The 57,671-nt window shown below is 48.2% G+C and carries 50 protein-coding genes and 2 pseudogenes (2 of these 52 only partly in view); 23 read left to right on the top strand and 29 right to left on the bottom strand.

The window, feature by feature from the left end:
- From ACJJIQ_RS17760 to ACJJIQ_RS17735, 6 genes and pseudogenes are all read right to left on the bottom strand, one after another.
- On the bottom strand, positions 1 to 299 hold the 5' portion of the coding sequence (locus ACJJIQ_RS17760; protein ID WP_445362600.1) for an ankyrin repeat domain-containing protein. The gene continues 193 nt to the left of window position 1, outside the view; 299 of the gene's 492 nt are visible here — the first part of the coding sequence; the start codon lies at positions 297 to 299; its stop codon lies beyond the left edge, outside the window.
- Between the two features lie 142 nt (positions 300 to 441).
- Positions 442 to 1,029: a hypothetical protein gene (locus ACJJIQ_RS17755; RefSeq protein WP_445362599.1), complete on the bottom strand. Its 588-nt coding sequence runs from the start codon at positions 1,027 to 1,029 to the stop codon at positions 442 to 444.
- Between the two features lie 551 nt (positions 1,030 to 1,580).
- Positions 1,581 to 2,198, bottom strand: a pseudogene (locus tag ACJJIQ_RS17750) (IS630 family transposase); the annotation flags it as partial.
- Positions 2,199 to 2,210: 12 nt separating this feature from the next.
- A complete protein-coding gene (locus ACJJIQ_RS17745) occupies positions 2,211 to 2,606 on the bottom strand; it encodes a winged helix-turn-helix domain-containing protein (RefSeq protein WP_445362598.1) in 396 nt (131 codons plus the stop codon).
- A 247-nt stretch (positions 2,607 to 2,853) separates the two neighbouring features.
- Complete coding sequence (locus tag ACJJIQ_RS17740; RefSeq protein ID WP_445362597.1) at positions 2,854 to 3,582, bottom strand: hypothetical protein; 729 nt, start codon at positions 3,580 to 3,582, stop codon at positions 2,854 to 2,856.
- Positions 3,583 to 4,250: 668 nt separating this feature from the next.
- Positions 4,251 to 4,751: a hypothetical protein gene (locus tag ACJJIQ_RS17735; RefSeq protein ID WP_444892127.1), complete on the bottom strand. Its 501-nt coding sequence runs from the start codon at positions 4,749 to 4,751 to the stop codon at positions 4,251 to 4,253.
- A gap of 672 nt (positions 4,752 to 5,423) precedes the next feature.
- Here ACJJIQ_RS17735 and ltrA (ACJJIQ_RS17730) point away from each other — a divergent pair.
- Entirely contained in the window at positions 5,424 to 6,695 is a 1,272-nt protein-coding gene (gene ltrA / locus ACJJIQ_RS17730) for a group II intron reverse transcriptase/maturase (protein ID WP_445362596.1), read from the top strand.
- A 72-nt stretch (positions 6,696 to 6,767) separates the two neighbouring features.
- Here the strand turns inward: ltrA (ACJJIQ_RS17730) and ACJJIQ_RS17725 are convergent, their stop codons facing one another.
- Together ACJJIQ_RS17725 and ACJJIQ_RS17720 are read right to left on the bottom strand one after the other, a co-directional pair.
- A complete protein-coding gene (locus ACJJIQ_RS17725) occupies positions 6,768 to 7,028 on the bottom strand; it encodes a hypothetical protein (protein WP_445362595.1) in 261 nt (86 codons plus the stop codon).
- An 80-nt stretch (positions 7,029 to 7,108) separates the two neighbouring features.
- Positions 7,109 to 8,473 carry an IS4 family transposase gene (locus ACJJIQ_RS17720; RefSeq protein ID WP_445362217.1) on the bottom strand — a complete coding sequence of 455 codons (1,365 nt, stop codon included), beginning with the start codon at positions 8,471 to 8,473 and terminating at the stop codon, positions 7,109 to 7,111.
- 764 nt (positions 8,474 to 9,237) lie between these two features.
- Here ACJJIQ_RS17720 and ltrA (ACJJIQ_RS17715) point away from each other — a divergent pair.
- Positions 9,238 to 10,509 (top strand): group II intron reverse transcriptase/maturase, encoded by a 1,272-nt coding sequence (gene ltrA / locus ACJJIQ_RS17715; RefSeq protein WP_445362209.1) that lies wholly within the window; start codon positions 9,238 to 9,240, stop codon positions 10,507 to 10,509.
- A 72-nt stretch (positions 10,510 to 10,581) separates the two neighbouring features.
- On the opposite strand, the gene ACJJIQ_RS17710 is transcribed toward ltrA (ACJJIQ_RS17715), so the two are convergent.
- A complete protein-coding gene (locus ACJJIQ_RS17710) occupies positions 10,582 to 10,971 on the bottom strand; it encodes a DUF6678 family protein (protein ID WP_445362594.1) in 390 nt (129 codons plus the stop codon).
- 81 nt (positions 10,972 to 11,052) lie between these two features.
- Positions 11,053 to 11,379: an Imm51 family immunity protein gene (locus ACJJIQ_RS17705; protein ID WP_445362593.1), complete on the bottom strand. Its 327-nt coding sequence runs from the start codon at positions 11,377 to 11,379 to the stop codon at positions 11,053 to 11,055.
- A gap of 330 nt (positions 11,380 to 11,709) precedes the next feature.
- On the opposite strand from ACJJIQ_RS17705, the gene ACJJIQ_RS17700 reads away from it, so the two are divergent.
- Positions 11,710 to 12,651 carry an IS110 family RNA-guided transposase gene (locus ACJJIQ_RS17700; RefSeq protein ID WP_413662913.1) on the top strand — a complete coding sequence of 314 codons (942 nt, stop codon included), beginning with the start codon at positions 11,710 to 11,712 and terminating at the stop codon, positions 12,649 to 12,651.
- Positions 12,652 to 12,735: 84 nt separating this feature from the next.
- Here the strand turns inward: ACJJIQ_RS17700 and ACJJIQ_RS17695 are convergent.
- Positions 12,736 to 13,667, bottom strand: a pseudogene (locus ACJJIQ_RS17695) (IS1595 family transposase).
- A 977-nt stretch (positions 13,668 to 14,644) separates the two neighbouring features.
- Here ACJJIQ_RS17695 and ltrA (ACJJIQ_RS17690) point away from each other — a divergent pair.
- Positions 14,645 to 15,916, top strand: a complete 1,272-nt coding sequence (ltrA, locus tag ACJJIQ_RS17690) for a group II intron reverse transcriptase/maturase (protein ID WP_445362592.1) — start codon at positions 14,645 to 14,647, stop codon at positions 15,914 to 15,916.
- 402 nt (positions 15,917 to 16,318) lie between these two features.
- A complete protein-coding gene (gene ltrA, locus ACJJIQ_RS17685) occupies positions 16,319 to 17,590 on the top strand; it encodes a group II intron reverse transcriptase/maturase (RefSeq protein ID WP_445362591.1) in 1,272 nt (423 codons plus the stop codon).
- Between the two features lie 79 nt (positions 17,591 to 17,669).
- Here the strand turns inward: ltrA (ACJJIQ_RS17685) and ACJJIQ_RS17680 are convergent, their stop codons facing one another.
- From ACJJIQ_RS17680 to malT, 9 genes are all read right to left on the bottom strand, one after another.
- Entirely contained in the window at positions 17,670 to 18,080 is a 411-nt protein-coding gene (locus ACJJIQ_RS17680; protein WP_445362590.1) for a hypothetical protein, read from the bottom strand.
- Positions 18,081 to 18,125: 45 nt separating this feature from the next.
- A complete protein-coding gene (locus ACJJIQ_RS17675; protein ID WP_445364828.1) occupies positions 18,126 to 18,968 on the bottom strand; it encodes an IS3 family transposase in 843 nt (280 codons plus the stop codon).
- A gap of 11 nt (positions 18,969 to 18,979) precedes the next feature.
- Entirely contained in the window at positions 18,980 to 19,288 is a 309-nt protein-coding gene (locus ACJJIQ_RS17670) for a transposase (RefSeq protein WP_445362589.1), read from the bottom strand.
- 158 nt (positions 19,289 to 19,446) lie between these two features.
- Entirely contained in the window at positions 19,447 to 19,770 is a 324-nt protein-coding gene (locus tag ACJJIQ_RS17665; RefSeq protein ID WP_445362588.1) for a hypothetical protein, read from the bottom strand.
- Between the two features lie 84 nt (positions 19,771 to 19,854).
- A complete protein-coding gene (locus tag ACJJIQ_RS17660; RefSeq protein ID WP_413662299.1) occupies positions 19,855 to 20,622 on the bottom strand; it encodes a DUF5677 domain-containing protein in 768 nt (255 codons plus the stop codon).
- 85 nt (positions 20,623 to 20,707) lie between these two features.
- Positions 20,708 to 21,070, bottom strand: a complete 363-nt coding sequence (locus tag ACJJIQ_RS17655) for a DUF2750 domain-containing protein (protein ID WP_413662918.1) — start codon at positions 21,068 to 21,070, stop codon at positions 20,708 to 20,710.
- A 518-nt stretch (positions 21,071 to 21,588) separates the two neighbouring features.
- On the bottom strand, positions 21,589 to 22,002 hold the full coding sequence (locus tag ACJJIQ_RS17650) for an immunity protein RhsI2 family protein (protein WP_413662944.1): 414 nt from the start codon (positions 22,000 to 22,002) through the stop codon (positions 21,589 to 21,591).
- Between the two features lie 1,341 nt (positions 22,003 to 23,343).
- The gene (locus tag ACJJIQ_RS17645; protein WP_445362587.1) at positions 23,344 to 24,987 is read right to left on the bottom strand and encodes an alpha-amylase family glycosyl hydrolase; all 1,644 of its coding nucleotides are present in this window, start codon (positions 24,985 to 24,987) and stop codon (positions 23,344 to 23,346) included.
- A 209-nt stretch (positions 24,988 to 25,196) separates the two neighbouring features.
- Positions 25,197 to 27,911, bottom strand: coding sequence for an HTH-type transcriptional regulator MalT (gene malT, locus ACJJIQ_RS17640; protein WP_445355578.1), 2,715 nt, complete (start codon positions 27,909 to 27,911; stop codon positions 25,197 to 25,199).
- A gap of 434 nt (positions 27,912 to 28,345) precedes the next feature.
- On the opposite strand from malT, the gene ACJJIQ_RS17635 reads away from it, so the two are divergent.
- The 9 genes from ACJJIQ_RS17635 to ACJJIQ_RS17595 all read left to right on the top strand — a co-directional run bounded on the left by ACJJIQ_RS17635 (position 28,346) and on the right by ACJJIQ_RS17595 (position 35,080).
- On the top strand, positions 28,346 to 29,239 hold the full coding sequence (locus ACJJIQ_RS17635) for a hypothetical protein (RefSeq protein WP_445362586.1): 894 nt from the start codon (positions 28,346 to 28,348) through the stop codon (positions 29,237 to 29,239).
- A 50-nt stretch (positions 29,240 to 29,289) separates the two neighbouring features.
- Complete coding sequence (locus tag ACJJIQ_RS17630; RefSeq protein ID WP_444926023.1) at positions 29,290 to 29,940, top strand: MBL fold metallo-hydrolase; 651 nt, start codon at positions 29,290 to 29,292, stop codon at positions 29,938 to 29,940.
- A gap of 55 nt (positions 29,941 to 29,995) precedes the next feature.
- The gene (locus ACJJIQ_RS17625) at positions 29,996 to 30,610 is read left to right on the top strand and encodes a DUF2799 domain-containing protein (protein ID WP_108734663.1); all 615 of its coding nucleotides are present in this window, start codon (positions 29,996 to 29,998) and stop codon (positions 30,608 to 30,610) included.
- A gap of 82 nt (positions 30,611 to 30,692) precedes the next feature.
- Positions 30,693 to 31,121: a hotdog fold thioesterase gene (locus ACJJIQ_RS17620; RefSeq protein ID WP_444892114.1), complete on the top strand. Its 429-nt coding sequence runs from the start codon at positions 30,693 to 30,695 to the stop codon at positions 31,119 to 31,121.
- A gap of 33 nt (positions 31,122 to 31,154) precedes the next feature.
- The gene (locus ACJJIQ_RS17615; RefSeq protein ID WP_445355579.1) at positions 31,155 to 31,862 is read left to right on the top strand and encodes a M48 family metallopeptidase; all 708 of its coding nucleotides are present in this window, start codon (positions 31,155 to 31,157) and stop codon (positions 31,860 to 31,862) included.
- Between the two features lie 43 nt (positions 31,863 to 31,905).
- Positions 31,906 to 33,267 (top strand): 23S rRNA (uracil(1939)-C(5))-methyltransferase RlmD, encoded by a 1,362-nt coding sequence (gene rlmD, locus ACJJIQ_RS17610; RefSeq protein WP_445362585.1) that lies wholly within the window; start codon positions 31,906 to 31,908, stop codon positions 33,265 to 33,267.
- A gap of 61 nt (positions 33,268 to 33,328) precedes the next feature.
- Positions 33,329 to 33,697: a DUF2750 domain-containing protein gene (locus tag ACJJIQ_RS17605; RefSeq protein WP_444895989.1), complete on the top strand. Its 369-nt coding sequence runs from the start codon at positions 33,329 to 33,331 to the stop codon at positions 33,695 to 33,697.
- Between the two features lie 55 nt (positions 33,698 to 33,752).
- A complete protein-coding gene (locus ACJJIQ_RS17600) occupies positions 33,753 to 34,127 on the top strand; it encodes a VOC family protein (protein ID WP_445362584.1) in 375 nt (124 codons plus the stop codon).
- A gap of 23 nt (positions 34,128 to 34,150) precedes the next feature.
- Complete coding sequence (locus ACJJIQ_RS17595; RefSeq protein WP_413663457.1) at positions 34,151 to 35,080, top strand: SDR family oxidoreductase; 930 nt, start codon at positions 34,151 to 34,153, stop codon at positions 35,078 to 35,080.
- 6 nt (positions 35,081 to 35,086) lie between these two features.
- On the opposite strand, the gene mnmH is transcribed toward ACJJIQ_RS17595, so the two are convergent.
- Positions 35,087 to 36,190: a tRNA 2-selenouridine(34) synthase MnmH gene (gene mnmH / locus ACJJIQ_RS17590; RefSeq protein ID WP_444926020.1), complete on the bottom strand. Its 1,104-nt coding sequence runs from the start codon at positions 36,188 to 36,190 to the stop codon at positions 35,087 to 35,089.
- Positions 36,191 to 36,541: 351 nt separating this feature from the next.
- Between mnmH and ACJJIQ_RS17585 the strand changes: the two genes are divergently transcribed.
- Both ACJJIQ_RS17585 and ACJJIQ_RS17580 read left to right on the top strand, forming a co-directional pair.
- Positions 36,542 to 37,132: a hypothetical protein gene (locus ACJJIQ_RS17585; protein WP_413663455.1), complete on the top strand. Its 591-nt coding sequence runs from the start codon at positions 36,542 to 36,544 to the stop codon at positions 37,130 to 37,132.
- Between the two features lie 128 nt (positions 37,133 to 37,260).
- Positions 37,261 to 39,102, top strand: coding sequence for an SLC13 family permease (locus tag ACJJIQ_RS17580; protein WP_445362583.1), 1,842 nt, complete (start codon positions 37,261 to 37,263; stop codon positions 39,100 to 39,102).
- A gap of 11 nt (positions 39,103 to 39,113) precedes the next feature.
- Here the strand turns inward: ACJJIQ_RS17580 and ACJJIQ_RS17575 are convergent, their stop codons facing one another.
- Positions 39,114 to 39,560 (bottom strand): CBS domain-containing protein, encoded by a 447-nt coding sequence (locus ACJJIQ_RS17575; RefSeq protein WP_444911605.1) that lies wholly within the window; start codon positions 39,558 to 39,560, stop codon positions 39,114 to 39,116.
- Between the two features lie 550 nt (positions 39,561 to 40,110).
- Here ACJJIQ_RS17575 and ACJJIQ_RS17570 point away from each other — a divergent pair.
- Together ACJJIQ_RS17570 and ACJJIQ_RS17565 are read left to right on the top strand one after the other, a co-directional pair.
- Positions 40,111 to 40,587, top strand: coding sequence for a DNA binding protein (locus ACJJIQ_RS17570; protein ID WP_282931121.1), 477 nt, complete (start codon positions 40,111 to 40,113; stop codon positions 40,585 to 40,587).
- Between the two features lie 262 nt (positions 40,588 to 40,849).
- Complete coding sequence (locus tag ACJJIQ_RS17565) at positions 40,850 to 41,320, top strand: SixA phosphatase family protein (RefSeq protein WP_445362582.1); 471 nt, start codon at positions 40,850 to 40,852, stop codon at positions 41,318 to 41,320.
- On the opposite strand, the gene cobB is transcribed toward ACJJIQ_RS17565, so the two are convergent.
- From cobB to ACJJIQ_RS17550, 3 genes are all read right to left on the bottom strand, one after another.
- Positions 41,317 to 42,027, bottom strand: coding sequence for a Sir2 family NAD+-dependent deacetylase (gene cobB, locus ACJJIQ_RS17560; protein WP_444926017.1), 711 nt, complete (start codon positions 42,025 to 42,027; stop codon positions 41,317 to 41,319). The genes ACJJIQ_RS17565 and cobB overlap by 4 nt on opposite strands.
- 195 nt (positions 42,028 to 42,222) lie before the next feature.
- Positions 42,223 to 43,530, bottom strand: coding sequence for an NAD(P)/FAD-dependent oxidoreductase (locus ACJJIQ_RS17555; protein WP_445362581.1), 1,308 nt, complete (start codon positions 43,528 to 43,530; stop codon positions 42,223 to 42,225).
- A 207-nt stretch (positions 43,531 to 43,737) separates the two neighbouring features.
- Positions 43,738 to 46,020, bottom strand: a complete 2,283-nt coding sequence (locus ACJJIQ_RS17550) for a slr1591 family oxidoreductase (protein ID WP_445362580.1) — start codon at positions 46,018 to 46,020, stop codon at positions 43,738 to 43,740.
- 258 nt (positions 46,021 to 46,278) lie between these two features.
- Here ACJJIQ_RS17550 and ACJJIQ_RS17545 point away from each other — a divergent pair, with 258 nt between their 5' ends.
- The 3 genes from ACJJIQ_RS17545 to ACJJIQ_RS17535 all read left to right on the top strand — a co-directional run bounded on the left by ACJJIQ_RS17545 (position 46,279) and on the right by ACJJIQ_RS17535 (position 52,873).
- On the top strand, positions 46,279 to 51,477 hold the full coding sequence (locus tag ACJJIQ_RS17545) for a DUF748 domain-containing protein (protein ID WP_445362579.1): 5,199 nt from the start codon (positions 46,279 to 46,281) through the stop codon (positions 51,475 to 51,477).
- A gap of 390 nt (positions 51,478 to 51,867) precedes the next feature.
- Positions 51,868 to 52,275: a GFA family protein gene (locus ACJJIQ_RS17540; RefSeq protein WP_445362578.1), complete on the top strand. Its 408-nt coding sequence runs from the start codon at positions 51,868 to 51,870 to the stop codon at positions 52,273 to 52,275.
- A gap of 292 nt (positions 52,276 to 52,567) precedes the next feature.
- Positions 52,568 to 52,873, top strand: coding sequence for a hypothetical protein (locus tag ACJJIQ_RS17535; RefSeq protein ID WP_282931129.1), 306 nt, complete (start codon positions 52,568 to 52,570; stop codon positions 52,871 to 52,873).
- A 70-nt stretch (positions 52,874 to 52,943) separates the two neighbouring features.
- Here ACJJIQ_RS17535 and ACJJIQ_RS17530 read toward each other — a convergent pair whose 3' ends face one another.
- The 4 genes from ACJJIQ_RS17530 to ACJJIQ_RS17515 all read right to left on the bottom strand — a co-directional run bounded on the left by ACJJIQ_RS17530 (position 52,944) and on the right by ACJJIQ_RS17515 (position 55,720).
- Positions 52,944 to 53,744 carry an ABC transporter permease gene (locus ACJJIQ_RS17530; protein WP_445362577.1) on the bottom strand — a complete coding sequence of 267 codons (801 nt, stop codon included), beginning with the start codon at positions 53,742 to 53,744 and terminating at the stop codon, positions 52,944 to 52,946.
- Positions 53,741 to 54,286: an ABC transporter ATP-binding protein gene (locus ACJJIQ_RS17525; RefSeq protein ID WP_445364827.1), complete on the bottom strand. Its 546-nt coding sequence runs from the start codon at positions 54,284 to 54,286 to the stop codon at positions 53,741 to 53,743. Before ACJJIQ_RS17525 ends, ACJJIQ_RS17530 begins: the two co-directional genes overlap by 4 nt.
- Positions 54,287 to 55,054: 768 nt before the next feature.
- Positions 55,055 to 55,231 (bottom strand): ABC transporter permease, encoded by a 177-nt coding sequence (locus ACJJIQ_RS17520; protein WP_445364826.1) that lies wholly within the window; start codon positions 55,229 to 55,231, stop codon positions 55,055 to 55,057.
- Between the two features lie 168 nt (positions 55,232 to 55,399).
- Positions 55,400 to 55,720, bottom strand: coding sequence for a hypothetical protein (locus ACJJIQ_RS17515; protein ID WP_445362576.1), 321 nt, complete (start codon positions 55,718 to 55,720; stop codon positions 55,400 to 55,402).
- A gap of 359 nt (positions 55,721 to 56,079) precedes the next feature.
- Here ACJJIQ_RS17515 and ACJJIQ_RS17510 point away from each other — a divergent pair, with 359 nt between their 5' ends.
- Positions 56,080 to 56,541, top strand: coding sequence for a DUF2846 domain-containing protein (locus ACJJIQ_RS17510; RefSeq protein WP_444926010.1), 462 nt, complete (start codon positions 56,080 to 56,082; stop codon positions 56,539 to 56,541).
- A gap of 236 nt (positions 56,542 to 56,777) precedes the next feature.
- On the top strand, positions 56,778 to 57,671 hold the beginning of the coding sequence (parC, locus tag ACJJIQ_RS17505; protein WP_444911595.1) for a DNA topoisomerase IV subunit A. 1,356 nt of this gene lie beyond the right edge of the window; 894 of the gene's 2,250 nt are visible here — the first part of the coding sequence; its start codon is at positions 56,778 to 56,780; its stop codon lies off the right edge, out of view.

Below are 57,671 nucleotides of genomic sequence, written 5' to 3'. Positions count from 1 at the left end.
GCACCCGCCGATAATAGGATCTCTATGGCCTGCTCATGTCTGTTTCTCGCAGCGTAGTGAAGTGCTGTATTGCCATATACATCTTGATTGTTGATACCAACCTTTTTTGATAGAAGAAACTTCAATGATTCTGTATTGATTGGGAGAGTTACAGATTGCGTAGCCATGTGTAGAAATGACCATTTTTCTTTTTCTGTTTCACGCGTAATGTCAAAACCAGAAGCGATGAAGCTTTCAAGAGACTCAATATCTCCTTTGAAAATAGCTCTCGTTACATCTCTGGAAGTTACTTGGCTCATGAGTAGCTCTCTATTGGCGCATAACGTCGCAATCAGGCGCGGCTTACTTTGTGTGCTTTTTGCACGAAAATGAGAGTATAGCGACTGTGCAAAAATTACATAAAGTAAGACGTCGGCTGCATTGCCTAGTTAGGCCGACAGTCTATATGCGAAGTGTATGCGCCTCGATTACTTTGCGAATAGCCTCTCCGTCATTTAGCACAGTTTTATAAATCCATTTGTAAAAATACTCGGAGTTCTTAGAGATGATCTCTGTTGCTCTTTCATCTCCTATATTTTGACGCAACCCATCATACTCTAAGTAGCATACTATCAAGTGCAAATAGGTAGAGTACTCATCTCTTGCTCCGTCTGGATGCTTTTTAGGAACATTTGGATATATTTTCTTCAAGTCTTCAATGGCCGCATTTACTTGTGTTTTGTTTTTTTCTTCAAACCAATGAATTTGCTCATGCAAAAAGCTAGCAAGAAAGGATTCATCACTTCTGATGCGCTTAACATTGAAAGTTAAATCGGGGTGACTTGAAGGGCGAATTGCGTTTTCATCAACTACAACTCGGCTGGTAAAAATCCATTTCTCAAGATCATACGTGTCTAAAATTCTCTCTATCTGCGCCTTCCTTAGCCCCTCTCTTTCTGTTGCATTTTTGAGTAAAATATCAATGTCTTCGCTACTTGCTTCAGCATTTCCATAAAACAAAGAAAGCAAGATATAAATGACCTTCTTCACCTCAATATCTCCTTATGTGGCCTAACGCCGCAATCAGCCGCATTTAAAGCGGAGCGGCTTTTGTGTATAAAATATGAGCACGGCGAGCAAACACAAAAGGTGCATAGCTTTGAATGTCGCGCTGTATTGCTTTGGTACGCCCAGCATGGGCGTGAACTAATGGGGTGAAAGTCCCCTGTAGGAGGATCACCATTTAATGGATTCCATTAAATGCTAACTACTAGCGAATGGCAACTGCAACACCGTGAGGTTTTGTGGGGAGGAAGCCGCTAGCAAAACTATGAGCTGACGAACAGAAACATCATATAAGGCTTAGCTTGGAGGCGAGGTGGCCAAGGTCACCGAAGCCATGTGATCTAACGGGTAGAGTAAATGATGCAGTTGTGTAGTGAAAGTTCACGTTCTTATCTGGGGAGATCTGTTTAGCTTGGCCTCGGTCAGCGATGATCAAGGTGATTAAACAGAAGTCAGCCGAGGGCATAGTAGCCAAACGCCAAGATTAGTACCTTGGACAAGGTGAAGGCCTGAACCCAAAATCCACGAGTTACTACCTAGGCAGCAGCAAAGAATACAGTCGACTCTTGAAAAAATGATTTCACAAGTTTTCTATTTTTCTTGATGCTCTGCAAATCTGCATTTGCACGACTCAGTAGTGTCTCACCTTTTTTCAGCGGCCTCTTTGAAGTCCCTATATTTCTCATATGATTCCAGACCAACTCATCTGGATTTAGGTTTGGTGCATATGGCGGTAAGAACACCATTTCAAGCTTTCCATCCTGTGAATCGACATACTCCAATACCTTTTTCGATTTGTGTACTGGGTGCCCATCAACAATGAGAATCACTGGTCTTTTCTGACTTCTCTGGAAATTTTTGAAGCATTCTACGCACTTTTCTGCCGTGAACTTTCCACTATAAATATGATACCAGAAGCCACCTCTATTCGATAAAGCTGAGATCGCATTGATTGACTGTCTTTGACCACTCGTTTTTACCACTGGAGTTTTTCCTTTTTCTCCCCATGTCCTTTGGAGTGGATCGTCTGATCTGATACTAGCCTCGTCCAGCCAAAATATTTCTGCACCAGTTTTTTTCGCATAAGATTTAATCTTTGGATAGACTTCCTTTACCCATTTATTCACCGCCTTCTCATCTCTCTCGTAAGCTCTTCGTAGAGGCTTTTATGGCGTCAGGCCCAGTCGATGTAGAAGTGTGCCGACACTAGAAACGCTAAGTTCAATTTTGAATCTCTCAAAAATCAAATCCGATACGATCTGACGTGTCCACAATCCGAAATCAAAGCCATATTGCCTTGGATCGCCACCAATAATCCATCGTTTGACTTCCTCTTCTTCAATAGCTGACAGTTTTCTACCGCGTCCAGGTCTAATTTTTGGAGATAGCGCTTCAATACCTTTCTCCCGAGCAGTCCTTAACCATGGGAAAATAGTTCTGCTCCCCAGCCCTAAGCTACGACTAACCTCCGCCGCAGATTCTCCATCAAATACTCGCTGAACAGCAATTTTACGTATGAGGTGCTGCTCCTCAGTACTAAGTTTTCTGGCATCGTATTTCATGCAGTTTATATTACCAGGGTGTACTGATTATTTCTGCCCCGCTAGTAAAAGACAGGGCTAGCCTATCGATATATTGCCAGCCGGATATAAAATTGACGTAGCGCACTGCCATGATACTCAACTCAAATGAAGATCTGCTCGACACTATCATTGGATAGAGATTCATTACGGATAGGGAACCGCCCATTGCGGACCCGCACGATGGGTGGTGTGGGGGCCGGTAGTTAGAAACTACTGGCTACCCGATTTAGGCAGTGGTTTCTAACTCAGACTTTATAGCTTCAGAGAATAAAATTTGGCTAATAGATCTACGATCACAATCCTGGATCGATCCCAATGCGTTATTTCTCATAGTTAACATTAGATTTGTGAAAGCTCTTCTGTCCTCAAGCTTCGTAAAATTGCCATATTCTTCAAAAAACTCACCTACTGCTTTAGCAACATCAGAATCTCCGTAAATACCGATTCTTACTTTTGAATCAAGTAATAGTGCCATTGATTGATGCTCGGATTCTTTGTCTCGAAATCGTTGTGCCATTGCTGCACCAGATGAAGCTCTAACAAAATCCACATAAGCACCAAGCTTTAATTCCTCCATCTTTCTAATTTCTTCTGCATTTAGTGCCAATTTATGCTTGATGCTTTCAACCTCTTTGTTAAAATTAAATTTTATTGATTCAGTCATCTTTGTTTGAGCATTTAGCTGCAACAATATCTCGTCGTATTTTTCCGCAATTCTCTTTTGTTCACCCGCCTTTTTAAGATATGCGCTGAGATAGCTGCCAATTGCAGCTCCAATTAATCCTGCTATACAAGTCACAAAAATTCCGACAGACAACCCATTACTGAGAGCCGCCTCAACTATTTGCTTTAGCTCTGAATCCATAGTTATTCTCACTCTATTTGGATGCCTAACGCCAACAGCAAGCGCGCCGCTTTTTGGTGTCGCCTTGGCTGTTTTTGGTACGCCCAGCATGGGCGTGAACTAATGGGGTGAAAGTCCCCTGTAGGAGGATCACCATTTAATGGATTCCATTAAATGCTAACTACTAGCGAATGGCAACTGCAACACCGTGAGGTCTTGTGGGGAGGAAGCCGCTAGCAAAGCTACGAGCTGACGGACAGAAACATCCTATAAGGCTTAGCCTGGAGGCGAGGTGGCCAAGAACACCTAAGCCATGTGGTCTAACGGGTAAAGTAAATGATGCAGTTATGTAGTGAAAGTTCACGTTCTTATCTGGGGAGATCTGTTTAGCTTGCCGCTGTGAACCTGTCAGCGTAGCCGCTGACTCATAAGTAAGCCCAACCCGCTAGCCACCATCGCGGGTGTAGACAAAAATGGTGGGACACAGAAGCGCCTCGGTCAGTAATGATCAAGGTGATTAAACAGAAGTCAGCCGAGGGCATAGTAGCCAAATGCCAAGTTTAATGCCTTGGACAGGGTGAAGGCCTGAACCCAAAATCCACGAGTTAAAAGACAGGGCTAGCCTACCGATATGTTTCCAGTCGGATAAGTTGAGGTAGCGCACTGCCATGATACTCAACTCAAATGAAGAGCTGCTCGACGCTATCGTTGGGTTACGGATAGGGAACCGCCCATTGCGGACCCGCACGATGGGTGGTGTGGGGGCCGGTAGCTAGAAACTACCGGCTACCCGATTTAGGAGAGATTGCCTCGATTTTATTCTCTACTCCCTCTATTTTTGAGTCTAGATTTTCAATAGCCTTCGAGTAATTATTAAGGTTGCTGAACTTTTTTATATTTTTAAAAGCTATTGCTAAAGCGGCAAACCAGATAGGCACTGAAAGTGGAGTTAGAATTTTAACTATAGGTACAAAAAGAGGATTCATGGACGAAGCTACCGGACCTAAAATCGGTAGTCCTAACCCCAAACTAAGGAGGAAAAGCAACCAAAAAATATCAGAGTAAACAGCCCTGCTAAGAGCTACGCTAGATTTCTTGACTTTCTCAAGATGCTCTTTTTCCCATTTAAGCATATTTAATCTTTGGTTATGTTTTTTTAACCGTCTCTTGTTCCAGTAGTCTGATATTCGGTTTCTTATTGGTGAAAGTAACGCAACTACAATGACTACAGCCAATGAAGCAGCAAACCCCTGCCAAAAGGATTGATTAAAAAATTCCATGGTATTCCTTTATTAACTCCTACCTCCTACCTCCTGGCGTAACGGCGAAGCACATAGTGCTAAGTCCGGCAGCCGATGGCTGCGTATTGCCGCCGCTTGGTACGCCCAGCATGGGCGTGAACTAATGGGGTGCAAGTCTCCTGTAGGAAGATCACCGTTTAATGGATTCCATTAAATGCTAACTACTAGCGAATGGCAACTGCAACACCGTGAGGTCTTGTGGGGAGGAAGCCACTAGCAAAGCTACGAGCTGACGGACAGAAACATCATATAAGGCTTAGCCTGGAGGCGAGGTGGCCAAGAACACCGAAGCCATGTGATCTAACGGGTAAAGTAAATGATGCAGTTGTGTAGTGAAAGTTTACGTTCTTATCTGGGGAGATCTGTTCAACCTGCTGCTGTAAAGCTGTCAGCGTGGCCGCTGACTCATAAGTAGGCCCAGCCCGCTAGCCACCATCGCGGGGGTAAACAAAATTGGTGGAACACAGCAGCGCCTCGGCCAGTAATGGCCAAGGTGATTGAACAGAAGTCAGCCGACGGCATAGTAGCCTAATGCCAAGATTAATACCTTGGATACGGTGAAGGCCTGAACCCAAACTCCACGAGTTAAAAGACAGGGCTAGCCTACCGATGTGTTGCCAGCCGGATTAAAAATTGACGTAGCGCACTTCCATGACACTCAACTCAAATGAAAATCTACTCGACGCTATCCTCAGCAAAGAAAACCTCAATGCTGCATGGAAGCACGTTCGAGCGAATAAAGGTGCAGCAGGCATTGATGGGGTTACCGTTGATGATTTTGTGCAGCACTTCAAGGTAGTTGGGAATGAAATTATCAAAGCCATTCGGCAAGGTCATTACCAGCCGCTGCCTGTTAGACGCGTCTACATTCGTAAGTCAGACGGTGGTCAGCGAGGCCTTGGGATACCTACGATCTTTGATCGTGTTATTCAGCAAGCTATCGCGCAAATCACCAACCCCATCTTCGATGTGACTTTTTCAGAGTTTAGCTATGGCTTCCGGCCAAAGCGATCACAGCATCATGCGGTGAAAAAGCTACAGAAGTATATCGAAGGCGGCAAGCGAATAGCCGTAGATGTCGATTTATCTAAGTTCTTCGACCGGGTCAACCATGACTTCCTCATGAGTTTACTCAGCCAAAGAATCAGCGATAAGCGTTTACTCAAACTGATTGCAAGCTACTTGCGTGCAGGCTGGGTGGAAGATGAATGTTGGCAAGCGTGTTATGAGGGGGTGCCACAAGGTGGCCCTTTATCGCCGCTGCTGTCCAATATTGTACTCGACCTGCTCGACAAAGAGCTGGAAAAACGCCAACACAATTTCGTCCGCTATGCGGACGATTTTGTGATTGTCATTTCCTCTAAACGCGCGGGTGAGCGGGTTATGACGAGCATTAAACGCTTTGTTGAGCGCAAGCTTAAACTCAAAGTTAATGATGCAAAAAGCCAAGTAGTCCCCGTTAGTCGTTGTAAGTTTCTGGGTTTTTCTTTCCGTGGAGCAAAGCTTGTCTGGCATGATAAGTCACTGCGCCAATTTAAATACCACGTCCGCCAGATTACAGGACGATCCCGTGGTATTTCGATGGAAAAGAAACTGAAAGAACTTACCGTATACCTCCGTGGTTGGATCAACTATTTTGGAATAGCGCAAGGCTATCAAAAATGTATAGATCTAGACTGCTGGATACGGCGGCGATTAAGAATGAGCTATTGGAAGAATTGGCGCAGAGTGAGAACGAAAGTTCGAAATTTACTGCGTATGGGTGTGAGTGAATCGCTGGCAGTTACCTGCGGCTCGTCCGGTAAAAGTTACTGGCGAAGCGCAAAAACTGAGGGTATTCATATTGCGCTCAATAATGAGTTCTTCGAAGAGATGGGTTTGATTTCATTGCGAGATCGTTGGGTAGAGATTCATTACGGATAGGGAACCGCCCATTGCGGACCCGCACGATGGGTGGTGTGGGGGCCGGTAGTTAGAAACTACCGGCTACCCGATTTATGCGCCTTGCTGAGTCGTGTCGTTCTCAATCACACCTAGTAACGTTTCGACCATGTGATTTAAGGCTTCACCTTGCTTTCTAAAACCATCTGCATTCTCGAACTGAGCGGCTGTAGCAATAGCTACATCTCCAATATTGTCCGGTGCTATACCTTTTGTAACTAGTGTTGCGACTAGAGTAGACAACATAAAATTTAATGCATGAACCTGCTTTTCTAGGTCTTCTACTTTTTCTGACAATTTCAACTCTTCACTCATTTCATTGCCTTATTTTGAAGTCCAGCGCCCAAAGCTTGATCATCGTTTTCGCATAACGCCGCCGCTGTGTTTTATACACATTATTTAAGTCCATTTAAAACCTCTGCTGCTTCAACATAATGGAGCAACTTTGCATATCCTTGCCAAACAGTTTTAACCCCTGGCTCGCCATCGCCTTTACGCCCTAGAAATCCTCCTAGACCTGCCAGCATACGCGTTATATCTCTTATGCTCGGAGGTATATTCGGCGGGGAACTTTTATCTTGCATCATCCATACCATGCGCCATTCTTTTTCAGAGTAAGCACTCGTACATGGTTCATCAGGAAGACTTTTTGCTTGTGTAGTTATCGAATGTAGTCGCCATCCAATAATCATATAGATCGCAATACAGTTCAACATTCGCTGCTCTGTTCTAAAACGATTACTTTCTATCTGGCATCCGCCTTTTACCACCCGAAAATAGGTTTCAATTTCCCACCGGCTTCGATACCACTCAATGACGACTCTCGCCTGCTTATAGTCTTCAACTGGAAGATCAGTTAACAGCATCCACTCAATGCCTTTTTCACCCTCTGGTGGGTTTAATTCTTTAGCCAATACAGCATAGAGAGAAAGTGGTCGTTTAGATTTTCCTTTTCCAAGTAGCCGTATCTCGGTAGTGGATACGCTGACTTTGGCTTTTCTTCCAGGTTCCCCATTCCGTTTGGGAATATCTACCGTGTATAGACCAATAGATTTCTGCTCGTTCATATGATCCCAAAGTAAAACCGTTTCTTCTCCATCGAGCTCTAAAGTGCGATTGGCCTTAGCTCGAACGATATAGCTCGCCCGCCGCTGTTCACTTTGCTCTTCAGCCAGCTGAAACCACTCATGAATATCACCCTCTCTATCAGCAATACTCACAATTGTGCTTTCAGGGCAGTGCTCTTGTATCTGACAAGCCGTTTCGTAATGGTCTAGCCAGCGTCGACTCTCCTTATCCTTTATCGACTTGGTATAGCGGGAATTAGAACTTGATTCCTTATCTCTCTGCCACATACTACCTTCAACAACACCCAAATTAACTCTGGATGGTGTTATCGCGATGGAGGTGTGCAAGAGTTGTTGGTTGGTCTCTTTACGCCTAAGTGTTCCCATCTCTTTACTTTCTAGGTCAGTGGCAAAATTTAGAAAGGTAGTATCTTGTGGGATAAGAACAACAGGCTGCGCTTTGATTCTCTCAAGAGTTGCCGATTTATGACCGCTCATAATAGAGTCAAAGTTGACTTTATCATTTTCTATAAAGCGATAAGCTGCAAACGTTTCTGCCCAAGTTTTGTTTGCACAAGGAATGCTATTGTTTGGGTCTGAACTTAAATTACTGAGAATATTAGACAAGCGCTTATTCAAGCGTGTATCACCCATAACCTGATTTCTTACTTCGTCCATGACCCAGTCCTGCATAATAATCCAGCCAAATCTGTAGTTCTTACCAGGCTAAACTGTAACTTATTGATTTACATAATAAAACTTAAAAAACTTGTGTATAAAACTTAGCGCCGCCGTCACGCGGCAATTGTGAAGTTGATTTTTTGTGGCAGCGTAGCGACCGCCACAAAAAAGCGACGGAAAAATTGCTCGCCGTGCACGGCTTTGGTACGCCCAGCATGGGCGTGAACTAATGGGGTGAAAGTCCCCTGTAGAAAGATCACCGTTTAATGGACTTCATTAAATGCCAACTACTAGCGAATGGCAACTGCAATACCGTGAGGTCTTGTGGGGAGGAAGCCGCTAGCAAAACTACGAGCTGACGAACAGAAACATCATATAAGGCTTAGCCTGGAGGCGAGGTAGCCAAGGATACCAAAGCCATGTGGTCTAACGGGTAGAGTAAATGATGCAGTTGTGTAGTGAAAGTTCACGTTCTTATCTGGGGAGATCTGTTTAGCTTGCTGCTGTGAAGCTGTCAGCGTGGCCGCTGACTCATAAGTAGGCCCAGCCCGCTAGCCACCATCGTGGGGTAGACAAAAATGGTGGAACACAGCGGCGCCTTGGTCAGTAATGATCAAGGTGATTAAACAGAAGTCAGCCGACGGCATAGTAGCCTAATACCAAGATTAATACCTTGGATACGGTGAAGGCCTGAACCCAAAATCCATGAGTTAAAAGACAGGGCTAGCCTACTGATATGTTGCCAGCCGGATATAAAATTGACGTAGCGCACTGCCATGACACTCAACTCAAATGAAAATCTGCTTGAAGTCATCCTCAGCAAAGAAAATCTTAATGCTGCATGGAAACATGTGCGAAGCAACAAAGGTGCCGCAGGCATTGACGGGATTACTGTCGATAATTTTGTGCAGCACTTTAAGGCAGTTGGCGACGACCTCATCGAGACCATTCGACAGGGTCATTACCGGCCGCTTCCCGTCAGGCGCGTCTACATTCACAAGCCAGATGGTGGCCAGCGTGGTCTCGGGATACCTACGATCTTTGATCGTGTTATTCAGCAGGCTATCGCCCAAATCATCGGTCCCAGTTTCGATAAAACCTTTTCGGAGTTCAGCTATGGGTTCCGCCCAAAGCGATCGCAGCATCATGCGGTAAAAAAGCTGCGAAAGTATATCGAGGGAGGGAAACGAATAGCAGTGGATGTCGATTTATCTAAATTCTTCGATCGGGTAAATCATGATTTCCTCATGAGTTTACTTGGCCAAAGAATCAGCGATAAGCGCTTACTCAAACTGATCGCAAGCTACTTGCGTGCAGGAAGAGTAGAAGATGGATGCTGGAAAGCGTGTTATGAGGGGGTACCACAAGGTGGCCCTTTATCGCCGCTGCTGTCCAACATTGTACTCGATTTGCTCGACAAAGAGCTGGAAAAACGCCGACACAATTTCGTCCGTTATGCGGACGATTTTGTGATTGTGGTTTCCTCTAAACGCGCGGGTGAGCGGGTTATGGTGAGTATTAAACGCTTTGTTGAGCGCAAGCTTAAGCTCAAAGTTAACGATACTAAAAGCCAAGTGGTTCCTGTCAGCCGTTGTAAGTTCCTAGGTTTCTCTTTTCGGGGGGCAAAGCTTGTCTGGCATGATAAGTCCCTGCTCCAATTTAAATACTGCGTCCGCCAGATTACAGGGCGATCTCGTGGTATCTCTATGGAAAAGAAACTGAAAGAACTTACCGTATACCTCCGTGGTTGGATCAACTATTTTGGAATAGCGCAAGGCTATCAAAAATGTATAGATCTAGACTGCTGGATACGGCGGCGATTAAGAATGAGCTATTGGAAGAATTGGCGCAGAGTGAGAACGAAAGTTCGAAATTTACTGCGTATGGGTGTGAGTGAATCGCTGGCAGTTACCTGCGGCTCGTCCGGTAAAAGTTACTGGCGAAGCGCAAAAACTGAGGGTATTCATATTGCGCTCAATAATGAGTTCTTCGAAGAGATGGGTTTGATTTCAATGCGAGATCGTTGGGTAGAGATTCATTACGGATAGGGAACCGCCCATTGCGGACCCGCATGATGGGTGGTGTGGGGGCCGGTAGCTAAAAACTACCGGCTACCCGATTTATACGAATTCAGGGCAAGCCCCCGGTGTTAAGTACCCCCATACCCGGAAGTATGACTCCTGATTGGAATATCTAATTCCGCGACTCTTTAGGACACTTAGAATCTCAGCTGACCTATTTGTCTCTTTATCTGATACGAGACGACCCCGATATTCACTCACAATGGGGTTGAAATCTAGCCACTCTATTGCCGAAGTATCTTCGAACAATTGATCCCACCAAACTGGGCTAAAACCAAAAATCTCATCTGACGTAATTAGCTTATATCTGATACAGATATTCAGAGAATGAAGTTCTTCAAAATCCCCGCATAACTCACGCCACTTTGTTTTGTTCATCGCAGAGACCAACTGACGCTCATTGATGATCTTAAGGAGATTCTCGTTCATACTTCAGTCGTATAATAACGCCTCAAACACCGGCGAAGCTATGCTGCGTCTGAGTGCTTTGACTCGTTGTATTTTTTGATTTCAACCGTATTGTGCATATTTGGATATATGATTCAAAAGAGAATCTTTATCATCATAAAACTCAGAAACAAACTCTGATATTTTTTCCAAAACTTCCTTGTTATGGCTTCTAACACAGAACATATCGGCCTCTGAATCAAACTCCAAAGCTTGAATCAGATCTATTTGTTTATCTTTACATAGGTTTTCGATCAGTCGATTCCAATCATGACCATTTCCAAGAAAACCTGCTTCTTCAAATGCATCCCATTTCAGATCAGTTAGCAATAAGCTATATGCGCCACCATATTCAGAAAGTTTAAATGGGTAGAAAGTATTATTAGTCATTTTTCGATCTCTCAGTAAATATAACGATTACAACAGGGGCGGCTGGAGCGAAGCGTAGGCCGTCTCGCGAAGGGCCAAAGGCCCATAGCAACCTGCTTGTACTTGTATGGTTGTTCTTGCCCGATTCTGATGTTGAAAATCCTTTTCGTTAACGGGTAAATTGAGACCCACCTTCGGCGGCCACCGAAGGCCTTGTTTATCACAGTTCGCTGCTTGGCTGGTTCGTAAAAGACCGATAACAAGTATGAACGTGATAAGCACTCACTAGGCATAACTCGGATAGTCATGTGGGCCTCGAGCCCGAATAGCAAGGCGGAGATAGCTTATCTTATGGAACCTCAAGAGATCAATGTCGGTATCGATACCAGCAGTAAACAACTCGATATTTATGTGAGACCTACTGGCCAGTTCTTTAGTGTTGCCAATGATAAAAATGGCATTAAAGATGCCATTAAACAACTACAACCTCTTAAACCTCAAAGAGTATTAATAGAGTCTACGGGAAGGCTCGAGTTAGAGTTTGTTTGCGCCGCCGACAAAGCCGGATTACCTATTGTTGTTTGCAATCCTTCGCAGATAAGGAGCTTCGCTAAATCCGCAGGGCGCCTCGCCAAAACTGACAAGCTAGATGCAATGGATATTGCACATTTTGGTGAGGCCATGAAGCCAGGGCTGTCGGTGCTAAAACCAGAAAAGCTTAGGGAGATCAGTGACTTACTGGCGGTAAGAAGTCAGTGTTTAGAGATGAGTACAATGCAAAAGAATCGGCTTCAGAGAATGCCGAAATCAGTACACAAACCTATACAGACCATTCTAAACACCATCAAGAAAGAGCTACAAGGTATCGACAAGCAACTGGATAAACTGGTTAACAGTGTGTCTGAGTGGCGGCAAAGGCGTGACCTATTGTTGAGTGCCAAAGGGGTCGGAAATGTATTGGCCTATACGTTAATGAGTGAACTTCCTGAGCTAGGACAATTGAACCGTAAAGAAATCGCTGCACTTGTCGGTATCGCCCCGATGAACCGTGATAGCGGCAACTTCCAGGGCAAACGATATATTCGAGGTGGAAGGCATCGCGTACGCACGGTTCTTTTTGTTTCCATCATGTCGGCCATACAACATCATCCCAAACTAAAGCCCATGTATAAGCGATTAGTCGACGCTGGCAAACCTAAAAAGGTTGCTCTGGTTGCCTGCATGAGAAAGCAGATTACGATCCTGAATACAATGGTGAAAAACAACACCTACTGGGATGAAAGTATGGCTTAAAAACTTGACGAGTAACCATAGTCACTTGTTAGAGCTTTTTGCCCCCATGCTAATTTTTAAACGATAATATTTCCTAATTACCACTTATGCTAAGCCAATTTTTAGCAACCTTTCTGGCATCGGTGGTGTCCGAAGAGAGACGTAAATCAATCTTGGAATGAGTGCCGACAAATCAAACCTCCGATTAAAGCGATATTGAAATTCTGCCAAATAGCGCTGTGCATATTTCGGCCTAATAGCATGGTAAGTGCTACGTAGCGCACTCTTTAAATTACCAAGTACTGTATTTACCCAATAGAACTCAGGCTCTTCAACAGAAGCTCGGCCACCACCACAAACAATTTTGTCATGTACACAACCGGCCTCCTTAATGGCATTGAAGCATGGAAGACCATCTGAGATGACTGTGCTGCCACTGCAAAGGTACTTTTTACTCCAGGTTGAAATTTCACTGCTTTTGAAGCCCTTGATAATTGAGAGCTTAATACGGGTTGGGCGTCCCTCCTTGGTTGTTTCAACGGCCGCCACAAAGGGAGTTTTACCCTTGGCTCCGCGCCCGGGCTTGCATCCAGTACGCTCACCACCGAGATAGGCATCATCTAGTTCAATAAAACCGGACAGTTTGTATCGTCCATCATCACTTGCATGAGTTTCTGCTTCATACGCCATGCTGCGTTGTAAGAGATACCTAGATGTCGAGATAGCTCCATAGAGGAAATGCCCTTCTTATCCTGAGTAATCAGGAAAATACCGAGAAACCAGGTGGTGAGGGGGAGCTTCGTGGAGTCAAAAATTGTACGAGAGGTAATCGATGTCTGACGCCGACAATGGTTACATTGCTTAAGCTTGCGATAAGCGAGGTCGCAATGCTTGTCATGCCCGCAGTGAGGACAACTAAAGCCATTGGGCCAACGCCACTGCGACAGTGCATCGAAGCACTGTTCCTCGCTGCCGTACATTTTGAGGAATTGGGTCAAACTAATACCCTTCTGAAACTGTACCTTGTTGCGAGCCATGGCGTATTCCCTTGCAGATCAACGAGATAGCTGTATTTATATACAGTTACGCATAACTTAGCAAGAGTGGTAATTAGGTAATATTTTGAGACCAAAGCACACCAGTGCACCAATAAGAACACCCTGCCCAGCAGCAATGACCGGAACTAGAGGCACAGCCAGAAGCAGATTTTCTGGGGCATCAGGCTGAATTAGGGCAGCAATTAAGATTAGTGGTGTAAATATTACTGAGACACTAGCAGTCCAGCCTTTCCATACTTGTTTGAACATTAAATATCTCGATCCGATTGGAAGCTATAACGCCTGCGTCAAAGGCGGCGAACGGAGTGGTGCAAATTGCGTTAAAATTGGCGCAGCCAATTGCAATTTGTGCCGCGGAGTTTGCCGTCCTTTGCACGCTTTTGGTACGCCCAGCATGGGCGTGAACTAATGGGGTGAAAGTCCCCTGTAGGAAGATCACCGTTTAATGGACTTCATTAAATGCTAACTACTAGCGAATGGCAACTGCAATACCGTGAGGTCTTGTGGGGAGGAAGCCGCTAGCAAAACTACGAGCTGACGGACAGAAACATCATATAAGGCTTAGCCTGGAGGCGAGGTGGCCAAGGACACCGAAGCCATGTGATCTAACGGGTAGAGTAAATGATGCAGCTGTGTAGTGAAAGTTCACGTTCTTATCTGGGGAGATCTGTTTAACTTGCCGCTGTGAAGCTGTCAGCGTGGCCACTGACTCATAAGTAGGCCCAGCCCGCTAGCCACCATCGAGGGGGTAAAATAAAGTGGTGGAACACAGCGGCGCCTCGGCCAGTAATGGCCAAGGTGATTGAACAGAAGTCAGCAGACGGCATAGTAGCCAAATGCCAAGATTAATACCTTGGATACGGTGAAGGCCTGAACCCAAACTCCATGAGTTAAAAGACAGGGCTAGCCTACTGATATGTTGCCAGCCGGATATAAAATTGACGTAGCGCACTGCCATGACACTCAACTCAAATGAAAATCTGCTTGAAGCCATCCTCAGCAAAGAAAATCTTAATGCTGCATGGAAACATGTGCGAAGCAACAAAGGTGCCGCAGGCATTGACGGGATTACTGTCGATAATTTTGTGCAGCACTTTAAGGCAGTTGGCGACGACCTCATCGAGACCATTCGACAGGGTCATTACCAGCCGCTTCCCGTCAGGCGGGTCTACATTCGCAAGCGAGATGGTGGCCAGCGTGGTCTCGGGATACCTACGATCTTTGATCGTATTATTCAGCAGGCTATCGCCCAAATCATCGGTCCCAGTTTCGATAAAACCTTTTCGGAGTTCAGCTATGGGTTCCGCCCAAAGCGATCGCAGCATCATGCGGTAAAAAAGCTGCGAAAGTATATCGAGGGAGGGAAACGAATAGCAGTGGATGTCGATTTATCTAAATTCTTCGATCGGGTAAATCATGATTTCCTCATGAGTTTACTTGGCCAAAGAATCAGCGATAAGCGCTTACTCAAACTGATCGCAAGCTACTTGCGTGCAGGAAGAGTAGAAGATGGATGCTGGAAAGCCTGTCATGAGGGGCTGCCACAAGGTGGCCCTTTATCGCCGCTGCTGTCTAATATTGTACTCGACTTGCTCGACAAAGAGCTGGAAAAACGCCGACACAATTTCGTCCGTTATGCGGACGATTTTGTGATTGTGGTTTCCTCTAAGCGCGCGGGTGAGCGGGTTATGGCGAGTATTAAACGCTTTGTTGAGCGCAAGCTTAAGCTCAAAGTTAACGATACTAAAAGCCAAGTGGTTCCTGTCAGCCGTTGTAAGTTCCTAGGTTTCTCTTTTCGGGGGGCAAAGCTTGTCTGGCATGATAAGTCCCTGCTCCAATTTAAATACTGCGTCCGCCAGATTACAGGGCGATCTCGTGGTATCTCTATGGAAAAGAAACTGAAAGAACTTACCGTATACCTCCGTGGTTGGATCAACTATTTTGGAATAGCGCAAGGCTATCAAAAATGTATAGATCTAGACTGCTGGATACGGCGGCGATTAAGAATGAGCTATTGGAAGAATTGGCGCAGAGTGAGAACGAAAGTTCGAAATTTACTGCGTATGGGTGTGAGTGAATCGCTGGCAGTTACCTGCGGCTCGTCCGGTAAAAGTTACTGGCGAAGCGCAAAAACTGAGGGTATTCATATTGCGCTCAATAATGAGTTCTTCGAAGAGATGGGTTTGATTTCAATGCGAGATCGTTGGGTAGAGATTCATTACGGATAGGGAACCGCCCATTGCGGACCCGCATGATGGGTGGTGTGGGGGCCGGTAGCTAAAAACTACCGGCTACCCGATGTACGCCCAGCATGGGCGTGAACTAATGGGGTGAAAGTCCCCTGTAGGAGGATCACCTGTAAAGCTGTCAGCGTGGCCGCTGACTCATAAGTAGGCCCAGCCCGCTAGCCACCATCGAGGGGGTAAACAAAATTGGTGGAACACAGCGGCGCCTCGGCCAGTAATGGCCAAGGTGATTGAACAGAAGTCAGCCGACGGCATAGTAGCCTAATGCCAAGATTAATACCTTGGATACGGTGAAGGCTTGAACCCAAAATCCACGAGTTAAAAGACAGGGCTAGCCTACCGATGTGTTGCCAGCCGGATATAAAATTGACGTAGCGCACTGCCATGACACTCAACTCAAATGAAAATCTGCTTGAAGTCATCCTCAGCAAAGAAAATCTTAATGCTGCATGGAAACACGTGCGAAGCAACAAAGGTGCAGCAGGCATTGATGGGGTCACCGTTGATGATTTTGTGCAGCACTTCAAGGTAGTTGGGAATGAAATTATCGAAGCCATTCGGCAAGGTCATTACCAGCCGTTGCCTGTTAGACGCGTCTACATTCGCAAGTCAGATGGTGGTCAGCGAGGGCTAGGGATACCTACGATTTTTGATCGTGTTATTCAGCAAGCTATCGCGCAAATCATCAGCCCTATTTTCGATGTGACTTTTTCAGAGTTTAGCTATGGCTTCCGGCCAAAGCGATCACAGCATCACGCGGTGAAAAAACTACAAAAGTATATCGAGGGTGGCAAGCGAATAGCGGTGGATGTCGATCTATCCAAGTTCTTCGATCGAGTGAATCATGACTTTCTCATGAGCTTACTCGGCCAAAGAATTAACGATAAGCGTTTACTCAAACTGATCGCAAGCTACTTGCGCGTAGGCTGGGTAGAAGATGGATGTTGGCAAGCGTGTTATGAGGGGGTGCCGCAAGGTGGCCCTTTATCGCCGCTGCTATCCAATATTGTACTCGATCTGCTCGACAAAGAGCTGGAAAAACGCCGACACAATTTCGTCCGCTATGCGGACGATTTCGTGATTGTCGTTTCCTCTAAACGCTCAGGTGAACGGGTTATGGCCAGCATCAAACGCTTTGTTGAGCGCAAGCTTAAACTCAAAGTTAACGATGCTAAAAGCCAAGTAGTCCCCGTTAGCCGGTGTAAGTTTCTGGGGTTTTCTTTCCGTGGAGCAAAGCTTGTCTGGCATGATAAGGCGCTGCGCCAATTTAAATATCACGTCCGTCAGATTACAGGGCGATCCCGTGGTATTTCGATGGAGAAGAGAATGAAAGAGCTTACCGTATTCCTCCGTGGCTGGATTAATTATTTTGGTATAGCACAAGGCTACCAAAAATGTATTGATCTAGACTGCTGGATACGGCGGCGATTAAGAATGAGCTATTGGAAGAATTGGCGCAGAGTGAGAACGAAAGTTCGAAATTTACGGCGTATGGGTGTGAGTGAGTCGCTGGCAGTTACCTGCGGCTCGTCCGGTAAAAGTTACTGGCGAAGCGCAAAAATTGAGGGTATTCATATTGCGCTCAATAATGAGTTCTTCGAAGAGATGGGTTTGATCTCATTGCGAGATCGTTGGGTAGAGATTCATTACGGATAGGGAACCGCCCATTGCGGACCCGCACGATGGGTGGTGTGGGGGCCGGTAGTTAGAAACTACCGGCTACCCGATTTATGTTTCACTCTTTAGTAAAAAACTCGTTTATTTTATCCCTTATTACAAATCTATCTCTAGATTCAAACTGTTCTACTGGTTTATCCCAGTTTTCACTAACAGGAAGAGCGAGCTCGTATTTTAATTTAATGCCATTCAAATTCTTTGATATAGTTTGTTTAGGAGTTGGCTCAATATTTACGTCGTCGTTCCATTTCAATAAAAGTAGTTTATAGCTCCCGCTCGGATCGCAATCAGGCGTCCACCCCAAATCAATAGACATTCTTAAATGCCGATTCCTTAATAGCAAGATATCTTCATAAAACGGATACTTAAGCCGCCCCGTTTCTAATGATTGAGATTCGTGGTCAATATCATAAAAATGATTTTTCACCACCTCCCATCCAACGGATATTTTCAATGCTAGTAGTTCCATACTTCCTCGTAAACTGGTCTTGCCCACAAAAAGTAAACACTCTAACTATGCGTATTTTCGCTCATACTCTGCTGGACTTACATAGCCCAATGCAGAGTGCCTACGAACCCTATTGTAGAAAATCTCAATGTATTCAAACACTGCAGATTTTGCTTGCTCTTCGCTTTCGAATGCTCTGGCATAGACCATCTCGACTTTTAGCCTGCTAAAGAATGATTCCATTGCCGCATTATCCCAACAGTTAGCCTGGCGACTCATACTCGGCTTGCACTTACTTTCAGACAAGAGATCCTGGTATTTCTGCGATCGATATTGCACACCCCTGTCGGAGTGAACTATTAGTCCAGGCTTTATTTGTCGTCGCTCTAGGGCCATTTTCAACGCTCGATGTGTCAACTCATCGGTCATCTGGGAGTCAAATGCCCAACCTACAATACGTCGAGAGTACAGATCCATAACTACCGCGAGGTACAACCACCGCTCCAGAACCCAGATATACGTAATGTCACTGGTCCAGCGGCAATTTGGTCGATCCACATCGAAGCAACGCTTAAGTAGGTTGGCGGCGACATTGATATTCCTCTCTACTGGCTGACTATATCGAAAGCCTTTGCCGTTTCTCGCTTTAATATGCTCCTGTTGCATAAGCTTAGCGACGTAGTTCCGCGAGCATGACTCGCCTAATTCTTGAAGCTCGCAAGCGATTCTAGGCGCTCCATAACGACCTTTAAACTCAGAAAACGTCTCTCGGATTTTCTCGATTGTTCGTATCTTTCTAATCGTGCGAGCAGATGGCAACCGTCCCCGCCATCGATAATAACCCGATCTTGAGACTTCTAAACACCGACACATCAAGCTAACCGGGAATGACCCTACATGCTCTTGTATCAGCGCGTACTTTACTCTTGGTGGTTCGCAAAGTACGCAGCTGCCTTTTTTAGAAACTCAACCTCCTGACGAGCTTCATGCAGCTCCTTCTTGAGCTTGCGAACTTCAGCGCTTTCCTGTTTGGAATAGTCGACACTGTCTAAACTATTGAACTGCTTATCAGACAGTCGATTAAATTGACGACGCCAGTTGTAGATCTGCTGTGCGCTGACGCCTAGTTCTCTTGCCACAGAAGCCGTTGTTACTCCAGGCTTTTCCGCTCTCTTAACTGCTTCTCTACGGAACTCCTCCGTATACGCCTGAGTTCTTTTCTTACCCATGATACACCTCCGTGTTAGGCCTAAACCTAACTATACAGGGTGTCTACTAAACGTGGGTAAGTCTTAAACATAACGCCTAGTGCACTGGGACAAAAAGCAGCTTTTCGCTTTTTGTGTCCTGTGCCACGCCTGGTTATGTGATAGAAGTAAATACAACACTACAACCACCTTCCCAATGCCGAATTACTCTGGATGTATTTAACCTGTTCGCTAGAAAGTACTTCCGGGGAATACTTTTCAAGAACTTCCATATCCAGATGACAGCCCATGTTTTCGCAAAGAAATTCTATTACTTGCGATTCCAGATTAACGAAACTTTCGTCAGCACAACTTTCCTTAGCTGATTTCAAAAATTCTAAAAGCTCACCTCTGACAGCAATATACTTTTGGTCGTACTCTTCGTCAGGAATTTCATCCATCAGTTCGAAAACCTTTTCAAATTCTAATTTTATCTGCTCAAAACTATTAATCAGACTTTCCATTCCAATCCTTTCACATAACGCCGCCAGCAGGGGCCGAAAAACCAAAGCGAAGCGGCGGTTTTTTGGTCCCTCTGGCTGGCTTTGTTACACATTTTCTGGCTCATGCTGAGTTTCCCAGAGATTAATGAATTCAGATTTTGCTTTGGTTAGGCTCTCACTCGCCCATGCTAGGCACATACCTGAGTATCCAATTTCTAGATCTGACTCTACGCCAGTACCTCGCCCGCCTTCTGCCATGCGGTAAAAGCCCATTGGGTATGAGTGAGTGTGGCTTGACAGGAAACGATATCTAAACCTGAACTCATCGACATTGCCCCCTGCGGCTGAAATTAGCTCATCCTGGCTTTTAAAAAATGCATTATTACCTTTGAGATAATGTTTCTTTAGCTTTCCGCTCAGTGAGTTAAAATACTCAGTATTTTCTAAATCTGATTTTACCTCATTGGTATAATTCTCAAATTGCTCCACCTGATCCTCAGCACCTTCCATAACCTTAAACATTTTTAGCCTAGACATATGGTCATGAAGGTTTAGGAGGCGCCAGCGGGCTTCCCATTCTTCTGGGTCACATGCTTCAACGCACAAGTAGAAAAAGACCAAATAGGTTTCAATAATTGATCTGGTTAATGTTGCCACTGACGCACAGTCCCAGTGCATATTCTTCCCAATACTACTAGGCGGAGGGCATATTGAGAGAACTGTAACCCCGCTGGTGCATAGCTTTGTGAAAATCAAAGAAGCATAATAATGAGCAGAAGTTGGTGAAGCTATTCCCGCATACTCCATCGAAGTACTTTTGCAAGTATCTAGTACGCTTTTGAAGTTATTGTAGGACTCTTTGTATTCGCTCATAGCTTATTGTGATGTGTAACGCCTGCAGCAAAGGCCGACCGCCAGGGAGGTCCAGCCCGCTTGCGGGCGATTTTGCCTGCACTGGTTATGTGTTTTTGTCGAGGTAATAGCTAACATTAGCAATAACATCACTTGGCTCAAGGTCGTAACCTGTAGCATTTTTACCACTCCAGTTTACGCCAATTAACAGCTCACTATCAGTTAAATTTGGTGCCCACTCTTTTTCAAACTCTTCCCATGTTAATTCTTGTGGCTCAAAAATTGAGTATGCAGGTACATTTTTTATAATTTTCTGAACTCGACTATGAGTTGACCAGAATGGCATTGCTCTTTTTCCACTTGACGTTAAAGGGGCAGGATTCCCCCCCTCATCTTTGCAAGTCCATAGCTTACCATTCTTGGCTACATCTCGATAAAATGCTGCAGCCTGTGAAGCTGATTGTCCCATCTATACTTCCTTATTGATCACATAACGCTGCTAGCAAGGGCAGCCGAAGCAACGCGTAGGCTGTCCAGCCCAGCCCCGAAGGGGTTGGGCGAGCTTGCCTAGCCTGGTTATGGCTGGCGCACTCGGGACTACTTACTAGCACTTTGCCAGCCACAGCTTGGCTGGCCGCTGCCCAATATTTACGAGGAAAGAATACCGTACTTTCCCCAATCAATTCCTATCTTATTGGCACTCCGCGAAATTGCAGCGGACTGCCTCTTTTTACAACACCCGAGCGAACACTCTAGGAGAGAAACTACTTAAATAACAATCAGCAAAATTGCTCAATGCCGGATGCTATTTAGTGGCCTAAGCCTTCAGTTACCACGAAAAATCAATAAAACTGACCGCCACAATAACGCCGCAAACAGCGGCAGACTTGTTGTTGATTGTTTTGTGCAATAATGGCGAAGCCATGCACAAAACGAGCAACGGCAAGGCTGTCCAAGGAGCGCAGCGACTGATGCTGCTTTGCCTTGTTAGGTATTTTCCACCTCTATTTGCCATACAAATTCGTGATCTGTACCTTTCTTTAGAACTTCGATAAATGTGGTTACTCTCGCTCTCCTGCCAACTTGATAGTGCTTCATGTTTCTTCTTCGATTCACTACGCAGGTGTATGAATAAGTACCACCGTTATCCAGCTTTAGCGTGAAGCCTTCAGCCTCATTATGCATTCCTGTAAAGTGAATATCGTCAATGACCCCCTCATAAGTCTTGCTAGGTACTTTGCCACTATAAATATTGTCCCACCATTCGGGAGAACCATATAAACCATAAACACCTTTCAGTCCCAGGTGAGGCTTACTACTATCGAGAGACAGTTTCTGTGCCTTTTCAACTCGTGAAGGATCATCTTCATGCTCAATTTCTAGTGAGAATATTTTCTTCATGGCTACTTCTGCCTAACGTTGCCAGCAAGGGCAGCCGAAGCGGAGCGTAGGCTGTCCAGCCCAGCCTCCGGCTGGGCGATCTTGCCTGGCCTAGTTATAGCTGGCGCGCACTGAACGACTTACTTGCTCTCTGCCAGCCAACTTTGGCTGGCCACTGCCCGATAAATTTACAGGAGAAAATACCATACTTTCCCCACCGGATAACTATCTGATTGGCACTCAACGATGGCCTAGCAGGCTTGTAGGGCTTACTGACTGAAAACGAAGGCACTGAAGCCGAACTGCGGTACCAACTTGCAGGAAAACTCTCAGGAAAAGTGTGCTCAGATAGAGATTGATGCTTGCAGCAGCTACAAAACATCTAAAAATTGACCGCCACAATAACAGTTAATTCAAAAGAAGCGTCTTTATATCACCCTTCTATATAATTCTGCTGCAGTCATCCAAGATTACCCAAAAAACATAGCAATATCAGTAGGTTAGAGGCTTTGGCGCAATCCTCAACAGGTAGATATATAACAGCGGCTATATATCTACCTGCTTTTCTTGCTCGTGACAATAGTGTCACCTCCTTTAAAGTCAATGACTTAGCTCGCTCTCTCCAGAAATAGGAGAAGCTTCTCTTGAATTCTGATATTGAAAGTAGAACAAGATATGAAATGCTGTATATAAGACAGTTTGAATAGCAATGTTATGGAAGATATTCGCGGTTGAGTACCAAGTAAGACTGAATGCTTCACGGGAGTCTCCTGGTAGCATATTTGAAATTAAGTACGGTTGTTTTAGAAAGAAGAGGTAAACTTATACTCACTGGGAGAAGCAATTCATATATTTTGTTAAGGAAACTAGTCTCACTGATAGGGTGGGAAGGTTGCGAGAAGCCTCTCTCACCTTGTACTTCAAGGAAGGACTGTCCCATTTCGAAGTAGCTAAAATATAAGTCCTATTATCGGTTTTATATAAACGTTCTAAATTTTTCAATTTTTAATTTGAAAAATCATATGACGTGACTCTCCAATGGTAGTGCTTTAAATTGAGGTTGAAGGATTCTTAACTCGATGGGTTGGTATTTTTCATTAGTTGATGATTTTGGCCTTGCATTTTGTTATTTCCAATAGCGAAGACTTACGTTGAGAGGGGAGTCACATCGAATATTTTTATCTGGCTTTTTGTATTGCAGGCTATAGATGATGAAGTGCTGGAATTAAACAGAAAAAAGCCGGCATTGTGCCGGCGGCAAAGCAGACGTCGAAAGGAAGAGACGTTGCAGAGAGACTGTAATTCTTACTCGATGCCCAGGCTCGACTATGAGCTGGGCATCTTTTAAATATTGCTAATCAATCAGGCTTTTTTACGCAGCAGCACACAGGCATCTGCGGCAGCGAGCTCTAAGCTATTTCCTTCCGCATTGCCAGCAAACAGTGCAGGGGTAATATTGTGTGCACCGGAGAACTCGGCAGGTAATTTCAGGGTGCCACTGCTTTGCCCAAGGTTGAGAACAACCAGCATTTCTTCGCTGTCGCTGCGCCTTACAAAAGCAAATAAATCACTGCCGGTGTTGATCACTTCCTGCTCTGCTGTCGCCAACGACTGGGGTAGTTCCCGGTGCCAATCGATCAGTGCGCGGAAGCGGTTGAGCATGGAGCGCTGGGCGTCCTGCTGAACCTCTACCGCCCGTTGTTGGTGCTCCCCTGAGATGGGTAACCAGGGTTTTGCTGTGGAAAAGCCGGCGTTGTCGTCGCTGGTATTGGTCCAGGGCATCGGTGTGCGGCAGCCGTCGCGACCTTTGAATTCCGGCCACAGATTAATGCCATAGGGGTCTACCAGGTCTTCATAGGCAATTTCTGCTTCCGGCAGGCCCAGTTCTTCCCCTTGATAGAGGCAGACACTGCCGCGCAGTGCCAATTGCATCAGCAGGAACAGCGGGGCTCTGGCATCGGCTTGATCGTCGTTAAAGCCTTTGTTCCAGCGGGTTATTGAGCGGGGTACATCGTGATTGCTGATCGACCAGCAGGGCCAGCCCTTCTCGATTACGTCGCGGTTTTTTTCCAGGGTTTCGCGCAGGAAGCCCGCACTGCAATCCTCGGTCAATAGATCGAAGGAATAGGCCATGTGCAGGCGTTTTTCCGTGGTGTACTTAGCCATGATTTTATGGGTATTGTCGTCGCCAACTTCACCTACGGTCACAGTGCCGGGATATTGATCCATTAACTGTCTTACCCGCTGGAGAAACACCAGGTTTTCCGGCTGGGATTTATCATTCTGGTGCCACTGGTAGTCGTAGTGATTGACTGGTGGCAGGCCTTTCTCGTCGAGCTTGAGCGGGCGCGCCGGGTTATTACCCAGGGCCTGCTGGTGGAAAATAAAGTTGACCGCATCCAGTCGGAAACCATCTACACCCCGATCGAGCCAGAACTTCATATCGGCGAGCAACTGCTCCTGGACTTCCGGGTTGTGCACATTCAGGTCCGGCTGTTCTTTGAGGAAGTTGGCTAAATAGTACTGGCGGCGGCGGGTACACCAGCGCCAGGAGCCTCCTCCGAATACGGAGACCCAATTGTTGGGAGGGGTGCCATCTTCTTGGGGATCAACCCAGACATACCAGTCCGCTTTGGGGTTGTCGCGGTTGGCGCGGCTCTCCTGGAACCAGGGGTGCTGGTCCGAGGTGTGGCTGAGGATTTGGTCGATAATCACTTTCAGGCCGCGCTCGTGGGCCGCTTCGATCATCCGGTCGAAATCTTCCAGGTTGCCAAAAATAGGGTCTACATCGCGGTAGTCGGCAACGTCATAGCCAAAATCCACCATCGGCGATTTAAAAAAGGGTGAGATCCAGATGGCGTCTACGCCGAGGGATTTTACATAATCCAGTTTTTGCGTAATTCCGGGAATATCACCGATGCCATCTCCGTTGGCGTCGCAGAAGCTGCGTGGGTAAATCTGATAAATAACGCTATTGCGCCACCACTCATAGCTGTTGCCGCTCATGGATTACTGCCTTGTTTCATTATTTGAAATGTGGAGATAGTCCACCTTTAAAGGATAGGGTGAGTATGGAGCAGTCATTGGCGGGCTTCCTCCTCCCCGGCGAGGGGGGAGAGGGGGGTAAAGGGTGACCGGCCTGGGGTGGCTTGGTATCGGCGGGCGGGGATGAGGAGCATAGCGGGCACGTCCCTGTGCCGCTGGAGCAGGACTGTTTAAGGCTTGTCCTGGACTGAGCGAAGCATTTGCTCGGCCAGGGCGATGGCCTCCTGGCGATCCTTGACGTCCAGCTTTTGGTAGAGGCTGCGAATATGGGTCTTGATGGTGCTCGGCGCCACCTTAAAGTGACGGGCGATTTTCTCGTTCGACAGCCCCGAATGAATCGCATTGAGTACCTGCCATTCCCTTGGGGTGAGGGGGGAGTGGCGCAGGAAGTCCGGCACGGCATCGCTGGCCAGTATCTCGCGGATAATGGTGTCATCCAGTTCGATGCGAATACCACCGTCCAGCTCTGGCTGCTGTTGTGCTGCTTTGATCAGTTGTTGGGCTTTGCTGGACTCCGCCTCTCCCAGGCCATTTTCCAGGGCGGCTTTCAGGATAACGATTAAAGGTTTGCCGATCTGCAGGAAGCTGGCGCGAAAATCCCGTTCGTGGGAGAGAAGCAGGGCTTCACTAATAGCCTCTACAGACTGGGGGTATTGCTCGCGCAGCCACAGCAGGTGAGATTCCAGCACCCGGTTACGCAGGCGATCTGTTTCCAGGCCGCACTCGTTGGCGACTTGCTTCAGGCGGCTCAACAGGCGATTGGCATCGGACCAGTGGTGCAGCTCAATCATCGCGCGCACATGGTTGCGCCCGTGGCACTGTTCAAAGTGATTGCTGGGCCTGTCGGCGACGGGAGTAGCCTGTTCCAACCAGCTTGCGATGGCCTGCTGATTGCCCAGGGCGCGCCAGGTGCGGATGCGGGTGGCATCGGCGTTGGCGATCCAGTCTCGGTGGTAGCGTCCGTCAGTGAGCAGGCGCTCGATACGCTCCAGCCACTCCAGGGACTCCTCTTTCTCTCCTCGGGCCTGGGCGATTTTTAACAGCAGGGTGTACTCCGGCAGCAGCCAGTGCTCGCCGACCCGGCGGTTGATTTGCATACCTCGGCGAGCGGATTGCTCGGCACCTTCCAGATCGCCGGACTCCCATTGCAGCTGGCCGCGCAGCCGGCACACAAATTCCGAGATGGGCAGTGTGGACAGGTGATTTTTCTGCACCAGGGTCTGCACCTTCTCCTGCAGCGTGGACGCTTTCTTCAGCAGGCCCTGGGCAAAGGCGATCTCTGTCTGTTGGCAGATGGCCCAGGCGGCGCTGGGGATATCCCGTTCGGCGATCGCCAGGGCTTCAACTTCCTGCATATAGCGGTTGGCCTCTTGCAAGGCACCCAGGCAGAAGCTGGTCTCACCGGTGACCAGCAGAGCGGAGATTCTTTCGCCTAGCTGGTCTGCGCGGAGTAGGGCCAAAGCTTCTTCGGCATACTCCTTGGCTTGCAGTGTCTGCCCTCGGGCAATGGCCACCTGGGCGCGCATGGTGGCAAAGGCGCCCTCAAAGTCGCGCCACTGTGCCGGGTCCTCCCGCTGCAGCCAGCTTTCGGAGGCCGCCAGGTTTTTCTCGCACAGGTCGTATTCAAAATTCTCCCGCGCCATTTTGGCGGACAGGAGGGTAAAGCGGGCGCTGTGTTGCAGGGCTTCGTCACCGAGCCAGTCGAGGCAGTCCCGCAGCAGGCGCGATTGCCCCGCGCGCAGAAGCTGTTCCCCCCGATCGTTGAGCAGTTGCTTTAACCGCTCGCGGTCGCCCCCGGCCAGAGCGTGGCGCAGGGCCTCCACTGGCTGGTCTAATTCTTGCCAGGTATCACAGGCAGTGCTGTGCAGTTGCAGCAAGTGTTTGCGGTCATTGATTTGCCGCTGCAGGAAGCGGGCGAAGACTGGGTGGAAGCGGAACCACTGGCGACTTGAATCCTGCGCCTGCAGGAATAACCCGCGGCGCGCGGCTTCTTCCAGCAACTGTTGACCATCTTGCCGACCGGTAAGGCGCTCCGCCAGCTGGGCGTTAACCCGGGTGAGGATGGATGTGCAGGAGAGGAGCTGGCGCAGTTGGGGCTCCAGCCGTTCCAGCACTTCCTCAGCCAGGTAGTCGAGAATATGACTGTGGCCCTGCTCCAGTTCTGCCAGATAGCGATCCACTTCGTTGCTGTCGCGCACAGATAAAGTAAATAGCTGTACGGCGGGGGGCCAGCCCTCACTGAGGTGATGCAGTTGGGCTGCGCGGTCGCCGTCGAGATTAAACGGTAGGCGCTGCTTGAGCAGGGTGGCGATTTCCTCAATGTTGAGGGCCAGCTCATTACTGCCCAATTCCAGTAATCGCCCTTGAACTCGCAGGGTGGCCAGACCCAGGGGCGGTTGGCTGCGACTGGTGAGAACAATACCGACACCGGCGGGGGCGTGGCGCAACAAAAAGCGGGTAGTGTCATGCACCTGCTGGTTGTCGATCTGGTGGTAGTCATCCAGCACGATGCGCAGTTCGCTGGGCAGGCCCCGCAGTTCCGACAGCAGGTGGCTCACCAGGGTTGAGGGGTCCGGGCGCTGGGGCGCGGACAACAACTGGTGAGTCTGGGGGACACCATTGCCGGTCGCCCTGTGCACACTTTCCACCAGGTAGCGGCAAAATTGACTCGGTTCATTATCACTGGCATCCAGCGTATACCAGGCCACCGGGTTGTCCTGCTGTGAGGCCCAGGAGGTAACCAGCGTGGTCTTGCCGTATCCCGCAGGAGCCGTCACCAACAGCAGTTGATCGCTGTGGCATTGGTTCAGAACCGACAGCAGGCGCGGGCGCGATAGGGCGTGCTCGGGGCAATCCGGCAGGCTGTATTTGGAAGTTAAAAGCATCGCTGCGGGAGGGATTGTTATAAATGTTTGATTTTTGTACAGCCACTATTATGCACCAGGACCCGGGTATTGTTACAGCACTGTAATAGGCCAGCTTTCTGGTGATTCCGCCTCTTGGGTGGCAAATTGGAGTGGCGCCGGTTTAGCTTTGGGCAGTATATTACTATTCGGGTTAAATCGGTCATCTCAACCCGTCGCAATGCAGTTTCTGCGGCTCACTAGTGGGTACGTTAGTTCATATTTACTGTGATGTATCCACACCGGCTCGTAAAGGGATGCATGACTGTGCAGCTTCCCCTCGCGCCATTTTCAGTATTTTTTCGATTTTTCTTTGGCAGTGAGAATGCCCCTTGTGCGGGTTTTCATCAATGTTCATTCATTTAAAAAAGCCGAGCGCTGCGAAGGCGCCGATAGAATAATAAGAAGAGGAAGCCATGGCGGATATCGTAATCCTTGCTGCTGCGGGTATGGGGGCTGTGGATAACACGTTTGCAAAGCCACTGTTTTCGGCATTGGAAACCGAGCTTGGGGAGGAGTGGTCGCGTCTCTACTGCGCTGAATTACCCGGCCTGGAGCACTTCCAGAGCAATATCGAGCGCACCTTTGAGAGTATGCAGAAGCGCGAGCTGGACTTCCTGCGTGCACGAAAATATTTACTCCTGGGAATGTCGCAGACGGCGGCGCAGTCCGGCAATGTGGATCGTCGGGATAGCAACTACGAAAAGACCCAGCGCGAGATCTATGCGGCGCTGGCCAAGGCCGCTGATCAGGTTGATGAGCGGGCTCCGGTGATATTGATCAGCCATTCGGTGGGTTGTATCAACCTATCTAATTACCTCTGGGACGCCCAGCGCCCCAATGTCAGTTGCGGTGTTTGGCGTGAAGGCGGTCCCGCGGGGGTTCACAAAGGGTCTGCGCGTGAGAGGTTTTTGCGCCTCAAGACCTTGAGCCATTGGTACACCCTGGGGCCGACAATGCCCCTGTGGTGCGCCGATCGACCCCGGGAGCAAATTCAGGCGGTCACCTCCAACACCCGGGGATACAATTTTCGCTGGAAGAATTTTTATCACCCCAATGACCTGTTTGGCTGGCCCCTTAAGCCCCTGAGCCCCTCCTATAACCAGGCGGTGTGCCGTGATTATGAGACTTGTTCGCTGAGTGATCACGGCGCTTTGAGTTCAGTGGCTTTTCCCTCGCCCCCTGAGGATTACTGGCGGAACCCGATAGTTGTTGAGCAGCTGATAGAGGATGTGCGCTCCCTGCTCAAGACGGTGAATAAGCCCGCTCATCGGCACCCACAACCCTCTCAGCAGGCTCTCGCGGTATAATCCCCAATTACCTCAACAGTCTCCTGTAAAAGATGAAGGGCCGCTTTCTTATGTCGCTGCAATATCACCTGGTTCCGGTTACTCCTTTCCAGCAAAACTGCTCGCTGCTGTGGTGTGAAGACAGTAAGTGCGCGGCTGTTGTCGACCCCGGTGGCGATCTCGATAAGATTCTGGCGGCGGTGGAGGAGCGCGGTCTCAAGCTGGAGAAAATCTTGCTGACCCACGGCCACCTGGACCATGTAGGCGGCACTGCGGCGTTGTCCAAGCAGCTCCAGCTGCCGATAGAAGGGCCGCATAAAGGCGATGATTTCTGGATTCAGCAGTTGCCCATGCAGGCGCAGATGTTTGGTTTCCCCGCTGTCGAAGTATTTACTCCAGACCGCTGGTTGGAGCAGGGAGATACGGTTACTGTAGGGGATCAGGAACTGGAGGTGCACCACTGCCCGGGCCATACCCCCGGCCATGTGATTTTCTTCCACCGCCCCAGCCAGTTGGCTCTGGTGGGAGATGTTTTGTTTGCCGGTTCGATCGGACGTACGGACTTCCCCCAGGGAGATCACGATACCCTAATTCGCTCTATCAAAGAGCGCCTATGGCCGCTGGGTGATGAGGTTCAATTTGTACCGGGGCATGGCCCCATGTCCACTTTTGGCCAGGAGCGCCAAACCAATCCTTTTGTCGCCGACAAGCGCTTTGGTTAAGTGATACCTGGATTCCAATAACAGGCGGGAAGTACAGCGCCGGGAGTCCCATTTTATGTTTGCAGGAAAAATACGTCTTTTTCTCGTTTTGCTGGTGCTGGGGTTAAGCGGCTGCGCAGTAATTTCCGAAGAGGAGTGCCGCGCGGGGCTCTGGTATGAGCGGGGCCTGCAAGACGGCGCTCGCGGTCGCTCACAGTCGCTGGTGTACGATATTGCCCAAGAGTGTGACAGCTACGACATGCATGTGGATAGCGATGCATGGCTGCAGGGCCATGAAGAGGGTATAGAGACTTACTGCACTGCGGAAAATGGCTATCACCAGGGGCGTAGGGGACGTAATTACCAAGGAGTTTGCACTGGCCCTACTGCTGATTTGTTTTTACAGAATTACGAGCGCGGTCTCGCCGAATACCGCATAGAGCAGCATTACCAGCGCCTTTTGTGGCGCCGGGATAATTTAGAGCGCGAGTTGCTCTCCCTGCATTACGCCTATCGGAACACTGATAGTGAAGCCCAGGCCCAGGCATTGTACTTGCAGCGCAGCCGCCTTCGCTGGGAGCTGCGGATGTTGGATATGGAGTTGTTTCGTTATGGCTTGTTTGGCCCCACGCATTTAACGCCCGGCTATTATCCCCCCGGATTTTTTTCTGCCAGATTATTTTATTGGTAAGTAAAAAATTTATTGGTCCTAGATTGAAGTAAAGAAGTCCGGGTTAATGCCCCGGTATCACACGCACAAGAGATTTATTGTAATGGCAATTTGGCATTTAGATCCTTCACTGGAAGAACTGAACCAGGGAATATCCCAATGCATGCCCGGCTACCTGGGAATGGAAATTACGGAAATTGGCGATGATTACCTGGAAGGGACTTTGCCCGTAGACCATCGCACTCGCCAGCCCTTCGGTATTTTGCATGGTGGTGCCAATGTCGTATTGTCGGAGACGCTGGGTTCCATAGGTGCCAACCTATTAGTGGATACCGATAAATTTTATTGTGTCGGTCAGGAGGTTAACGCCAATCACCTGCGCCCTGTCCCTGAGGGAGAGGTTCGCGGTCGTGCGAAACCCGTGCATATTGGGCGCAGCAGCCAGGTGTGGGAAATTCTGATCTATGCGCCCAATGGTAAACTCAGTTGTATTTCTCGCATTACCATGGCTGTTGTAGCTCATGGTGCCTAGTATTAGCTCCTGGGTTGCGAGTGGAGATCCCGCTTGAAACAGGCCCAGGATTTTATTTTTGAAGATATTCCCTATCGCTTGGTGCGTTCGAACCGGCGCAAGCGTCTGGGACTGGTACTGTCTTCCGGTGGTGTGGAAGTGCGAATTCCACAGCGTTGTGCAGCCCGTTATGGGCATGAATTCCTGCAGGAAAATATCCAGTGGGTGAGAGCGCAGTTACTCGCAGCCGACCGGCGCGCTGCGCAGGTGCCGCAATATCAGTACGCTTTTGGTGAGAGTTTTCCCTGGCTGGGACAGCAGCTTCCCTTACAGCGTGCGACAAGCAGTAAAAGTGCCGGTATTGGCGATGGTGCTATCGGGCTTTATACCCGCTATCTCCAGCCCGATGACACGCAGCTGCAAACTGCTTTACAACGCCTTTACCAGCGGGAAGCATTGGCATTGTTAACGCAAAAATCCCATGTGTTGGCCGAGCAGCTGGGGTTAAGTATTTCATCAGTAAAAGTTCGTCGTACCAAAAGCAAGTGGGGTCACTGTAGTATTCGCGGTGAGCTACAGTTTAACTGGCTTGTTTGTCTCGCTCCTGAGCCGGTGGTGGATTACCTGGTGGCCCATGAGGTCTGCCATTTGCAACACCATAACCACAGCCGCGCTTTTTGGGATTTAGTCCAAAGTGTGTGCCCCAGATTTAAAGAATTGCGCCGCTGGTTGCGTGATAACGGTCACCGCCTGACCCTGTAACTTTTTTCTATTCTTTAGTTGTACTGAATTCTCCCAATTAATTATGAGTAAGAAGCCCCGTTTTATTACTGGCCGCAAGCCGGTTAAAAAAAACTTGCCGAGCCGCGCTGAAGCGACAATAGAAAAATTTAGTCACGATATGCGCGGTATTGCCCGGGTAGGTGGCAAGACGGTGTTTATTGATAGTGCCTTACCGGGAGAGCAGGTTAAATTCCTCTATACCGCACGGCGCGGCCGCTTTGATGAGGGAATTGTTGAGGACGTCATATCGCCTTCAACGGATCGGTGCGCACCGCAGTGCGCCTATGTGGATTCATGCGGAGGCTGTTCGGTACAGCACCTGGAGCCATCGGCACAAATTATTGAAAAGCAAAAAATTCTTTTGGATCAGTTGTCGCGCTTCGGTGGAATTGAACCCGAAGAAATACTGCCGCCGTTAACCGCTGATCCCTATGGTTATCGGCGCAAGGCCCGTATCGGCATTCGCAAATTAAAAAAGTCCCAGGGTGGTGAGCTGCTTTTTGGTTTTCGAAAAAAGCACAGCAATGATTTGGTAGATATTGATGAGTGCCCGGTACTACATACAAAAATTGCCGAACATTTAGGGTCGCTTAAAAAACTTGTTGGTGAAAGTGAAGGCCGGGCAAACTTTTCTCATCTGGAAGTGGCGGTTGGAGATGATGTGACAGCTCTGGTGCTCCGCCATTTAAAGCCCCTGTCAGATAAGGACTTGGCGCTCTGGTTAGCATTTGCTAAAAGCACTGGTATACACCTGTATATACAAGGTGGCAGTGATGCTTCACTGGAGAGAATCTGGCCGATAGAAGGGGCCGCTTATCTAAGTTATCAGTTGCCGGAATTTGACCTGACGCTGAGATTTAAACCGCAGGATTTTGTGCAGGTAAATTTTGCGATAAATCGGCAGATGGTGAGTCGAGCCGTTGAGTTACTCGATCCGCAACCCTCCGAGCGCGTATTGGATTTATTTTGTGGATTGGGGAATTTTACCCTGCCATTGGCGCGTCGTGCAGCGGAAGTGATCGGAGTCGAAGGTGTCGGTGCTTTAACTCAACGGGGCGAGGACAATGCCGCTTTGAACCAATTACAAAATGTGCACTTTTATTCTGCCGACTTGAACGAAAAAATGGCAGGTGCGCCTTGGGCTGAAGCAGGTTTCGATAAAATCCTGTTGGACCCACCGAGGGACGGCGCTCTGGAGGCTGTGCGCGGGTTGGCGCAACTTTCTGCCAGTAGGATCGTCTACGTCTCCTGTAACCCGGCCACCCTGGCCCGGGATGCCGGTGAATTGGTGAAGTTGGGGTACCGGTTGAGTAAGGCGGGTGTCATGGATATGTTTCCCCATACCGATCATGTTGAGTCGATGGCTGTATTCGACAGAATTTAGGGCCTATTGAGACCGGGAAAACTAACGTAAACTGCGGTAAAACCGTTTAAGCGAAGTTGTTATGCAAAGCGAAACCCTAACCGATAATTTTGAAGATAATTGCGCGCGCTTTTTGCCTGAAGCTGTAGGCCAGGGCTGCGTCTGGGCCCTGCAGGGTGAGGAGGGCTTTGCACTTTGTGAGTCTGAAAAGCGGGCCGATACCGAGGTTATGCCCTTTTGGTCGCAAAGAGAATTTGCACAAGACCACTGCGAAGGAGACTGGGCTGACTATGAGGCAGTGGCAATTGACCTGGAAGAATTTATGGATGACTGGCTTACCGGCATGCATGAAGATGTCTTATTGGTGGGGATAAACTGGAATGCCGAACTGGAAGGGGTTGAGATGGAACCCCTGGACCTACTGGAGCAGTTGGAGCAAGAGCTGCAATAAACTGCGCCATAGTGCCCCACCCAATGGATAAAAATTACTCAACGGGGTGTCTCAAATGGGGCAGATTCTTGGCTTGCGCAAAACAGTCTACGGAGTTGCCAACATTACCGAGGCTGTGGCTTGGTATACGCAGGTACTCGAACAGAAACCCAGCTATGAAAGCGATAGCTATGCGGCATTTAGTATTGCTGATTGCGAGCTCGGATTAAATGCCGATGCGCGCAGTGCGATCAGCCGGGCCGATGGTGTAGTTGCTTACTGGCAGGTTTTGGATTTGGCCGCGCAGATTGAGCGACTCGGCACTATGGGGGTGCGGCAGCACACGGATGTAGAGGAAGTTTCTGGACGTGTGCTGATGGCGAGCTTTCTCGACCCCTATGGCAATGTTTTTGGATTGATTGAGTACCTGCAAACGCCCATTGAGAGATAGGACCATTAAACGGAGCAGTTCCTGTGGATAAGCCGCCCATTTCCAGATTTCGTTCCCCCAATCGAAGTTTTGCTGCGGAAAGCCTTGCGCAAATTGGGCGGGGTTATGTGGTTCCGGATCGAGTGGCTTTAATTACCGGCTGCTCAAGCGGTATTGGGCGGGAGCTGGCTTTGGCGCTACATCGCCGGGGAACCATAGTGATTGCCACGGCGCGCCGCCCGGAAAGTTTACAAGAGCTGGCGGATCTGGGAATTGCCACAGAGGCCTTGGATGTGAATTCCCAGGCGGATATCAATCGAGTGGTTCACGCAGTAAAAGCGGCATACGGGCGGCTCGATATTTTGGTCAATAACGCCGGTTACGGTCAGATGGGGCCGCTGCTGGAACTGGACACGCGAGCACTGGAAAAGCAGTTCCGAACCAATGTATTTGCCCCTCTCGCTTTGATTAGAGCCTGTGTACCTTTAATGCGTTCGGAGCAGGGCGGAATTGTGTGTAATATCGGCTCGGTTTCCGGGGTAATGCCTACACCTTTCTCCGGTGCCTATTGTGCTTCTAAAGCGGCCCTACACTCCATTTCTGATGTTTTGCGACTTGAACTAAAACCCTTTGGCATTCGGGTAATGACGGTGCAACCCGGTGCGATCGCATCGGAATTTGGTCGCCACGCTGAGACATCCCTGCGCGGTCTTTTGCCGCCGGACTCCCTGTATAAACGTCAGGAAGAGGCGGTTAGGGCCCGAGCCCAGGAGTCCCAACAGAATGCTACATTGGCAAGCACGCTGGCTAAAAAATTGGTGCGTGAGCTGCTGCGAAAACGCGCTCGTCCTTTGGTGCGTATTGGCAACCGCAGCAGCCTGTTGCCCTGGATGGCCCGCTGGCTGCCGCGCAGTTTTAGGGACTGGTTTTTAATGCGGAGATTTAAATTAAATCGCCTCGCTCACAAAAGCTGAGAATTGTTATTCTGGTTTTTGCAGTGAGTGGTTGGACTCCTTCAACCACTGTTGTACTTCGTTGTAGTTGCCTCGATACAGAACTTTCTGTTCCGATTTCTTCATAAGATGGTCGTAGCTGCCGTCATAGTATTCCCGCAACAGTGACACCACGATAGGGATGTACACATCACTATTATTCGTTCTCAGTAATTCTTGGTTAGCTGAAGCTAAGGCTTCGTTGAGCTGCTTGTAGCGCAGCCCTCCCAGGCGTTTACTGATTTTATTGAGATTGAGATGTAATTCTTCCCCCAAAGATTCAGCTGCTGATTTTTCTCTGCTTTTAAAGCGCTCTAAGCCCTCGTGAACATAATTTTGCACAATGCGCTGTGCCCGTGTTTCCAATGGCTCCTCGACAAGAACCCGGGGAGCGGCCTTCATGGCGGTTTGCAATACTGGAGGAAGTGCGCATCGTCCAATTAGACGGCTTTCATCTTCAATAGCAATAGCACCTGTCTGCTGGGAAAGCTTCAGCAGGTCGATACTGATCTGATTTTCAAAATCGACTTGTGAAGGTTGGCTACTACTGGTGCGGCCAAAGCTAGAACCTCGATGTTTTGCGATCCCCTCAAGGTCGATATACCGCCGCGCAGCCTGGATTAATTCCGTTTTGCCACTGCCGGTGTGACCAGCAACAACGATAAAAGGCAGTTGGGTACAATGCTTTTCCAGCTCGTTTAACAGGAACTGCCGCATGGCTTTATAGCCACCCTCTACTATCGGGTATTCAATATTATTCGAGCGCAGCAGTTTTTGTGTCATTCGGGAGCGTAAACCGCCTCGGAAACAGTAGAGGTAACCTTGGGGTTGTTTACGTATAAATGCGCTCCATTGTGAAAGACATAAGCTTCGCACTTCATCTGTTGCTAAACGCCAGCCAAGGTCAATTGCTGCTTGCTGGCCTTTGTTCTTGTACTCAGTCCCGATCAGTTCACGTTGGTGATTGTCAAGCAGGGGGTGATTTCTTGCGGAAGGGAAAGCGCCGCGAACAAACTCAACTGGGGCGCGTACGTCCATCAGCGGAATATCATTCAGGAAGATGTCCGTGTAATTTGCAGTATCGGTCCGCAAGGTAGCACTCCTGCTTATTTAGGAAATAGGTGGTATTTGATTGTATCTCCATTTTCTTTCCAGGCCTATGGCAACTGAAGAAGCTACTTGTATATGCAATATATGATGTGCTTAGCGTTAGATGACAGTTTGATATTTACACCGGAAATTAATGCTCAGTATGAGAGAATACATTTTTAATTTATTGCTCGATAGCTCAGTGTTTACATTTACTTTTTGAACCTAATGCGATTCCAGGTCACAGAAGGTAAATCTTAGCTTCCCTGAATTATTGCAGCTGATTTAAAAATCCTGGAAGCATTTGGATTACATAATGGGCGGGTTGCTCCTGCATGTATAGAGGATAAAAACGTGGCTAAAAAATATATCTATATCCCGATAAATAGTGATGAAATGCAGGAATATGCGGAGGGGTTGGCGAAAGCCTGGGGCATACCGGTGAATCAAATCCTGGCCAATAAAGTAACCTCCGGTTTTGGAAAAGCCATGTATCGGTGGGTGAACCAGTGTTTGAGTAAGCTGAACCCTGCCGATACCCTTTACATCGTAACCCATGGCACGGGTGCCGGGGATGGACAATTTATTGGTGCTGAGCGCTCCACGAGTAACAACAAGCAGAAAAAAGTATATGTAAACGGCATGCCTAACTGGCAAGGAGGAGAGTGGAAAACCTACACGCCTCGACAGCTAGCAGATACCTTGGTTAAAGAGGGGCTTCCTGCTAATTTCGTTAATTTACATGTTTGTGCCTGTGGTTCCGGCTACGATGGAGAAAAGTTAAGACCTTGGGCTCAACGCTTGCGCCAGGCGATGGTTGGCACCTATAGAAATATTCAGGTCACTGGATATAGAGGTTGGTTCTCCTGCAGTACTGCCAGAGTTTGTATTAAAGTAGGTACTCAGTTTTATCCATTGGAAGAGCGGGCAGTTACTTTCTCCTGAATTTTGTACCCCTAATGTAGCTGGGGTTATGGCGTAGAAGTGCGCTCCATGTAGTTTCCCGGGTATACCCTGAATAGATAGCTGAACAGAAATCTGAGCAGCTTTTATATTCAGGGATATCTTTCTCCATGACTGTTGACCAGTTACTAATCCTGATTATTTTAAGTGTCACTATAACCCTGTTTATATGGGGGCGGTGGCGCCACGATATGGTTGCTATAGCAGCCTTATTGACTTGTGTCTTTACCGGTCTGATTCCCCCGGAAAATGCTTTTATTGGTTTTGGCCATCCAGCGGTCGTGACTGTAGCTTGTGTGTTAATCCTGAGTCGCGGCTTACAAAATACCGGCGCAATGGATGCACTTGCACAACGAGTTGTCCGCAAAAGCGGGAGTATCTCAGTATCCATATTGTTACTCATTGGGCTCGGCGCGTTTTTATCGAGCTTTATGAATAATGTCGGCGCGTTGGCTTTATTAATGCCCGTGGCTGTGGATATGGCCGAGAAACAGAAAGTGGCACTGGGAAGGGTTTTAATGCCCCTGTCTTTCGCAACGATTCTGGGGGGAATGACCACACTGATAGGTACACCGCCAAACCTGGTCGTTTCCGGTTTTCGGGCGGATTCTGGCGCCGGTAGTTACGGTATGTTTGATTTCACCCCGGTGGGTCTGGCAGTTGCGATAGCTGGAGTTTTGTTTATCGCATTCGTTGGATGGCGCTTGGTGCCTACGCGCAACCGAACGGGGGCCTCCTCCTTTGAAACTGGCACATATTTGACAGAAGCACTTGTTGAGGAAAAAAGCGTAGCTGCCGGCAAGAATCTACGTGAAATTTCCAAGATGCTGGGAACAGAAGATGCCCAGGTTGTGGGTGTCGTACACAATGATGCCAGGGTCTCTCCCGCGACTCCCTGGCATAAAGTAAATAGCGGTGACATTTTGGTCATTGAGGCGGAGCCGGAGAGCCTTGCCACCTGCTTGTCCAATCTCAGTTTGAAAACAGTGGGAGCCCTTGGGGCAGATTCATCGGGTAAGGCTCGACAATCGGGTAGCAATAATACCGAGAGTGATTCTCAGAATAAGTCCCCAATAAAAGCACTGGCGGATCGTACCGAAATGCAGCTGCGGGAGTTGGTTGTCATGCCAGATTCCCCCTTAGTGGGACGCCCTATGAGGTTTTCACGCCTCGCAGCGAGATACCAGATTCACTTGCTAGCACTCTCGCGCCAGGGGCGCCGCTCGGTGCGCCGGTTGCGTTCGACACCATTATTGGCCGGTGATGCTCTGTTAATGATGGGGGCCGATGAAAACCTAAACAGCTTTGCTAGGGAAAAGGGCTGTGTGCCTTTGGCCTCAAGGGATATTAGCATCCCTAACAAGGAGAAGGCGGCCATTGCCCTATTGGCTATGGTGCTTGGTGTTGCCGGTGCAGCGTTCGGCCTATTGCCGGCAGCAATCTCTTTCGCCACTTGTGTATTGGCTTTTATGGCGTTGAAGATAGTGCCGTTGCGAAATGTTTATGACTCTATCGACGGGTCCGTCGTCGTGCTATTGGGGACTTTGATTGCTGTTGCTGATGTGATGGAGTCAACAGGAGCTGCAGACTTGGTCGCGCAGGTTTTGTTGGATGTCCTGGCTCAGGGCAGTGCTGTTTTGGCCCTGGGGCTGATCCTGGTGGTTACCATGACGCTGTCTGATTTTATGAATAATGTCGCCACTGCAGCAGTGATGTGTTCAATTGCCATGAGCACTGCAGAACAACTGGCGGTGAATCCAGACAGCTTCCTGATGGCTGTCGCAATTGGAGCCTCTTGCGCATTTCTAACACCGGTTGGACACCAAAATAACACCCTAATTCTGGGGCCGGGAGGGTTTGAATTTGGTGATTACTGGAAAATGGGGCTGCCACTAGAATTGTTGGTACTCGTTGTGAGTATCCCCATGTTGCTTTGGGTTTGGCCCCTGTAATCGCAGTGAGTTCAAGCAATAGAATCGTCTACCGGCTGGGCCAACTCCGCCATAAACCGGCTACAAAAGCGCAAAATATCAGTCACAGTTACAATTCCAACCAACTCTCCTTCCCGCATAACCAGTACCGAACCAATACTGGTATCTGCCATAGCTAAGAGAATTTTATCTAACGGGTCGTGGATATCTGCAATAAAGGGACGTCTGGCACATAGGTCATGTACATAAAGTTGCTGCTCTTCTAAACGGTGTCCCGGTGCATTGGCTCTTTCGATATCCCCTCGAGAAATGACCGTCTCCAAGTCGCCTGCACGTGTTACCGGCAGGTGGCGTACTTTGTGCTCCTCCATCATTGCCAGAGCATCCTCTACCGTGGCATTGATATCGATATGGTAGGGAAATGGCGTCATCAGAGCGGCCAAAGTCGGTATATGGTGGATATTATTGTGAGTGGACATAGTATGATCTGGGTATCCAATTGTATTTGGCAATATGCTCGATTACCGTTACACAGCGACTAATTTGCAATTGACGACTACAGCTACAATATAGCTAATTGCGCTCCCTAGGGATATCCTTTTAAGATTGCAGATATGGCCGCCTTTGTTACACTTTTTAGCCCTTATTTTGAATTATTCCTATTATATTCAAAGGTAGGGACACAAATGGTTGATATTTGCCGGTGAAAGATTATTATTCGCGACCTCAGTCGAAAAATATAATCAGTGATTCGGAGTGTTTGCCGAACCGAGCTGAAATCGGCTAGTTTTTAATAATGTATTTGCCGAATATACCTAACACCAGAACTACACGATGTGTAGTGGTATCTACTCATGTATATCGGGCAATTCATAATATGCCGGACTAAACATCACTAAATTGCTTGCCATTGGCCAGCCATGATGTTTGTTGATTTTTTACACGGTATATCCGAAATAACAATCTGTGTCGCCCAGCGCCACAGATATATCTCTGTGTTTTTTAATAACCGTCGTTGAGGTTTATTGAATGTTTCAGGAATACGAACAACTTGAACAACAAATCGCCGAACATCAGGCAAGAATCGAAGAGTTACAAGAGCAAATGGCTCAGGCTGAACGCAAGAAAGATGGCGTAATTGCCTATGATAAAGCATTGGTAAACCTTGCTGCTGAATACCACATGGATGAAGAGGAGTTCTTCGTTGCCCGTGGCCAGCAAATCGTTGAGTGGTTGGTAGCACAGCTGGGTGATGAAGATCCTGCAGACTACGTACAAACCCTGAAGGCTCGCGTTGCCCGTCACCTCAAGAAGGAAGGTGACAGCCCCCGTCGCGGCCGTCGTGCAGCACCGGCAGCAAAGGCAGCAGAACCCAAGCTGGAAACTGGTCACTATCGCAACCCGTATACCGGCGCTACTGTTGAAAAGAAAAAGCGTAATCCTAAGGCCTTGAGCCAGTGGATTGATGAGTACGGTCTGGACACCGTAAAAGAGTGGAAAATCTAATTCTGGATGACCACTAATTTGATGCCGGATATCCGGCATCAAATATTTTTTCAAAAATCGTTCGATTTTAATTCATCGCATTATTTGGCATTTTCGCCGCATCCTCTCTTTACTTACCTTATTATATTCAGCATATGTCTGTCCCGTTATTTACCTGGGAGTTTATACTGTGCTTTCAAGACTTAAGTCGTTTATTTTCTGTACACTTTTTGTTCTGGTTGGGGCTTCAAATTGGGTTTTAGCCGACTCTTCTGAGTCTCAGGTGATTTACTTAATACGCCATGCAGAAAAAGAGAAAGGGCCCGGGGTGGGTCGCGACCCTCATTTGACTGAGGCGGGCCAGCAGCGTGCACGGCAACTCGCCTATATTCTTGGGGGAGTGGGTATAGATGCTATCTATAGCACTGACTACAACCGCACCCGGGAAACGGTTGAGCCTCTGTCAAAAGAGCTGGGGCTTGAAGTGGAAATTTATAACCCCAGAGATTTAAAAGAATTTGCTAACTCTTTGCAGCAGGCAGGAAATCGGATTTTAGTGGTTGGGCACAGCAATACCACTCCAAAACTGGCGGAATTGCTCGGCGGTGAAAAAGGGCGACCCATTCGAGAGGCCAGTGAGTTTGACCGACTCTATACCCTTGTGCGTGATAATGAGGGGGTAACCACTTTGATACAGCGCTATGGCCCGATGAAATCCTCGCAGACAGAAAATGCAATTTCAGAGTCACCTTAATTAATAATTTCTTTTATAAAAGTATCGACTACCTGTGACGCCAGTCCGTGGCGGTGTTCCTTGAAGGCATCGCCGACACTACTGCGCTCCAGGTTCAACTCTATGGTGTGAGCTCCAGCCTGATTGGCACATTCGACAAATCCCGCTGCTGGGTAGACGTTTCCAGATGTGCCAATGCTGATGAATAGGTCGCAATCGGATAACGCCTGATAGATAGTTTCCATTTCCAGAGGCATTTCTCCAAACCAGACCACATGGGGGCGAAGGTTTCCCGCCTGCTGACAGCAACTACAGGTATCAGCTATCGAAAGATCCGAATTGAGGGGATATAGTTTTCCGCTTCGGCTGCATCGTGCTTTTAGTAGCTCTCCGTGCATATGAATTAGCTGGTCACTGCCCGCGCGCTCATGCAGGTTGTCAATATTTTGAGTAACCAGTAAGTAATCCCCTTGGAATTTCTGTTCCAGTTCGGCCAGGGCGAGATGGGCGGGGTTGGGATGGATATCTGCAGATAGCAGCTGCTGGCGGCGTTCATTGTAAAATCTATGTACCAGTGCCGGATTGCGATCAAATGCCTCTGGCGTTGCGACATCTTCCAGGCGATGGTTTTCCCACAGGCCATCGGCACCGCGAAAAGTACCTATGCCAGATTCAGCTGAAATTCCTGCGCCGGTAAGTACAACGATTTTTTGATACTGTTTTTTCATTTTATATTTTCACACAAGGGCATTGCCTGGATCTACAGAGGAGCTCACATCCAGCTCAGAGGTCTTAATTGATGGGCTGGTCTGATTCATAATGTTACCGCCCTGGCACTTCCATGTGCAGGGTTTATTGGTAGTGCTATTAGTTAGTTTTGCACTAACTGTCTAATATCCCCTTAGCTCCATGGGATCGATACTTTAGTGCATCTTGAGCTTTGGCTTCACAAACCGGTTCGCCTGCCCGATTAGGTAGAGCAGCATAGCTCTCGGCCAGCCGTGGATTGCCGCCAAGTGCATACGGTAGAGTGAGCGATAGGCAAGGCCAGCAAGGCGTCCTTCTACGGTAAGACTGCCTTTAACCAACGCGCCCATCAGGTTACCAACGGCAGTGTATTGACTGAGGGATACCAGAGAGCCTCGATCGCGATAATAAAAATGGTGCAAAGGCCTATCTTCAAATAGGGCAATAATATTATCGCCAACCAGGGTAGCCATTTGCTGTGCTGCCTGGGCGCGCGGAGGCACTCGCTGGTGATTGCCGTCAATGCAACTGGCGCAGTCCCCCATGGCAAAAATCTTTGCGTCAGTTTGGGTCTGCAAGGTAGTTTCCACTTCGATTTGATTGAGTCGGTTGGTACTGAGGCCATCCAGTTGAGCGAGAAATTTCGGAGCCTTGACGCCGGCAGCCCACACTCGGATAGCGGCTGGAACTTCCTTGCCACAAGACGTGGTGAGTCCGCTCTCTGTTGCAGCTGAAATATGATGGCCGGTAAGAATATTAACCCCCATCTTGGCCAGCTCGCGTTCAGCATTATTTCCAATTCGTTTTGGTAGTGCGGGGAGTAGGTGCTCACCCCCTTCTATCAGGGTGATTTCCATTGCATTGGGACGAATGCGTCCATAGTTGCCAACCAACTTTACAGCATCCACTAGTTCTGCCGAGAGTTCTACACCCGTTGCCCCGCCACCAACGATCGCCACTTGCAATTTATCGTCAACACGGGTTTCTAAACGCAGGAAACGGTTGAGAAGGTTTTGGTGAAATTTTTGTGCTTCATAACTGCTATCCAGGAAAATACAATTTTCCCTGACGCCGGGAATATGAAAGTCGTTACTATGCCCGCCGATACACAGCACCAAATAATCGTATTCCAATTCCCTCGCGGGTACTAACTCGCTACCGTCTTCATCATTAACGGGTCCGAGCTCAACTACCTGTCGTTCACGATCCAGAGATTGCAGGCTACCCAACTGAAATTCATAGCCGTGAATGCGGGCGTGCACCTGATAATTCAGTGCATCCATATTGGCATCCAATGCGCCGGAGGCAACTTGGTGTAGCAGTGGTTTCCAGAGGTGGGTGCGATTTCGATCGACCAGAGTAACTTGTGCAGCGGGGGACTTGCGGCGGCGCTTAAAGAAAGGGGTAAAAGAAAAATATTGACCGAGCCGCGTAGCCAAATGCAGGCCGCTGGTACCGCCGCCAATAATGACGATCTTTTTCATAGGGGTCTTCCTGTCGATTGCTAAAAGCCGACTCCCCAATCTGTGAAGACCTTTTTTGGTATCGGGAAATATGTCACCGATGTTTTTTCTAACGCCAGTATGTCGCGCTGAAAGACAGATGACAAGTTAATAAAGTCGGTGAAGGCCTCTCTCAATAGAAATCATACAAAGCTCATAACCGGCTGTTGTTCCGGTTTCGCAAAATCCTTAAACCTGTCCTGGTACAGTCTCGTTGTCCTGTGAAATTAGCGCTCGCCAGTCTGCTGACTTGCGCAAGTGTACGCTCACTTCTGGATTCTGTGAGTCCGTCACTACACCGATAATTGACGCCTGGGTGTAACCGCGCTCTAGCAGTGCGCCCACGCAGGCTTCGGCTTGCTCAATAGGAACAGCAGCGAGGAGTCCCCCGCAAGTCTGTGGATCGGTAATCAGCGACCACTGGGGTAACCGCTGCCACTCCTGGGGGTTTTCCACAAAGGCGTAGGCATTGGCATTTTGCGGTTGCAGGCTGGATAGCCATCCGCGCTCGATACAAGTGGCGGCGCCGGAGATTAGTGGTAGATTCTCAGCGATCAGTGTCGCGCTTAACCCTTCAGGGCCGAGCATTTCCAATAGGTGGCCTAGCAGGCCAAAGCCGGTGACATCTGTCAGCGCATTGGCGTTGTGGCGGGCAAATATCTCTGCGGCGTCGGCATTGCTATGCAACATGGTTTCCAGCGCCTGCTGCAACCATAGGCCTTTAGCCTCACCCGCGCCCTCTGCTGCCAGGATAGTACCTACTCCCAATGGCTTGCTCAGGATCAAGCAGTCTCCCCCGCGGGCCCCCGTTTTTTCCAGGAGCTGCTCCCGCTCGGAAAATCCATTGACGGTTAAGCCCATTAGCATTTCAGAACCTTCGGCGGTATGCCCGCCAGATAGGACACAGTGGTGCCGGTTCAGCTCGTGGATGGCTCCTGCAAGTAACTGCTGTAGGTCTCGCCGGGTAATTTCCTCTGCAGCCGTAGGCAGGGTTGCAAGGATTTGTGCGGTGGCGGGTCGAGCATTCATAGCAAATAGGTCGGATAGGGCGTGCAGAGCCGCCAGGCGACCAAATATCCACGGATCATCTACAGGTGCACGCAATTGATCGGAGCTCTGCACTAATAAATGATTAGCTGGTAGATCCATAACTGCGGCATCATCACCGACGCCCTTTAACAGGTATTCCGAATGCTGATCCGGAAGGGTCGCCAGCGTGCGGCGCAGGATGTCGGCTCCAACTTTTGCGCCACAGCCATTACAGCGCATAGGAGATAGAGAAGAGCCTGAGCGCTGGTCGACGATGTCTTTGGTTTTGGCAGTGTGATCAGCCATGTCCATTGGCAGCTCACTGAAGCGTCGCATAAATGTGCGGTCGATAGAGTCTTTCCATCGCCACATCAGACGGCTTGCAGCGGCGAAGCCATTTCGAACTGCCACAGCCCGCTTGCCACCACAGGAAAGCAGGCTGAGAAAATCTTTTTGTGGCCGGTATTGTTTTAAGCGGCGTCCGGTCAAGGAGGCGCGCAGATTGTGAAATAGAACTGGCCCCTGGCGAACGGCGTAAACTCCAGCCTTGGGTAGAGGTTCTGGGGCGAAACTGGCCACATCACCAGCTGCAAAAACGTCTTCCCGCCCCTGGGCGCGAAGTGTTTGATCCACCACCACAAAGCCTTTGTCATCGAGGGATAGGCCCGAGTTGGCCAGCCAGGGGGGAGCACAGGCATTGGTGGTGAGTATTACCTGATCGAGGGGCAGGCAGTCACCGCTCCCATTAACGACACCCTGCTCGGTAATTTCATTAACGTTCCAGTTATGGTGTAACTGAACCCCTAGCTCTTGCATCTCCTTTGAGACTAATTTGCGTGCTCTGACTGGATAGCCCTGGGGAATTGCGGCGGCGCCATGAATCAGGTGAACCTCTACCTGCTTTTTCTTAACGGCACCTTGTAAAGCGTGAGCCATTGCCATCGACAGCTCGCAACCTCCGGCACCGCCGCCGACAACTCCTAAGCGGAAAGGTGAGGTGTTTTCACCAACCTGTTTTTGCAGCTTTTGCCAGAAACGGTAGAAATGCCCGATAGGTTTTACCGGGATTGCTAATTCGGAGCCCGGTAACTCGCGGGCGGGAGTCGCGCCGACATCCAAAGAGAGCAGGTCGTACTCTATGGGAGGTCTACCCAATAGGGATACGGTGCGATTATCGATGTCAATTTCGTGTGCACAGGCCTGTATAAAGCGGGCACCAGCGGCCCGGCAGAGCCTGGCAAGATCTATATGAGTGTCTTCCAGGGAGTAATGGCCTGCAACCATTCCGGGCAACATACCGGAGTAGGCGGTTTGCACTTGGGGAGAGACCAGGGTCAGACGCGCGCCTGGCAGAGGGTTCATGGCCCACATTTGCAGCACAATAGCATGGCTATGGCCGCCGCCGACCAAAAGGATGTCCTGGTAGTTTGGATGCTCCTGCATGTCTACTCACTGGCTGGGTAACAGAAAAAATGAGAGGCGGTAAGGATACTGGCTTCCCAAACTTCCGCGCCGCGCAAATACACCCCTGGATAAATAGTAGACAGTTCGCATTTGACTGCGAGCGAATGGACGACGCAGCTGCTTATTATCGCGAATAGCAGCGCCAAGGCAAAAAAATCCCCAGGTGCTGGTCTTTACTGTATGGGCCTAATTGCAGTTGTAATCTGCATAAAATTCATTTTCTGGCGCTTAATTCTAATGCCCCCAGAGCCCGCTTCTCAGAGTGCCTTTTTCCGTCGCTTAATCTGGTGGCTGCTAGCAGGGCTATTGCTGGTGGAAGTTCTTCACTGGTGGGCAGCAAATTGGGTACGGGTAAAAGCTGGCGACTGGATGGAGGAGCGAGGCCTCGAATTCCATGTGGATCACTTGCGTGTATCGCTGCTGGATCTAAGCGTTATAGCGATTGATGTAAAAGCTGAGAATCGCGAAGGGCGGGGATTCTCCGCTCATGAGGTAATGCTCGATTACAGCTGGTGGCAATTGTTATGGGGGCGAGCTCATTTACCCAAGGCATCGGTGAGCGGTGCCTATATGGACCTGCAATCTTACCCGGGTGAACTGTACCGGGAGTGGGAGGTGGGTGGTTGGAATCTTGGAGGTGGAGCGCGGCAGGATCGCGATTTCAGGCTGCTTATCGGTCGCGCCCAGATACGGAATAGTGAACTTTGCTACCTGCACAAGCCTATTTGGAACCAAGCTACCTGCGCAGCCATCGGCAAACTCCAAACCGATAAATTCACGCTGGCATTATGGCGCAAAGGTGATGTTCCCCTGAATGTAGATATTGCTATTGGGGATTTACAGGTCGGTGATTTATTGGCCTGGGAGAGAGGTAAATCACGATACAACACGGTGATAGGCAGTTTGGAAGGAACTCAGGTCAATTTTTCCTGGCCGAGCCTCAATACAGATCTTAACAAGTTTACTGCGAAATACTTTATAGGATGCCCGCCACAGCGTTGGGCCGATGCAATAGCAGGGCTGCAAAGCCTGATTGGACATTGCGCCTCCGCCCGCCGGCTTGCCGCAGCAGGTGATATGAAATTCGGGTTTGGCCGCAAGGCTCGTGCCCAGTGGCGGCAGCTCAATGGTGAGAGTGTTGTACTGAGGCACAGTGATCGCCTTTGGCAGGATTGGCGGGCCGGGGTTATTAGCATCAGTGAGTTTAATTTTGAGCGCCCGAAAAAGCGTTTGGGATGGAGGCGAGGCTTTGCCCAGGCATTTGATTGGTGTCCACGACATCTGCGTAACGCCAATTCCCACCTGTGTCTGCGAGCGGCTAATTTAGACCTGCCGGAAAAAACGGTTTTCGACTGGAACGATCGCTTAAAAATAAATACAGGGGCCAGTTCAATTAATCGGGGCTACCTCTTGGATATGGCTCGATCTACCAGCCATCCCATCAGGGCTAATAATGGTGTATTTGGTCCTCTTCAGTTTCATGCCAAAACGCGAATATTATCTTTTGCCCATCTTGCGATAGAAACAGCCAATGGGTGTGTACCGGGCGGTCTGTGGAAGAAGCCCGATCACTGTGTCTCTATGGTTGGTCTCAAAAGTACAGAAGAATTTGCCTTTCAGTTCGGCTCTGCTGAACACAATATTGATTGGGGGCTTTCTAGCGGTCCTCTGCAATTGGCTCAATTTTCAATAGGTGCCAGAGGCCGTCCCAGAGCTAAACTACAGGACCTACGCTGGCGGGCCATTGATACAATAGGTCGTAACGGCCCGCTATCTGCTCAGGACTTTTTTATCCAGTCACTATCAGGGTGTTTGCCGCAGGACTTTCTCCCCTCGGATTGGCAGCCTTTGTGCGCACGTTTAAACAGCTTTTCAGGGCAGGGACATTTTGCCTGGCAGGGAGGTGAAGATGGCTATGCCATTTTGGGAAAACTGCGCCTTCACCGATTACTTCTAAATGATTCCGCTGGTGCAGGAAATGGCTTAGTGATACAGCAGTTTGAAAGTGGCGATAGCTTATTTAAAAGAAAGGTTACAAATAATCCTTGGGTGGCGACCAGTCAGTTACCGGGTATTCCTCAAGAAGTTGGTGATGATAATTACGGCACCGAAAAAGGAAGACTGGATCAACAAAATATTGATGCGGATAAAAATCCTGACGACTTAGGGCTGGCCACCATAGAAAACCCAAACCTGGAAATAAAAAAGCTTGTTTTGAAGAAACTGGCTGGCTGTCTCACTGAAGGTTGGAAAAGGTTATTTTATCGCGCCAATAAAAACCACGAAAATCTGCCAGTTTGCTTTGATATCCGCTCATTAGAGCAAAGGGAGCCACTCTTTATATCTTGGCAGCAGGGGATAGATCTCTTTGTAAAAAAAATCTCCGTGGTTAGTGCTGAAGCGAAGACAAAAGGGGGCAGGAAATTATTTGACTTAAAAAAGATAGATCTACCCCTTGCCAGGCTAAGGCATAGACGTACACCAGACTCTGAATCTTATATCGCTTTGCCCGGTGCAAATGCTGAAAAGTTGAGTGGCTGCTTTCCCGGCGGTAGGCAAGTGAGTTCACTAAATATTCACTGTGTAGATGTTGAGCGCCTTTCACTGGGAGATTACTCCTTCGTTTATTTCAGCCAACGCAATCTAATTGCCAATATGGATGACTCAGCAATTCAATCCGTGCAGCTGAAAAACCTGTCTGGCGAGAATGTCTTCGACCTTGGGCGTGTACTTATACCAAAGCTAGAGTTGCTATGGTCCCGGGAAAAACCTACCCAGCCAAAAATTGCATTGCAGGATGTTGTTGCTGACAGAGTAACCTTGTGTATTCCCTGGCTAGCGAATACTAATAAATCGATACCGACCTGTGTATTTGGGCAAGACATCCATTCGGTAGGGCAAAGCGGTTGGTCGATCGAAGAAGTGGAATTTAAGGAGGACTTCGAAACTGTACCCATGTTGCAACTGGGGCGAGTATTCACGAAGAGAACGTCATTTTCCCCCAATACTCTCGATTTTTATGGACTCAATATCGATGATGTTCTGCTTTGTGGGTTGAGGTCTTATTCTTCTGAAAATAATGAAGATATGGGTCTTGCCGATTGCATTGAGACCCCACAAATAAGCTTTAGTGATTCTTGGGCAAAATTGGGTATAGATTCCGACGCCCCCCGCTTGGATTTAGGACCGTTAAAGAGTAAGCCTATCGCGTTTTGGCAAAAGGGTAGCGGCTATTTAGAAGCCGGTGTGCAGAGCTTGAGTTGGAGTCGATTTATCTGGGATAGCGGTGCAGAGTTCTCAGTGTCGAATCTAAGCTTGCAGAATATCCGGGTGTGTACGCGGGATACGGGGCTTGCAGTAACTGTGGGTAAGCTGAGTCGGGCCAGGGCAGGTGACTCCCACCATTGTTTTGGGGTTGATAAATTATCCATGTCGGGATTACAGAAAATCAAATTGTCACACCCCTGGTCAGTTCAAGGTTCTGTAGAATTGGTTGGGTTATCAATACCCAGGAAAAATTCGGGCCCGCTGAAAATACCAAAATTTGAAATTGATAATATCTCCTTGCAAGGGGAATCTTTGGCGAAAGCCTCTGGTGCGAGGGGATGTATGCCAGGGGGGCTATTAAAAGATGAAAAGATTGCGCCCTGTTATGAATTTGGGGCCTTTAGTATTGGCAAGGCAGAAGGTATTACTGGCACTGGCGGTAGGCAGCTTATCCTTTCTGGGATAAAAATAAGTAATGTACAGTTGCATGAGCAAAATTTCCCACAGGAATTGCCACTTAAACTTTTATCGGTATCCGGTATGGGGGCCGGGCACTTAAATATCAGTCGGCAGGGAGTTGACTTCAAGGATTTACAGTTTAAGGAAATTGCAGGATGTTTTCCCAGTGGTTATCTGGATCAGGGAGATCATTGCTTCAGCTTCTCGAGTTTAATGTTGGAGGGAAACTACCGCCGTGGTCAGGGGGCAGAACTTGCTGTTGTGAGGGTCAATGGCATCACTTTGCTTTCACCTTCTGGGGAAGAGTTAGTGCACGGTGAGAGCATAACCTTGTCGCATTTGCTCTTTACCGATACCGAATGGCGCTTTGCCAGTGGTGAGGCAACTCACTTTCATTTTTTTGAGAGAAACCCGGACAGTTTGGATTTTGATCGCCATAGATGGATGGCTGATTTTAAGTCCCTGTGGGTTGAAGGTTTGAGCTATTACCGTCCTAAGAAAACACTCACTATAGGTTTTATCGACTTTCTGCGCCCTCGATTTATTCTCTTAAGGGATTTATCAGGGAAGTTTCCGGTAGCCCGAAAAATTAATGAACTGCGAGGATTTGGTGGTATTGACACATTTGTTTTCAGGGAGAAGGGCAGCCCACCGCTACTATATCATCTAGGTGATCTATATCTAAAACACGGCACTTTTAGTTGGGTAGACTATCAAGATGAATTCAGGGCCCGCTTACCGGTCCGGGATATCAACTTTAATCTCAGTGATTTAAGTAACTTGGCCGAACACCCCCCTGCGGTGATTGTTGTTAATGGAAGGCCTGGCGGATTTGGTGAGGTTCAGATAGGGGGAACTGTAGATTACTTGGGAGATAAAAAGTGGAATGCTGATCTTACCGGATATCTCACCAGCGTAAATTTGATACCTGCTACGCCTTATATGGCCAAGTTGTTAGGTTACAAAATCCTTCAAGGGCAGGGAGATGCGGTAGTTAATATTCGGGTATTTGAAAATGAACTCGATGGCTTTGCCGATATACGACTGGAAAAACTAAAAGTTCGCCGGGTGCGGAAAGATGATCAGCTACCGGTGAAGTCCACGCTGATTCCCTTGAATATTGCTCTATGGTTGCTAAAAGACGGGCGGGGGGATATCAAGTTTGGCATGCCTGTTAGCGGCAATATTCGCGATCCCAAGTTCTCCTTCAGTTTTGTATTTAGTGAGTTGCTACAAAAGGCAATTATAGATGCCTTGATAAGCTATTTGACTCCCTATGGCGTTTATTTGTTGGCACGTTATGCCTGGGGGCGTTTCAGGGCGAAATCATTTGCGTCTATTGACTTTGAGCCTGGAAGTGCAAAATTAACTAATTTAGCACTGACACAACTACAGCGTATGGTCTTTGTTTTACTTAAGAACCCTGACGCACGGCCAGGAGTATGCGGCATCTCTAATGCCCGGGACTGGCAAGCCCTGTACCCCTATTCCATGGCAGGTATGAGCAGAAGCGGAAGATCCCAGGTTGCTTTTTACCAAAACCCATCTCTGGAACTTCGTGAAGAACTTGAAAATTTGGCAATGGAGCGAAGCCGAAATGTCGAAAAGTATTTGATTGATGCGGGAATAGAGGCTTCAGAATTAATCCCTTGCGCACCTGACTATATTGGTAAGGATTTTGGTGATCCAAGGGTGGAATTTTCGAATTAGAGTTTATTTAAAATAATTCAAGTACTGTCTGGTTGCTGAGTGGGTTCTCTCGAGAAATATATAAGTTGGCCTGAATCCCCGTAAATAATCGTCAATGTTGCTTGATAAGCTGCACATATTTAGCGTCTTGAAAAAATCATAGGATTTTCATTAACTTTTTAGATGTTAGGATGAGTTTAGTGCGGTGAGCTGAATAAGCAGTGATTTATTGTTTATTGGCTGTTTATTGCGGAGTGATTATTTCTTGGGAGGTTTGTGCACTATTTCACATTGCGATATGAAGCTTATGATATTGCTGATTTTGATCAATAGCTGATTAGTTTTCTATGGTAGATTCCACTCCCGATTTTGATATTGATTTTCTGAAGTAAGAAATACTTAGGTAAAAAAATGACTCAAGTACACGGAAGTTGCCTCTGTGGTTCAGTGACAATTAGCGCATCTTTGCCCTCTTCAAATCTGGGGGTTTGTCACTGCGGTATGTGCAAAAAATGGGGAGGTGGTCCTCTGTTGGCGGTGGATTGTCAAACCAGTGTTGAGATCACCGGTGAGGAACATGTCAGTGTATTTGATTCATCAATTTGGGCTGAACGGGGTTTTTGTTCAAAGTGCGGTTCGCACCTCTTTTATCGCTTAAAGGAAACTTCCCAGTACTCAGTGCCTGCGGGGATCTTTGAACTTCCGGCCGAGACAACAATGACCCATCAAATCTTTATCGATGAAAAGCCGGATTACTACGAATTTGCCAACGATACCCAGAACATCACGGGGCTGGAGATAGTAACTGAGTACTCATGATAGTGAGTGCTCGCTATCTCTATGGGTATCTTTTAGTCAAGACGGAATATGCGCCCGGGATTCACTTTAGGGTTACTATAGCGTCCTAGGGCTGGATCGCCGCTTCCCTCAATGGTGATTTCAGCTTAGATGGGTACCAAAAGGGTCATCTGCATGGGTTTCGCTCACTGCGGCGGCTCTTTTAGCATCTTTGCGTTGGTATCCGGATGTCTCGTTCTGGAAGCACCTAATCTTTTAAGGTGCCGAGAGCATTAAGATGTAATCGGAAGGTAATACGGACTGGCGAAATTCCATGACTGAAACCCAAATTGTAGAAATTTTCCTGGCCAACCAATGGTGGTCCATCCTGGCGTTGGTAGTAATTGTAATTGGCGTAACTTTATGCTGGTTTGGTGGCCTGATGGCTGCGTTGACGGCCTTGGGTAACAAGCGCTGGGTTTGGGGGATTGTAACGATCGTCCTCGGGCCGATTACCGGCATTCCCTACGCATTGCGTTACAAAGAGGCGGAATATGCCCGATCGCTGATGCTGCGGGGTGTATGGGCCTTGCTGGTAGGTCTGATTATCGCCGGGGCTATCTTATTCTTTGGCCGTTAAAGATTAATAGAGCGCTGGTTCCCAGAAGTCCAGCGCTCCTTCCTTCGATCGAATCATCTCTCCACAGACTTTAGACATTTTTAATCAGGCGATCAGTGCGCAGGCGCTCCCGCTTATCAAAGAGCTGCCTTGAGGCCAGGGCAACGGCGAGAAAAGTGCCGAAACCGGTGCCTGATGCAATCGCAAAAAGAATCAGGATTTGATATTTGACGGCAATTGTAGGGGAGGTGCCTGAGAGAATCTGCCCTGTCATCATTCCCGGCAAAAATACTATCCCAGCGGCAGCCATGGAATTAATTGTCGGCATCAATCCTGCACGCATCGCATCCCGCCGAAACTCCAAGCTGGCTTGTTGCCAGGTATGCCCCAGCATCAAGCGATTCTCAATAATATCCCTGGAGCGGTGCATACTTTCTGTTAGACGGTCCAGGCTTAGGGCAACACCAGTCATTGTATTCCCCAGCAACATACCTAAAAGTGGAATGGAATACTGGGGTTGGTACCAGGGAGTAGGGCCAATCAGTACGGTCAAACTTAATATGGTGATACTGAAAGCGGACACCATCATCGATAAAGTGCCTACGGCAAAGCTCCAGCCACCGAGTAGGCGATACTTTTGTCGGGCTGCCACTTGCTGTCCGGCAAATAGCAGCATTGCCAAGGCCAGAAGTCCCACCCAAAGTAGGGTGCCAACTGCAAAAAGGGTTTCCAGTACCAGTCCTACCAGGGTGAGCTGAATAGCCGTGCGTAGAGCGGCAACAATTAACGATCTACTTAGTTTTAGTCGCGCTACATGAGTGCATACGGCTAGAGCCAATACCAACCCCGCAGCCAAAGACAACTGCCACCAGGACAGGTCGATTACACTCATCGATGAATCTCCTGTTCTTTCAGTTGATTATCAACAATGGCCAAGTGGCGATGAGCTACCCTTCGAATCTGCTCCTGGCTATGAGCTACCCAAATCGTAGGCAGCTTGTGCTCCTCAATGAGCCCTGTTAGCCATTGCTCTACCTCCTGCGCAGATCTGGCGTCTAGGTTGGCCGTAGGCTCATCTAGAAGGAGCGCTTTGGGTTTGTAGGATATTGCGCGAATCAGAGCCAGGCGCTGCTTTTCTCCCGAAGAGAGTCGATTTACTTGCCACTTTACCGCGTCCTCAGGAAAGCCGAGAAGTTTAAGTGCATCATTCATGGGTGTTGCGAAGTGATCGCCGACAGTTTCTTCCCACCAGGCAGTCTGCGCGGGAACCAACATCACATGCTTTCTCCACTGGTGTGCTGGATACGTACTCTGGGATTTATTCTTAAAGCATATGTCGCCTGTGTAGGGTTCAAGGTCAGCTATGGCTCTGAGTAAGCGGCTTTTCCCTGAGCCAGATGGACCAGATAAGCAAATAATTTGGCCAGATGCCATGGTTAAATTTATATTTTGAAGACAACCTACAAAAATATTTTTTAGCACCAGAGTCGACATGAGCTTCGTGGAGATTAGTGTTTAATAGAAATTATCAGCAAATGATCATTTGTGTAAAGTAAGTTTTATCTTTTAATTTCTTATTCTTTGTATATGAATTTTTGATCTTTCTTGGGTTGGGGAATGTCTTGATACTCTGGGGTTATGGATTAAATCTATAACCTGTAAAAATTGTAGACTCTGTTAAGGAAGGTGACAATGAAAATCTGGTGATATAAATTTTGTAGGTATTGTTGTGGTTATTGTTTGTAATTTTATCTAAGAATCAGTGGAAGAGAAAACTTTAGTCGTATCGATATTTTAATCTGTATGCCGGAAGCTATTATTTTAAAGGGCTTGATTTTTAATAAGTGCAGTCGGTAAAGGGTGGGTCAGCTGATAGAGTTGGTTCTTATCCTGATCATGAGGAAGGCACTAATGAGATAATTATAGTTGAGTGAGAACGGTATCAAATTTACAACCTAAGAAAATTGGCACTTACAGAAAGTAGTAGAAAAGCTGTTGGAAAGACACCCCTTGTCGATCAGGTAAGAAATGAGATGTAGTACTGGTTTGCGCGGATGCTGACAAGGATAGGCACAGAAAGTGACTGCTGGGGAGTAGCAACAAATAGACATCACAACTCGGAAAGAAATAGGTTCCCAGTAGAGGGCAAGTTACATAAAGAGGCATACGGTTGTATCGTTGCAGTATGAGATGTTCTATTCACTAATTTATTTTCAGCCCAAATGGTGGAGCCTTATACAAGGTACCAATAGCGATAAGGACTTCCAGTATGACCTCGACAAGAGGCAATTGAACCGCTGTGCGTACTGCCGCGACAATCAGTGGCTTGCTGCGCTGTGATCGTGTGATATTGGAGCAAATTGCCAGGACGACTACCAACGTCGCAGCCAACGATAATTGCCACCATCAAAGATGATCACACTAATTGTTACTTAATAAGCTACTCCCATTAATTTCAAAATGCCTGCTCTACACTCGTTGGATCTGCCTTTTCTTATGGGTCGTCCAGGTGGCGGGGTATTGGTGATTGCTGATTTCATCCATAAGTCATGCTTCTATTTTACTAGTAGTATCTGTCTCCACATTGACACTGAGCCCATCCTGTAAAAAAGCTTGTGCGGTGTAGGAAAGCTCGAGAATAAGTGTCAAGCGTTGTTTCTCTATGAAGGATAGCCGGCTTATCTGCCGGTCTGTCGTATTCTCGGGAAATCTTAAAGTGTTTAATGTATGCCCCATTGGTTGATTAAAGTTTTCGCCTATTGTTTCGTCCCACCAGGCATTTTGCAGTGGTACCAATATAACTTGCTGCCGCCACTTGTGATTTGCCATTTCCTTCTGGCTTTCGTCATCAAATGTTATCAATGTCATGGGGTTCAATGTCTGTAATGGCTCTGAGTAGACGGCTTTTACCCGAACTATAGGGACCTGAGGGCAATTGATTTTTCCTGCCAGTACTTTTAGTTGTACTCTTTTAAGTGGGCCAATGCTCAGTGATTCCAGCTTTAGCTCAGGTATAATCGTGTCTATCTATTTCAATTTCCTTCACCTTAAAGTCGGTGGAATACTCAAGCTTTGTGGATATGGCTGAAGAGTCGAGTTTTATCTCCCTGATCAATTTGATTAAAGGTTCTAGTTGGTAGTCAAGCTGATATGATGCGCGTCTGTTAACGCAGAAGCTGTACAAAAAACAGCCGTTAGCAGGTGTTAAATTATATTGGGGATAAAACATGTACAAAAAATTAGCGGTGCTTTCTATAGCTACATCTCTTTTTGCGGGTTGTGCGTCGGTTCCTATGGAGAGTGATGAGTTATCGAATAAAGCTAAAGAGTTCAATTCACCTACTGAGGGGAATGCTGGTCTCTACATCTATAGAGCTTCTGGTCCCGGTACTACTCTGAAGAAAGATATCTGGGTTAATGATGAATGTGTTGGTCAATCTGCACCCAACGTCTTTTTCTACCAGGAGGTTATTGGGGATAAAGAATATAAGGTCTCAACCGAGTCGGAGTTCTCCCCGAATGACCTGTTGGTTGATGTAAAAGCAGGTGAAAATTACTTTATCGAACAATACATTAAAATGGGAGTGTTCGTTGGTGGTGCAGACTTGAAACTTGTTGAGTCTGAAGAAGGTAAAGCTGATATTACAAAATTAAAGCTTGCAAAAGCTGGCGAGTGCAGCCAGAAATAAAGTTGGCTCTGCGAGAGGCACACTTAGTATGTGTGCTTCTCCAAATTTTACCTGGGAGTCTTATTCCCTTAAGAATGCATTAGGCTGGTTCGATACCCACCGGACTTTTTGGGTAAGCTTTAGAGATTGTATTGAACTTACAATGAGCTTCTCCCCTTCCTTTTTCAGCTTCCCTTTGAACCTCCCGCTCCAGTCCGCCATAATCCGCTCCTTCCGAATCGAATAACGAGAGCTGTATGACCGACACCTCTGTTTATGAGGCCACAGAGCGCCTGCCGTTAAAGGAGTACACCGAAAAGGCGTACCTGGATTACTCCATGTATGTGATCCTGGACCGCGCCCTGCCGAATATCGGTGACGGCCTTAAGCCTGTACAGCGGCGTATCGTGTACGCCATGAGTGAGCTGGGCCTGAAGAATACTGCCAAGTATAAGAAGTCCGCGCGCACCGTTGGTGATGTGATCGGTAAGTACCACCCGCACGGCGATAGCGCGGTGTACGAGGCGATGGTACTGATGGCGCAACCGTTTAGTTATCGCTACCCCCTGATTGATGGCCAGGGCAACTGGGGCTCGCCGGATGATCCCAAGTCCTTTGCCGCGATGCGTTACACCGAGTCGCGCATGGGGAAATATTCGGAAGTGCTGCTGTCGGAGTTGGGGCAGGGCACTGTGGACTGGCAGCCCAACTTTGACGGCACCATGGATGAGCCCTGCGTACTGCCTGCGCGGGTGCCCAATATTCTATTGAACGGTACCACCGGTATTGCCGTGGGTATGGCTACGGATATTCCCCCGCATAACTTGCGCGAAGTGGTCAACGCGACTGTAGAGCTGCTGGAGAATCCCAAGGCCACAGTAGAAGAGCTGTGTGAGCATATTCTCGGCCCGGATATGCCCACTGAGGCAGAGATTATTACGCCACGGGATGATATCCGTAAGATTTACACCTCCGGTCGCGGTTCTATCAAGATGCGCGCCCTGTGGAGTAAGGAAGACGGCGATATTGTCATTACTGCGCTGCCTCATCAGGTGAGCGGTGCCAAGGTGTTGGAGCAGATTGCCCAGCAGATGCAGGCGAAGAAGCTGCCCATGGTGAGCGACCTGCGCGATGAGTCGGATCACGAAAAC

The sequence above is a fragment of the Microbulbifer maximicatervae (SeqCode) genome (genome assembly GCF_052468295.1).
The sequence above is the reverse complement of the archived record's forward strand: the minus strand, read 5'-3'. Positions and strand labels throughout refer to the sequence as shown.

What these genes read in the sequence shown, in the direction of transcription:
- ACJJIQ_RS17530 (WP_445362577.1), bottom strand. Translation starts at nt 53,744, where the DNA reads ATGAGTGTAATCGACCTGTCCTGGTGGCAGTTGTCTTTGGCTGCGGGG.
- ACJJIQ_RS17605 (WP_444895989.1), top strand. Translation starts at nt 33,329, where the DNA reads ATGCAAAGCGAAACCCTAACCGATAATTTTGAAGATAATTGCGCGCGC.
- ACJJIQ_RS17510 (WP_444926010.1), top strand. Translation starts at nt 56,080, where the DNA reads ATGTACAAAAAATTAGCGGTGCTTTCTATAGCTACATCTCTTTTTGCG.
- ACJJIQ_RS17570 (WP_282931121.1), top strand. Translation starts at nt 40,111, where the DNA reads ATGTTTCAGGAATACGAACAACTTGAACAACAAATCGCCGAACATCAG.
- ACJJIQ_RS17580 (WP_445362583.1), top strand. Translation starts at nt 37,261, where the DNA reads ATGACTGTTGACCAGTTACTAATCCTGATTATTTTAAGTGTCACTATA.
- ACJJIQ_RS17740 (WP_445362597.1), bottom strand. Translation starts at nt 3,582, where the DNA reads ATGCTGGGCGTACCAAAAACAGCCAAGGCGACACCAAAAAGCGGCGCG.
- ACJJIQ_RS17725 (WP_445362595.1), bottom strand. Translation starts at nt 7,028, where the DNA reads ATGAGTGAAGAGTTGAAATTGTCAGAAAAAGTAGAAGACCTAGAAAAG.
- ACJJIQ_RS17670 (WP_445362589.1), bottom strand. Translation starts at nt 19,288, where the DNA reads ATGGGTAAGAAAAGAACTCAGGCGTATACGGAGGAGTTCCGTAGAGAA.
- ACJJIQ_RS17645 (WP_445362587.1), bottom strand. Translation starts at nt 24,987, where the DNA reads ATGAGCGGCAACAGCTATGAGTGGTGGCGCAATAGCGTTATTTATCAG.
- ACJJIQ_RS17525 (WP_445364827.1), bottom strand. Translation starts at nt 54,286, where the DNA reads ATGGCATCTGGCCAAATTATTTGCTTATCTGGTCCATCTGGCTCAGGG.
- ACJJIQ_RS17575 (WP_444911605.1), bottom strand. Translation starts at nt 39,560, where the DNA reads ATGTCCACTCACAATAATATCCACCATATACCGACTTTGGCCGCTCTG.
- ACJJIQ_RS17620 (WP_444892114.1), top strand. Translation starts at nt 30,693, where the DNA reads ATGGCAATTTGGCATTTAGATCCTTCACTGGAAGAACTGAACCAGGGA.
- ACJJIQ_RS17515 (WP_445362576.1), bottom strand. Translation starts at nt 55,720, where the DNA reads ATGACATTGATAACATTTGATGACGAAAGCCAGAAGGAAATGGCAAAT.
- ACJJIQ_RS17720 (WP_445362217.1), bottom strand. Translation starts at nt 8,473, where the DNA reads ATGCAGGACTGGGTCATGGACGAAGTAAGAAATCAGGTTATGGGTGAT.
- ACJJIQ_RS17540 (WP_445362578.1), top strand. Translation starts at nt 51,868, where the DNA reads ATGACTCAAGTACACGGAAGTTGCCTCTGTGGTTCAGTGACAATTAGC.
- ACJJIQ_RS17600 (WP_445362584.1), top strand. Translation starts at nt 33,753, where the DNA reads ATGGGGCAGATTCTTGGCTTGCGCAAAACAGTCTACGGAGTTGCCAAC.
- ltrA (WP_445362209.1), top strand. Translation starts at nt 9,238, where the DNA reads ATGACACTCAACTCAAATGAAAATCTGCTTGAAGTCATCCTCAGCAAA.
- ACJJIQ_RS17535 (WP_282931129.1), top strand. Translation starts at nt 52,568, where the DNA reads ATGACTGAAACCCAAATTGTAGAAATTTTCCTGGCCAACCAATGGTGG.
- ACJJIQ_RS17545 (WP_445362579.1), top strand. Translation starts at nt 46,279, where the DNA reads ATGCCCCCAGAGCCCGCTTCTCAGAGTGCCTTTTTCCGTCGCTTAATC.
- ACJJIQ_RS17630 (WP_444926023.1), top strand. Translation starts at nt 29,290, where the DNA reads ATGTCGCTGCAATATCACCTGGTTCCGGTTACTCCTTTCCAGCAAAAC.
- ACJJIQ_RS17625 (WP_108734663.1), top strand. Translation starts at nt 29,996, where the DNA reads ATGTTTGCAGGAAAAATACGTCTTTTTCTCGTTTTGCTGGTGCTGGGG.
- ACJJIQ_RS17655 (WP_413662918.1), bottom strand. Translation starts at nt 21,070, where the DNA reads ATGGGACAATCAGCTTCACAGGCTGCAGCATTTTATCGAGATGTAGCC.
- ACJJIQ_RS17705 (WP_445362593.1), bottom strand. Translation starts at nt 11,379, where the DNA reads ATGACTAATAATACTTTCTACCCATTTAAACTTTCTGAATATGGTGGC.
- ACJJIQ_RS17710 (WP_445362594.1), bottom strand. Translation starts at nt 10,971, where the DNA reads ATGAACGAGAATCTCCTTAAGATCATCAATGAGCGTCAGTTGGTCTCT.
- ACJJIQ_RS17665 (WP_445362588.1), bottom strand. Translation starts at nt 19,770, where the DNA reads ATGGAAAGTCTGATTAATAGTTTTGAGCAGATAAAATTAGAATTTGAA.
- ACJJIQ_RS17635 (WP_445362586.1), top strand. Translation starts at nt 28,346, where the DNA reads ATGGCGGATATCGTAATCCTTGCTGCTGCGGGTATGGGGGCTGTGGAT.
- ACJJIQ_RS17745 (WP_445362598.1), bottom strand. Translation starts at nt 2,606, where the DNA reads ATGAAATACGATGCCAGAAAACTTAGTACTGAGGAGCAGCACCTCATA.
- ACJJIQ_RS17680 (WP_445362590.1), bottom strand. Translation starts at nt 18,080, where the DNA reads ATGGAACTACTAGCATTGAAAATATCCGTTGGATGGGAGGTGGTGAAA.
- ltrA (WP_445362592.1), top strand. Translation starts at nt 14,645, where the DNA reads ATGACACTCAACTCAAATGAAAATCTGCTTGAAGCCATCCTCAGCAAA.
- ACJJIQ_RS17555 (WP_445362581.1), bottom strand. Translation starts at nt 43,530, where the DNA reads ATGAAAAAGATCGTCATTATTGGCGGCGGTACCAGCGGCCTGCATTTG.
- ACJJIQ_RS17660 (WP_413662299.1), bottom strand. Translation starts at nt 20,622, where the DNA reads ATGAGCGAATACAAAGAGTCCTACAATAACTTCAAAAGCGTACTAGAT.
- rlmD (WP_445362585.1), top strand. Translation starts at nt 31,906, where the DNA reads ATGAGTAAGAAGCCCCGTTTTATTACTGGCCGCAAGCCGGTTAAAAAA.
- ACJJIQ_RS17550 (WP_445362580.1), bottom strand. Translation starts at nt 46,020, where the DNA reads ATGCAGGAGCATCCAAACTACCAGGACATCCTTTTGGTCGGCGGCGGC.
- ACJJIQ_RS17700 (WP_413662913.1), top strand. Translation starts at nt 11,710, where the DNA reads ATGGAACCTCAAGAGATCAATGTCGGTATCGATACCAGCAGTAAACAA.
- malT (WP_445355578.1), bottom strand. Translation starts at nt 27,911, where the DNA reads ATGCTTTTAACTTCCAAATACAGCCTGCCGGATTGCCCCGAGCACGCC.
- cobB (WP_444926017.1), bottom strand. Translation starts at nt 42,027, where the DNA reads ATGAAAAAACAGTATCAAAAAATCGTTGTACTTACCGGCGCAGGAATT.
- ACJJIQ_RS17650 (WP_413662944.1), bottom strand. Translation starts at nt 22,002, where the DNA reads ATGAAGAAAATATTCTCACTAGAAATTGAGCATGAAGATGATCCTTCA.
- ACJJIQ_RS17735 (WP_444892127.1), bottom strand. Translation starts at nt 4,751, where the DNA reads ATGGAATTTTTTAATCAATCCTTTTGGCAGGGGTTTGCTGCTTCATTG.
- ltrA (WP_445362591.1), top strand. Translation starts at nt 16,319, where the DNA reads ATGACACTCAACTCAAATGAAAATCTGCTTGAAGTCATCCTCAGCAAA.
- ltrA (WP_445362596.1), top strand. Translation starts at nt 5,424, where the DNA reads ATGACACTCAACTCAAATGAAAATCTACTCGACGCTATCCTCAGCAAA.